Genomic DNA, 57,671 nt, shown 5'->3' on the forward strand with positions numbered 1-57,671 from the left:
TGAGCGTTTTAGCCATGTGGTGATGTGTAATACGGCGGCTAAAATTGGTCAGGAGCAGGCTTGGCTGGATCGGGCGGCTTTGGTCAGATCTCAAGGTTTACAATCCATCGCGGACAGCGCAGCTTCGCGATGGTTTACAGATCCCTTTATCCAAAGTAACGCAGCAACGGTTGCAACGCTTTCAAACGACTTAGGTGCTGGCAGCCCAGAAGGTTATGCGAGTTGTTGTGAAGCTTTGGCTAAGGCGGATGTTCGGGAACAATTAAAGACAATTACGGTGCCTGTATTGATTATTGCAGGACGGCAAGATCCTGTGACAACCGTGGCGGATGCTGAGTTTATGCAGAGTCAGATTCCGAACAGTCAGTTGGTAGAAATTGATGCGTCGCATATTTCTAATGTGGAACAGCCAACGGCGTTTAATCAGAACCTTATGAATTTTTTACAAGTGAATGCATGTCTATAGGCATACATTCATTAATACATCATATTTTAATAAGATCAGCATAATCCAAGTGATCATAAAATTGACCAGATTACTTGGATTTGCTATAAAATTGTGTAGATCTTAAGGACTAAGATCTGAATAAGAAAACCAAGCGCATGGAATGGAATCTTCAAGTATATGCCTGTTATTAAACACTTAAAATAAAGATATTCACTCCTTCACTGAATACTTGTTGAAAGCAGCATTTTTGGCAATTCTGGTCTGTATCTTGCATTGATCTTTATATATTTTGCACACAACTGAATCATCTAAGTGCAGTATTTACACCCGCTTCAAAATTCTTCCGAGCAGAATTTTCAAAGGTGAAATACAAGCAGGAGTTAGCCAAAGGAATAACGATATGTATCAAGCCAACTCTTCTGAATTAAATGGACGGAATTTCCAGCAGGAATCTATTTTTTCTCCCCATAATTTACTCTTCAACCATCAAGATATAAATGAAACCTGTAAAAATGTGGGGCAAGTTTTTAAGCCTCACCTGTTAAAAATCTCCAAGCCACAGAAAAATTTTAGTGCAACCATGCACCATGTTAAAACAGGTGCCCTGTCTATTAGCCGTTTAGTCTACGGTGCGGATGTGATTATAGAACCCGACCATTTAGACAAATTTTATTTAATCCAGATTCCAACCCATGGTTATGCCGAAATTGAATTTGGACGTCAAAAATTTATGTCCTATTCGCAAGTCGCATCCATCATCTCACCACAACAATCTTTGCGGATGCGCTGGCATGCCAACTCTCCGCAACTTATTTTAAAAATTTCTAAAGATGATTTTCTGCATCATTGTCGCCAGCATATTCCTGACACTGACAACACTCCGCTTATTTTTGATCCTAAACTCGATTTTACTACCCAAAATGGCAGCTACTTTTTGCAATTGCTCCGCACCTTAATGGATGCACTGGCATGCGACAAACATCCACTGCATCATCCATTGGCTTTTAAACAGTTTGAATCGAATCTATTAAACGCGCTGATTTATGGGCAGCCCAATAATGGCTTAGATAAAATTGATTCTCATAAAGATAAAACGATTTCGCCGCACTTTATTAAACGGACTGAAGCCTATATTCAACAACATTTACATGAGCCGTTAAGTGTGGAAACGCTGGCCGAACAAGCAGGTGTAAGTGTTCGTACTTTATTTACGGGCTTTAAAAACTATTTGGGCACGACCCCAATGGCATATCTGAGAGAATTACGTTTTGAGCAGGCACACTTAGAACTTGTACGAAATGACCATTTGACCGTTACGGACGTGGCATTTAAATGGGGATTTACGCATTTAGGTAGATTTTCTCAAGAATATAAAAGACGTTTTGGAACTTTGCCATCATCTACCCGTCGTTGTAGCTAACCCAATTAAAATACAATCTACAATTCAGCTCTCAAAGAAAGAAATCGCCTTTTATCCTGTATGGATAAAAGGCTAGGTTGAGTTAGAAATAATGAATATAACGAACTTGCATTCGCGTCCCTTCAGGGCGGTTTTCTGCATCTTGTTCAAAATAGGCATTGGCAACGACATGGTTATTTGGTGAAAAACTGTACATTGCACCTGGACCAATTGCCCAAACTTTTTCTTTACGCCCTTTTACTTTCTCGCCATCCACTTCGGTATCGGTGATTTGCTTTAACCAGTAGCCATTTAGCCCCAAGCGAAATTGTGGCGTAATGGCATAATCTGTAGCAAAGTTTGCATGTAATGCCTGCCCTGCTTGAATCTCATCTGCACCTGAAAAGGCATAACTTGGATCATCATTTTTAAAATTATACAGATAATGAATGCGTGTCGAAGCTGTCCATTTGGGATTAAACCAGTATGTTGCCGCCCAATACGGATTCAACGAAACGGCATGATTACTTGGATTGATATCTTTTTGTGAACTGTAATCCCCTGTTGGCAGGTTCACTTGAAACTCAATCCGATGTACAAATTTTGGACCTGCTGTGCCCATAATTGGATCGAATTGCACAAAAGGGCCAATCATGACATCGCCAAAACCACTTTGTGATTTGATTGCCAGATTATTCAAGCCATCATCCATATCCATTTTGCTCACAAATGGAATCAGAAAGTTAATCCCTAAACTGGCATGATCGCCTAATTTAACATGAGATAAGTAGCTAATTTGCTCCACGATCACTTGATAGTTGAGGTCTGTTTTCGGTAAAGGGAGTTTGTTCCCATGTGCATCGACCAATTCATCACTTTCATAGTTTTGAAAATAGGTCTGTGCATACCAACCTGTCCCCGCAGGTAAGCCACCATCTAAAAAGCTGGTCATACCTAAATTTACAGTTGGCAAATCATAGGCTTGTGCCATAACAGAAATACAACTCAAACTACAGAGCAAAACACTTTTTTGTACGACATGAGACTTCATTGTTTTTTCCTAAATAAAAAGTCACGATGAAACATCGTGACTAAATCGTTAATTGCTTAGCTCTGGATGAGCAGCCGCGACTCGGTATTTCCCTGCATGGAAAACCAATGGCTCTCCCTGCCGTTGTTGATATTGCTCAATCTGACCAATAAAAATAAGGTGATCGCCTCCTTCGTATTGGGTCACATTTCGACAGACAAGGGTTGCCAACACATCCTCCAGTATCGGTACACCTACATCACATTCTCGATGTGCAATTCCAGCGAATTTATCGGCAGAGGCTTTGGCAAAATGTCCTGAAAGTGAATGATGTTCCTGTGCCAACATATGAATCGCAAAATGTTCAGCATCAACAAAATCTGACAGGCTTGGGGCCGTTTTAGACAAACTCCATAAAATTAATGGCGGGTCGAGTGACAAGGAAGAAAAAGAGTTCGCTGTCATGCCTACTTTTCGTCCCTGCTTACTGCGTGTCGTGATGACCGTTACGCCTGTTGCAAACTGACCGAGTAAATTCCGTATTTCTCTTGGGTTTTCAACGTTTACTGGCAGTAATGCCATATCTTCAATGCTATCAATCATGAGTAAGATCCTTTTTACAAAACCTGATTAGGCAACTTTTTGAGCTGTTTTCATGGCAAGAAAATGCTGAGCTTGTTTCGCATCAAACCACCACGGTGCAAAGTCTCGTGGGTCATCAAAGTTATTTGCCATCACTGATGCAATCGCTTGGTTCTGGCTGGCAGCGGCAAGTAATTCCACGACATGCGGTTGCGGTGGTAACAGCAGACTATTGGTCCAAGCCACGACTTTTTCGGCATAAGCCCAATAACGTTCAAAGGTTTGTTGCATCCATGCTTCACTAAAAATCTGATCATCATTAGACAAAATGGCATCGAAATAAATTTTGCTGCATTTGGCAGCGTTATTTGAACCTTGACCTGTAATTGGATCATTTACGACTAGAGCATCTGCCATGCCAAAGATTTTTTTACCTGAAGGCAGCGTCAAAACAGGTTTACGCACTGTTGGTGGGAATCGACCTGCCAAATAGCCGCCTGCATCGGTAAGTTCAACATTGCTACAACGCTCAAATTCCCATGGCACATATTTTTTAAGCAGTTCAAGACTGCGCTGTAAATGCTGTTCAGGCGTTTGTACATCTTGCCAACAGTCCATAGATCCGTTGGGAATGCCTTCAAAAACCATAATGTCGCATGGTCCATTAATGGTCAGTGCTGGAAAAGAGAAGTATTCCCCTACTTCTGGAATGATGTTGAAAGTGACGCGTGAATATGGCGAGACGGGTTTCATGCCTTTGACATAGGTCAGTGCCAAGGCACGTTGCGGTCGATCAAAGGTGCTTCGTTCCGCATCACGTTCAAACTGTTTGACAACCTCACCCTTTCCTGCGGCGAGCAAGACCAACTCATATTCATTGGCCAATTGCTCTAGTTCTTCAATACCCACATCCTGAATGATTAATCGACCCCCACGTTTTTCAAATTCCTGCATCCAAAAGGGCATTTTTACGCGCTGATCGACCGATTGTGCATAGCGTTCCAGACGCGCACTCCATTCAAATGCTTTGCCACCATGTTCAGGATTGACCAAAGCCAAACCAATTCCTTCCACTGCAGGACATTGCTCTTCCCAAAAGTTCAGCCCTAAGTCTCGTTCCGTTTGTAAAGCATTATGAAACATACATTGACTCGACATGACTTTGCCCTGACGGATTTCATCGGCAGTACGGTTGGTAATTAAAGTTACGTCATAGCCTGTATCTAACAGACCTAATCCAAGTTGCAGGCCTGATTGTCCTGCTCCAACAATTGCAATACGGCGCATGTGTTTCTCCAAATTTCTTAATGTTCTGAATAATGAATATCTGTCTTAGCTGGCTAAGCGTGGAATGGCGGGTTGTGCCCCTTCAGGTCCCATCACTGAATATCCACCATCAACGGCGTAATCTGCCCCAGTTACAAAACTCGCGGCAGGTGATAGTAAAAACTGCACCACATTGGCCACTTCTTCTGGATGTCCCAAGCGACCCAATAAGTGATAATCCGCGGCAACGCCATCTGCTTTTTCACGGTTGTTACCGCTGACTTCGGCAATCACCCGCGACCATGTCCAACCTGGGGAAATCGAATTGACCCGAATGCCATCAGCGGCAAAATCCATGGCCATACTTTGAGTTAATTGGCGAATAGCCGCTTTGGATACTGGATATAACCAGCGTCCTGTTTGTGCATACTTGGCAGAAATCGAAGTAAAATTCACAATCGAACCACGATGCTCTTTTAAGTCTGGATAAAAGGCACGCGTTAACTCCACTACAGACAACACATTGACATCCAATGCCTTTAGCCAATCCTGACGAGAGGACTGAAAGCCATCATCCAAGTAAGTACATGCCAAGTTCACTAAACAACTGACTTCACCCAAATGCTGATGAATGTTCTTGACTGCCTGCTGAATCGCAACATCACTGGTCAAATCCACTTGTATGAACATCACGTCATAAGGAAAACTTTCTGCAATTTTCTTTCCGTTGGCATCGATATCTAGAATGGCAACGCGTGCGCCTGCATTCACCAAAGCCTGAACCACGGCCTTTCCAATGAGGGTTGCACCGCCACTGACCACGGCAACCTTGCCTTTTAAATCAATGTTCATAATTACACTCCCTCACCAATGGGTTTGCCTTCGCTGCTGTTCCATGACGGCATCAGCGTATTGGAAGGTAAATCTTCATTCAGGAGTTTTTTAGCCGTCTCAACACCGGCCACAGGTAATCCCTCAGGGTTGAGTAAACCAATTTGCACCAGTACCGATGCCTGATCCCAATAAATATGTTCATGACACAGTTTAGAACCGCGAAATTGAATAACACCAAGCATTGGAATTTCGACGTATTTGCCTGTTGGTTTCACCCCTGGCAGTAGCCAATCAATTTCGGTGTCATGGGTAAAGCTCATGATGAATTCATCGACCACCTGCGTTGATCCCACCGTGCGTGATATAGAGGTAATCTTCATGTCTTCAGGGTTTTGATGGACAAAATGGTAACGATAGAAACGCGCTAACTGACTTTGCCCCACACCCCCTGTCAACGTTGGAATATGATTGACATAAGGTTCAGCCACCATGGTTGCCATCGTCGCAGGGACATCTCGTGTATCAAACTCATGCCGAATATGCTCTTCCCATAACGCCACTAAGTCATAATGTGGTCCAATCGTGTCATGCAGTGCAGTCACTGTTCGCTCATGGGCAAATCGGGCTGATGGTTTGTGGTAATGTTCACTTTTCGGTCGAGCAAAGGCATGATCGACATCTTCATAGACATAAGCTTTGACATTGCTATATTGACTCGCTGCTTGCAAAATTGCTTGTCGCGCATCTGGTGGCGTAAATTGATCTAACTCTGCAATATGCAGCACCAAACGTCCTTTTAGGTTTGCTAGCTCATCCAGTACATTTTCTAAACCAACCCCGTAGTACCCAACGGCGCAAGCAACTTCTGGTAAACGACAGGCAGCTAAATATGCCAGTTTTCCACCCAAGCAATACCCAACAACACCCAGCCCTGTAGACGTATCACATTCAGGTCGTGTTTGCAGATAAGCCAGACTGTCCTGAATATCTTCTACGCCTAAGTTTTCATCATATTGTTGATAAAGTGTATAAGCTTTTTGAAAATCTTCTGGGGTATAACCCAATTCAACATTGGCTGCACTACGCCAAAACAAATCAGGTACAAGAACGGTGTATCCTTCTTCGGCAAGAAAATTTGCCTTTTCCCGCATCGCAGCATTGACCCCAAAGATTTCCTGACACAGCACAATGCCTGGACCTTTACCTGAAGATGGGGCGACCAAGTAAGCACTAAATTGTTTACCAGTCTCGGTTTTTATCTGAATCGTTTGACCAGCCATAATCGTCAACTCCTGACTTTGTTATGGCTTTATCTTCTATCCAAATTTTTAGGATGACTGTCCAAAAGCTGCGAGCACTATCCAATCCATGCGCAATTCTAAATCGCGTGTCTAAATATGGATGCTTCTTTTGCTTGTGCAGGTGACACAAAATAATCTGTAAAAAAAACTATCTGGCACGAATGGAAAAAATGGATGAAGTTCAGGAGTTAATGGATAGCCCTCCAAGTATAAAAATAGTTCAATCAAGATATGTTCATACCTCGCGATATCGCAACTTTTTCTACCGTTTCAAGCGTCCTGATACCTATCAAAACAAGGCGATGACTCTGGTGTAAATCGAACACCCTTCACTGATGCTCATGGCATGAGAACATTGCTAACGCAAAATTCATCCATCAATGCCATGAGTAAATTTGTACAAAAAGGGTCAATCCAACCGAGCTAAAACATACTTTCAAAGGAAGAATTATGAGAACAATTGAAGCAACCAATATTATCAATCGGGAGAAGCTCTCCCCTCTACAATGGCTCGTTTTTATACTGGGTTTTTTGGTCTTTTTCTGCGATGGCCTAGATACAGGAATTATTGGCTTTATTGCACCTGCTTTACTGGATGATTGGGGGATTAGCAAACCACAATTAGCACCCGTACTCAGTGCCGCATTGGTCGGTATGTCAATTGGTGCGATTATCTCAGGCCCCCTGTCCGATAAGTTTGGTCGTAAAGGCATTATTGTCACAACCACCCTTCTATTTTCAGTGTTTACCATTCTTTGTGGCTTTGCCAGCTCTACCCAAGAACTGATGATTTACCGTTTTATTACGGGGGTTGGATTAGGTGCAGCCATGCCAAACATCAGTACTATGGTGTCTGAATATATGCCAGTTAAGCGAAAAGCGTTTCTCACAGGGCTGGCAGGTTGTGGTTTTATGTTAGGCATTTCTTGTGGTGGAGTATTGTCCGCCTATTTACTTGAAGGACTTGGTTGGTCGAAAGTCATTATTCTTGGCGGTAGTATTCCTTTACTGTTGGTGATTGTCTTGCTACTTGCGTTGCCTGAATCGACACAATCGCTGATTGCACGCAACCGCCAAGACAAAGCACTCGCTATCTTAGAGAAAATTCAAGGACATCCGTTTAGCGAACCCGTAAAACTGGTGTTACCACAAACCGAAACCACCAATGAAAATCCTGTAAAAATTGTATTGGGCAAATATTTGTGGGGTTCTAGCATGTTGTGGTTATGCTGTTTTACCAGCCTCTTAGTGTTTTATCTTTTAACCAGTTGGATGCCAACTATTTTAAAAACGGCGGGCTTTAGCACACAACAATTTAGCTTAATTGCCGCAATTTTCCCTTTTGGTGGTGTAATTGGCGCAACCATCATGGGGTGGTATATGGATAAAGTGAATCCAACCACCGTAATTAAATATGCCTATCTCATCGCGTTCGGCTTATTCCTTGTTGCAGGTATAGTCAGCTCAAATATTTTGTTGCTCGGCATCACCATTTTCTTGATTGGTGCATTACTTGCTGGCGCGCAATCTTCACTCTTACCACTGGCAACCCTGTTCTATCCAGCCGTTTGCCGCGCAGTTGGTGTGTCTTGGATGCATGGCATCGGACGGATTGGTGCGATCTTGGGGGCATTCTTTGGTTCACTTATTTTCACCTTTAACTTAAGTTTGGGTGGCATCTTCTTTATACTGGCTATCCCAACTTTCATTTCATTTATGGCTTTAACCCTAAAAGTCATCTATGAAAAATCTAAAACTAAAGCAATCTATAACTTAGAAAATTCGATCTAAACCATTTATATATTGCATTAAAAAACCCCTGATGAAATTGCTCAATCAGGGGTTTCTTATATCTCATCATTTATTCACGTGACTTATTTTTAGTTTCACTCGGCTTTTCACCAAACTCCTCTTTATAGTCTTGGGAAAAACGACTGAGGTGGGTAAAACCCCAATCATAAGCCAGTTTTGAAATCGATAACTTAGCATTCATATTGGCATGACTTAAAATTTTATAAATTTGCTGCAAGCGATATTTGCGTAAAAAGGACATCGGGCTAGTTCCATAATATTGCTGAAATTCATCGTACAGTTTTGACTTTGAAACACCTGCCAAACGTTGTAAATCATCAGCACGAATATCTTCATGTGCATGCTCAATAATAAAATTTTTAACTTTGCGAATATAGATCGGCTCTTGTTGCTGTGCCTGTACTTTCAATGCCGCAGAATAGTTATGCTCCTGAGAAAGCAATAACGCCTTAATCACAAAATTTTCATAATCATCGGACAGCATTTGCAAGCCAAAAAAACCATTATTCTGTGCATTAAACTGCAAGAAATTTTGGATGTTTTTCCACCATGCATGAATTAATTGAGTTGAATCGATGTGCATTTCTGGATTAAAAATAATCGGCTGATCAATGGACTGATTCAATAAATCTGCCAAAACCATGTGCATACTTCGCTCAGGAATCACAACCTGTAATTTCTGGCAATCACGGTTAATAACTAATTCCTGACAATCATTATTCGAAACAATTAATCCTCTATTCTCATCTGAAACATAATTTTCACCACGAATACTTAAGGCCTGTTTCCCCTGCAAAGGCAAGCTAATACTATAGGCTTTTAAATTGGAAATATTGATGGCGACATTTGCACCATAACGAATCGTGCCAATCGCCATTTTTCGATTGGGCAAACGCATACCATCGTAATGAAAATCTAAGGTATCGCGTGCACTTGTATCTAAACGATGTTCGCCACAAATGCTCGACATTAAATTCTGAGCAAAATCTGCTTGCCGAGAATAGTGGTTCACATTCATCTGTTGGCTGAGTGATATCATATCCTTTTCACCTAGCTAAGACCCTATTGCTTAAATCAGCAACTTTTATGCCAATCAAAATCCTTCGATTGATCATTCTTTTATCCATTTAATTAGACTATATATCAAGACAGAATCTTTTTCTTTTTTTAAATGAAAAAGTTAATTTTGTGAAATACCTCTAGAGTATATTTTTATATCAAACTGATTCAGCCCGTTTGTTATTGTTATATTTTTAGAAGCTTTTCCGACTCAACAATCAGCATTGTGCACACATAAATCCTTTTTCAACGACAAAATATACAGACTCATATTCCAATTGCTTTTTAAAATTCTTATCACTAAATAATGCATCAATAATTCTTAAAGGTATGCATAAACAGAAGTTTAAAGAAAATAGTTTTGGTCATATTGATCCTAAACCAAATCGTCTGATAATCACCCACGGTTCTCGATCTACATTACGCGACTGGTCAGCAGATAAAATAGATTATCTAAGTGAGGTCTGTGATCATGTACTTGCTCACAAACTGCAAGGTGAAGTTGAAGCTGCTTACTTACGTGGAACCTATCTTGAAAAACGTAAAAGGTTAATGGCTAATTGAGCCACATTTATCATGCACAAATAGCATGAAGCCAATTATTACAGTACTTACTAAAAAATAGGAGATAAAGTAATTTTATCTCTTATGAATTAGAGTTTTAAATGAGATACCTTAAATGCTAAATGGGCTTTCTTTATCTTGCTTATGTCATTTTCACATGAAAAAAGTATCTAGCTTGGATCATCCTTTGACACAGTTTCTCCCTGCTTTATTTTGTTGGTAGTAAAAAAGAACTAGAGGAAAGCTCCCCTAGTTCTTTCAATCAAGTATTGTGTTAATTAAATAACGATCTGCTGATTATTGAGTAGATCGTTTAAATTGGTATTCACACTATTTAATGTCAGCAGTAAGGTACTATTATAACTCATTCCACCTCCATCTCTGTCTATGTAAAGCTGCGTATTAGAACCACTTACCAATGTTTTGATATATGGATCTAGGCTACTAGTGTTGTAATTACCAGTGAAATTAATGAGCAAATCACCAAAGTCAATTTTATCCGCATTCATGTTGGTCGAAACATTGCCAACCGTGAAATCTGACCAACTATCTGTACCATTACCCCCAGCAGCTTCTGATGCAACCAATAGTTGATATATCAACGTGTCCGATCCAGTCCCACCTGTAAATTGATCATTACCACCTTGACCATCTAAGATATCATTACCAGCCCCACCATTCAGAATATTTACCTCACTATTGCCAGTAAGTGTATTGTTGAGTACATTTCCTGTAGCATTTATTGCTGTTGTACCTGTTAGTGTAAGGTTCTCTAGGTTATTGCCTAGTGTGTATGTTACCGAGCTACGAACCGTATCAATACCCTCATTAGTATTCTCTGTAATCGTATCAGTTGTACTATCAACAACATAAACATCATTACCTAGACCGCCCAGCAATTTATCATTTCCGGCACCACCATCTAAATAGTCATCACCTGCTCCACCCGTTAAGGTATTAACTGCACTGTTCCCTATAAGCGTATTATTAAGTGCATTTCCTGTAGCATTTATTGCTGTTGTACCAGTCAGTGTCAGGTTCTCTAAATTATTACCTAAAGTGTATGTCACCGAGCTACGAACCGTATCAATACCCTCATTAGTATTCTCTGTAATCGTATCAGTTGTACTATCAACAACATAAACATCATTACCTAGACCGCCCAGCAATTTATCATTTCCAGCACCACCATCTAGATAGTCATCACCTGCCCCACCTGTTAAGGTATTGATTGCACTATTTCCCAACAAGGTGTTGTTGAGTGCATTACCCGTTCCGTTAATGGCAGTTGTACCTGTTAAGGTGAGATTTTCGACATTATTGCCTAATGTATAGGTGATGCTGCTTTGGACAGTGTCTATTCCTTCATTAGTATTTTCATTTACAATATCCGTAGAGCTATCAATGACAAAGATATCATCTCCTTTTCCACCATACATTGTATCGTTACCCGTACCACCATTGAGGGTGTCATTTCCAGATTGACCATACAGTATGTCATTACCCGCTAGTCCAGTGATCGTATCATTCCCTGATGCACCATAGAGTGTATCTATACTACTTGTTCCATTTACAGTTAAATTCTGAACCACAAATGTGATTTTAAATACATCTGACACCGTCTGATTTGCAGTATCTTTGACTGTAATTTTAATATTTAAGGCCCCAGCATAATCTGGAGAGGTTCCGCTTAAGACCTTTGTACTCGCATTGAATGTTAACCATGCTGGTAGCGGGCTTCCATCTTCTAAGGTTGCAGTATAGGTTAAAGTATCGCCATCAAGATCTTTAAATGTAGTCGAAGGAACGGTATAACTAAATGCTTTCGCATCTGTAACGCTCTGATCTGCAATTGGATTTAATACAGTTGGTGCTTGATTAGGTGGATTCACTTTCAAAGTAAATGATGTACCTGTTCCTAGACCGTACATATCAGTTCCCCAATAGAAGAATGATAAGTTACCTGTCACGCCAGATGGTGGCATACCCGATAAAGTTTGCGTAGCCGGATCAAAGGTTAACCATGATGGAATTGGTAGATATTGCCCATTACTATCTTTGGTCGTTAAGGTTATTTTATAGCTTAACGAATCCCAGCTGTCCTGATCGATAATCACATTACTTGCAAATTTATAGCTAAAAACCGTTCCTTGATTACTGGTAATCACAGGGATTGCAGCATTAACTGTTGGAGCATGGTTATTCGCAGCACGATTGACCAAAGTATCTATATCGCTACTGGTCCAGACAGTACCTGAATCAAATTCAATTTGATCCATTTTATAGGTCTTACTTGTCGTATCCGCGACATAATAGTTAGATAACCAAATATGGTCACTGGTTCCTTTAAAGCTGAGATAAACACTATTGCCATACTTTTGAGCAAAGACATCGCTCTCCTCATAGCCCTGAATTTGCAATGTATTGAATGCATTATGATCATCATAGAAACTGTAGGTATCTGTAGCACCACCCTTGGCATAGATATAAGTGTCATCCCCACCTAAACCATCAATATAATTGTCTTGTGCATTACCGGTAATAATATTATCCAGTTCGTTACCGAAGGCTGTCTTAGCTTGGCCTTTTAAGATGAGATTTTCAATATTATCTTCTAATAATCGGTAGCTATTTGTGAGTACTGGATTACCATTTTCATCCTGACCAATAAATCGTGCATCTTGCCAGCGTTCAATGGTATCTATACCAGCACCAGAATCTTCTACAACCCGATCGCCATCTACGATATAGGTATACCCATCTTCATCTGTAACAACCGTATCTGTCACATCAACGACATAATAATCATCACCTTCCCCGCCAGCCATATAATCACTGCCCGCGCGTCCATCTAGGTGGTTATTTCCACTATTTCCGATCAATTCATTATCAAAATCATCGCCATATGCATTCAGATCCTGATCTCCTAATAGTGTTACTGCCTCTAGGTTGTTTAATGCTAGATCAACACTTTGAGCGATCTGAATCCTATCATATCCGCCATCTATAGCATTTTCTTCGTAAGTATCAAGCTCATCAACAATATATGTATCATCGCCCAATCCTCCTACCAAATGATCAACGCCTTCACCACCATCCAAATAGACACCTGCATTTCCTGCAATAATAATATCATCGCCAGACCCACCATAAGCTTGTCCTGATGCAATCGAAATGTGATCATTACCTGCTTCAGCAAATACTTGGTTTAAGCCCGATCCAATAATAATTTCATCATCACCACTTCCACTAGTAATATTATTGTTACCATTCCCTGCATAAATTTGATCATCACCCGATTCTGCATTAACAATATTATTTCCATCTTGCAAATAAATAATGTTATTTCCCGCACCAGCCAACACTCTATTATTTTCATTATTAAATCCATAAATGATGTCATCTTGATCAGTATATGTAGATTTAATCTCGGTTAATGAAGAAATAAAATCAATTAAATTAAATGTTGTACCTTGATAGTGAGCAGAGGTTCCTCCTGTATAATTAACACTTTGCCCATCTATTTGGATGTTAAATCCCGAATACTGGTTTAGATCATTCAGATTATTTATACCACCTAGTGCAAATACGGTTTGATCATCTTTTTTCAAAACAAAAGTATGAGTAGCAGCATCATAATTTGCATTCAGAAGCGGGGTATTATTGAGAGTATATCTATAATACGAATTCGCACCATCAGTTGAAATTAATTCAGCTTTGGAATTATATGGTGCCCGAATAAAGGCATATCCTTCCAAGGTAAAATATACCTCCGAGCTTACCTTGATGATGCCTGAATAATCTTCATCGACAATCAAGGTATCATTACCAAATTGAACTGAATAGCTGTCATATCCAATCCCACCTGATACAGTACTTTTCGCACCTGCCCCCTCTCTATATACATAGAGGGAATCATCTCCCTCACCGCCATAGAGATAATTGACTAAGCCATTTGCATATAGATGATCGTTCCCTGAACCGCCATAAATATTATTATTAAAATTTTGATTCCCAGAAATTGTATTGCCTTGCTCATCGCCATATTGATTTATAGTAATATTTTTATTTAAATCTTGTTTAGTCCATACTTCATTTGCAAAGTCGATTTCTTTAATATTTGCATTGATTAAATAATCTTTAAAAATAATCGCAGAATCATTATTTAATTGAATTGTTAGATCATTTCCATCAATCGATAAGCTACTATCTTGTGAGTTTATACCATTAAACCGCAAGATACTTTCATCAACATCATTGATTGTATCAAAACCACTGTCTTGATCGAAGATATACTCATCCTCTCCTTCTCCCCCAACCAATAGATCGTTTCCAGCACCTCCAGTTAGAATGTCTGAACCATCACCGCCATCCAGAAGATCATCACCATCACCACCAAAAAGCTGATCTGAATCTGCTTCACCATATAATTTGTCTTCTCCTGAATCACCTCGAAGCTCATCATTTCCATAACCACCATTAATTAAATCGTTTCCGTCTCCTCCGAACATCTGATCATTGCCTTGGTCTCCTGAAATATTATCATCACCCTGACCACCATCAATGAAATCACTGCCATTACCACCAAATAAGCGATCTGCACCATCATCCCCACTTATTTCATCATCTCCACCGTTAGCAATGATTAAATCATCTCCTTGACCACCAAAGATAACATCTCGCTCAACAGATCCCTGTACTTCATCATCACCCTCTAATAATTGATAGACATCAGCTTGATATTCTCCATGTTGGCTCACATTGTCTCGAATTTGACCAATGTCTAATAAATCACCAATTTTAGAGCCTTGATAAACTAAATTATTATTCTCAATTAAACCATTTGAAAATATGAGATATGGTGCCTGTATACCATGCCAGCTACCAGTCCATAATTGATAACTTAGACCAACCCTTTCTTTTAAATATGTATCCAAATGAATGACATAATCTATAGTAGAGCTTTCTAAAGAATTTAATTTATTAAAAGAACCAAGTTCTAAGTTAAAGTGTAAGTATTGATCATAACCACCTGTAACAGGATTGCCGTATTCATCTGTGATAATCCCTCCTCCTTGGACAGGTTGAGTTTCACTTGCATCAAAGAACGTTAATTTGAATTCTGGAAAGACTGCTTCTGGGTCTTGGCTTGGAGTAGGAACTTTTAAACTGACAGCATTGGAATACCAATGAATTTTTATCTGAGATAAGTTAAAGCTTCCATCTAAATAAAAATGATTTTCCCCTGTGCTATCAAGTATTTTTATTTCTGAATCCCTTACTCGGATATGATAAGTATCATCTCCTTCACCACCTACTAACTGGTCTTTTCCATCATTACTAATGAAAGTATCATTTCCTCTACCGCCATATAAAATATCATCTCCTTCGCCGCCATCTAAAACATCATTACCATCAAAACCTGCTAGGTAATCCGCACCTCCCTCACCATAAAGTTGATCATTTCCATCAAACGCACGATTATCTGCGATGTCTCCAATTAAGTGATCGTCACCATCTCCTCCATAGATAATATCTGAGCCTCCATCCCCTCGAAGATTATCTTTTCCATCTTCTCCATACAGAGTATCATCTCCGTGATATTGACCACTTAAATTGTTATTATCGCCTTGTATATAGTCATCACCTTCTCCACCATAAAGTTCATCATTCCCACCTTCTCCCCATAATAAATCATCGTCCACACCACCATATAATTTATCCTTACCATGGAGTTGGCCCTCTAAGGTAGAATTGTCCCCAGAGATTCTATCTTTCCCCTCACCGCCATAAATTTCATCATTTCCACCATCTCCTGCAATATGATCATCCCCTTCATCACCCCAAATCTTATCATCGGCATGATATTGAGACTCTAAGCTAATACTATCGCCTGAAATGGTATCGTCTCCATCTCCACCATAAATATTATCTTTTCCACCTTCTCCCCAAATATCATCATTACCTGCATCGCCATTAATGATATCTTCACCATGATATTGCCCCGCTATACCAGCACTATCTCCCGAGAGTTGATCATTTCCTTCTCCCCCATAAATAGTATCTTTACCACCATCACCTAAGACTCTATCATCGCCCTGACCACCATATAAATAGTCATTACCATGCAGACTGCCCTCTATACCCTCATGATCACCCGAAATATTATCCTCGGCTTCTCCACCATAAATAATGTCATTCCCGAGATTACCCCATATTCTATCTTTTCCATTACCGCCATAAATCTGATCATCACCAAATCGTGAATATATTGATGCAGCAGGAGGAACGCTCGTACCGACTAAAGTTCTTAAATCACCTTCAATACTATCGTCACCTTCTCCCCCATAGAGAAAATCCTTATCATGGCCTCCAATCAGCTCATCATTTTGATCTCCACCATAAATTTGATCTATGCCATCACCACCAAATAAAATATCTTCACCAATACCGCCATAAACAAAGTCATTTCCATTTAAGGCATATAAATTATCATTATCTGCACCACCATATAAATAATCAGTATCAGATGATCCAATTACAATATCATTTCCTATTCCACCATAAACAACATCACCACCTGAAAATCCACTGCCATAATTCATTGCAGAATTAAAATTAGAAAAATAATTAATTCCATTTGGATAACTCCATTTTAATTGTATAATTGGCAAAATATTATATGTTTGATTGTTATAATCATCTATAATATAATAAGATTCAACTTTATTATTTACATCCAAATTTGGTGTATAGAAAAAATTTAGTCCATTAAATCCTTCTGATAATTGATCCCCAGTAGCCTGCTGATCAAAATAATCAGTAAATATTTTTCGATCATCCGCTGCCAGATTCGCAGAGCTCATGATCAAATCATCGCCTTCTTCCCCATAAATTGTGTCTCTGCCTTTTCCAGCCAAAACAATATCATTCCCATCACCAGCAGAGATAAAATCATCTCCATCTAAAGTGTTGACTAAATCATTTCCTGTTCCAGAAATTGCTACATCATTATTTAATGTAGAATTAATTAAATCATTGCCTTCATAGGTTGCTACATACTGCTGATTGTAAATTATATTATTTTCACTATTACCAAAGGCATATATGCCACTTTCTGCTTGTTGTTTTTGTCCAAAATCTGGTAGTGCGATTCCTAACTCACCATTTCCCCAATGCTTAATTGTAATACTATTAGCTGTATCATTATTTTTACTAATCACTAAAGAAAAGAAATTCGCCACTCCATCAGTGTCATTTATTACTGAAATTTTATATAAACCATCCGCACTTAACCACTCATCATCATTAGTTTTTGAACCAGCAGTTATGACAACTCCATCTATTTTTATTAGACCATTACCATCTACATCATAGATCGTATCATGCCCAAAATTACCATTAAATATATAGGAATCATTTCCAGAATCATCGACTAATATATCATCTCCTTCTCCCCCATCTAGTATATCATCTCCTTCGCCTCCATCTAAATAGTCATTTCCATCACCTCCAAATATTTCATCATTATCTGCACCCGCATATATTTTATCAGCAAACCCTCCCCCATATATTTTATCTCTCCCCCCAAAACTATAAACAACATCATTACGCTCACTAGCATTTATTTGATCATCAACATCATTATCACCTAAGTAAAAATCTTTATTACTATGACCAAAAATTAACTCAGATAAAGATCCCTTCAGTATTTCTGGTACTGATTGTATTGTATTTACAACCCATTCACCTGATTTCTCTATATTTTCATTACTCACATCTTCGAAAGAGAAACTTTCATATAGATCTAAAGTATTTAAACCATTATTGTTTTTTAATTCTATTAAAAACCTATCAAAATCTTCACCTTTAGGAAATTTCCCAGTACTCCAAACAAATATCATTAAAGATACTAGATCTAAACTAGTTAGTAATGCATCAGCATAATCACCTTCAGTTTCTCTAATTACACTCCAAACCTCTTCTAACTTTGACTTCCCTAGATGTGCTTTTATAATGAACATAGGTGTTTCCAATGTCCAATTATTAAGTGATAAATTATTTTCTTTAAATACCAATTCATGATAAGACTCTGTTACTTCAAAACTAATATCCTGATTAGTATAATTTCCATTATTACTTGCTTGAATATTTAAGCTATTTAAATATTCCCTAATCATTCCTAATCTTATATTATTTATTTTTTCTTCTGAAAAATTTTCATTTGCAGATATTTGCATAAAATTTAGAGCAGCTTGTCCTGTAAGCGTGCTTCCACTCGCAACTCCATATGCCCAACCAGCATAAGCAAAACCTTTTTCCTGTAAAGCAAGATATATAGCTTCAATAGCTTGTAGTCCCTGCTCATCTAATAGTACTTGATACTGTATTATTTCGGCTAATGTTAAAGTCTGACGTATAATCATTTTAATTACCTTTTAATTGAAATTGAAGCGATCTATTTTTTTACAACAAAACTTAAAATATTTTTTTTGACTTTTTCTTGGATCAGTCGCCAGTCTTTTAAATGATTTCTACTAAAACTCGCTTGAACAAATACCTTCATATCTGGCTCCATGATAAAAGATTGCTCGCAAATTTTAGTTAAAGGATGATTCCTACAGTGAATAATTGTAGTTCTACTACTTTGTGACTTATCTACATATATATATAAGTCTTTTGTATTTTTATAGCCTGAATTGAATATCCATTTAGGGTGTGGAATATATTTTTGCAAACCATTCTGTATTTGATCAGTTTTTATATAAATATCTAAATAGTATTTATCTGGATTTTCATTATTTTGTAAATTACTCCTTACATATCTTTCTAATAAAACTTGCATATTCCCATCCTTTAAATATCTGTTTCCAGCATATGCAAAAACGGTTACCCAAGGATTATCAGAATTTAAATTTTGCACTAGATATTCTTTTTGCAAAGCAGCTGCTTGTGGTGCCTTAATATATGTAACCAACAGTGCCCCATCCGTATAACGTATTTTAAAAGTCATAAAGTTTATAATTGAATCATAATTACGTTTGGGTTTTGGCCTACACTCAAGTTCAGTTTTGCTCCATTCCCATACTGGGCACACTTCATAATCTGCACTTACCTCTTCACCTAAATTCACAGATTTTCCACCAAATCTTCCAACACTATAAGGTAATCCATAAGGCCCCATTGGAGGAACGAAGTCGGATGATTTTTCTTTCTGATCCTCAACTATGTTATTTTTATCTGATATTTTATCGCATGCCTGCAGAAAAACTCCTATTAATACCATTAAAATTAAATGCTTATGTTTAATCATCAATTTATTCCCCCTAAAAATCGTCAATTTAACTAGAATCTGTAAATATTTAAGCCATCACTATCAATAATTTATAAAAATTTCTTTGGCCTTAATTTCTCCACTTCAGTAAAAAATGAAAAGGTCTGATTCACATAGTTAACCACTCCAGATATTTGATCCATGTAATGCATCAGTTCTGGAGTTTTCTCGGCTACGGATTGCATAAACAATAAAGCACCTTGTCCTGTTAGAGTTTCTCCAGTAGCAACACCATAACCCCATCCAGCATAACCATAGCCCAGATCCGAAAGCTCCTGATATATAGCTGCTGTCGCATTAATTTTTTCAGCATCTAATAGTGCTAGTAATTGATCTATTCTGTCTTTTGAAAGCATTTGTAAATTTGTCATATTATTTTCCTTTAATGTCGATTGGTTTTACAATAAAACCTTGTACAACTTTTTTTGCTTGTTGTTGAATGAGTTTCCAATCTTGTAAATGAACGCTTTGAAATACTGCTGAGATTCGAACCTTCATTTCAGGTTCCAAAACAAATTCCTGTTCACAAATTCGTGCTTTAGGGTAGTTAGAATGCTGACATTTAATGAGTGTGAGCACTTTTCCTTGTTCATTTTTTTCAACATATAAATCATCTATATTGTATAAAGCATTAGACCCCGTATTTTTAGCCACCAATTTCTTATTTCTTATTACCCATTCAGGATGTGGAACATACTTTTGTAAGCTATATTCATACTCATCAGTGGGCAAGTATATACCCCTAAAATTGAATTCCTCTAAATGTTTTTTTGATGATATTTTTGTCTCTAACGTTGAGTTTATTAGTCTCGTTGATAGGTCACCGTTATAATGCCTATCTGCATATACACTTACACTTACCCAATAATTATCAGGCAAGTTAATTTCTGCATTATATTGTTCCTCTGAATAAGGTGATGCTTTATAATAGCGAACTAAAACCAATCTATCTGTGTAACGCATATAAAATCCAAAGGCCTGAATTTTAGATTGATAGGTCCGCGTCTGACGTTTATATTTTTTACCTGTTAAAAAGCCTGTATTATCTTCATATTCAACCCATGGGGCTTCTCTACCAAGGTTAACAGGCCTTCCCCCTAAATCACCTACACTATAACGTGCACCATATTGGTCGCGCGGTGTTATAAATTCAGGTTCTTTTTTTTCTTTTCACAGGCTGTTAAAAAGATTGAACCTATACAAGCAGCTATAATTATTCTTTTCATTAGATCCCCCTCATTTTTTAGACAATAACGTCTGCGGCCGAACCTTTTCCACCTCATTAAACAATGAAAAGGTTTGATTCACATAATTCACCACACCCGAAATCTGATCCATGTAGTGCATCAGTTCTGGGGTTTTCTCGGCTTGCATCAGCTTGATGCTACGTGAAGGGTCATAGCCATCAAATTGGCAATAAAAAAGTGGTTCACCTCTTTTAAGAATTAAATCTTTTGTGGTGTCATGCCATTCAAAGGCCCACATTAAGGGACGCGGCCAAATATGAATTGGGAAACGTCCTCCAAAAATAGTACCGGGAAGCGGATGTTTGCGATAATGTCCAAAGGCCTCTAATTGCGTCAGGTACACTACTTCATCTGCAATAAAACAATACGGCAGTTTTAACTGTAAAATAGGCACTTGCGGAGTACGCCATTCATTTTCATTCACCAGTGTAATCAGTTCTCGTAATTTATTAGTCCGCACAGGTGATTGCTCACCCAATACATTCACGATACTTGGTTTGCCCTGTGCATCTCGTGAAAAGCGTAAATGAAAGTCAAATGGACAATTCACCACAAAATAGCGACTCTCTAATTGCAATACTGCTGGACAGCGACTGGCGGATTTTGCATGTTTGGTTTGAGATTGCGAACGCATGCGATAAGGTGGTTCAAAAAGGATAGATGCTTTATCCTCGGTTAAAAACCAACCCACCTGAATTGGACCCGTAGCTGTGCTAGGGTCACGATCTTCTACTATAAACTGAATGTGCATTGTTGTTATTCGTAAGTGTTAAACCCCAAGATTATAACCGTAATTCTGATTGCTTTTTACCCTAAATTATATATTCATGCTTAAAATTGCAGCTATCATTTAATTCTATATCCATGATTTAATTATTTTTATTCTAACCTTCATTACTTTTAATATTCGTAAAATCAAAAAAATCCACAATTGAAAAAATTGTGGATCTGATCTCAAAATCAATTCTAACGTTCTCTTAACGCTTCCTTCGCTTTATTAAATGGCTTTAATAAATAGTCGAGAATCGTTTTTTCACCGGTACGAATATCGACCGTGGTTATCATGCCTGGGGTGATTGCAAATTTCTGCCCAGCCTTATTCTCTAATTGATCACGGTCAGTTTGAATATACACTCGGTAATAAAACTGATCTTGCTTTACTTCATCCCGAATAGTGTCTGGTGAAATAATGGTCACCTTACCTTCAAGCCCACCATAGATTGAGTAATCATAAGCAGTAAACTTGACCAAAGCCGATTGATTTGGATGAATAAATGCAATGTCACGTGGTGAAACACGAGCTTCCACCAGTAATTTCTCATCCATAGGTACAATGCTCATCAGTTTTCCATTTTGTGGAATGACACCACCCAATGTGACGGTATCGATTTGTTTTACAATTCCCCGTACTGGCGCTTTGAGCACCGTACGTTGCAAACTGTCCGAGCGACCTTTTATCACGGCTTGTTGACTTTCGATTTCGGTATTGGTTTTTGCTAATTCTTCTCGAGCATTGACTTCATATTGATGACGTATATCTTGAATTTGATTGTTTAAGTCTGTCGCTTGTCGTTTTAGACGCAACACCTCAACTTCACTAGCGGCACCTTTGGCAACCAATGGCTCAGTCATCGATAATTCAGTTTCTACCAATCTCAGTGCATGTTGCAGCCCAGTAATCGATTCTTGTAAATTACTACGTCGCGCATGATACAATGCTGTTTCTTCGCGCAGTAAGTGAGGGTCTTTTTTTACACTCGCAGGAAAGGCTAACGCAGTTTGATTCACCTCCGCCTGTAGTCGTGCTGCTCTGGCTTGAGCTGCCAGCAGTACCGAGGCCGACTCTCCAACATGGGATGCAAAACGGGTAGGATCAAGCTGAGCCAGAACCTGACCTTGCTGGACGATTTGCCCTTCTTTTACATCTAAATGCGTTAATATCCCACCATCTAAAGATTGGATCACTTGCTCTTTTGAAGATGGAATCACTTTACCTGTTCCGGTAGAAACTTCTTCAAGTTTAAAGAACCACGCCCAAATCAAAAAAATTGTCAAACATAAAGTAACAATCCAAATCACTAAACTCGACTTAGGTAAAGCAGGTTCAGAATGTGAAACAAATCCTGCACGTGAATTTTGCGTTGCTTGTTGATTCATCGCTTTTCTCCAACGATTGCAGCATACTGAATATGCGATTCTTGTTGTTTCATAATTTGCTGACGCGGTGCATCCATCACGACTTTGCCGTCATTTAACACGATAATACGATCAACCAGCTCTAACACCGCTCGACGATGTGTAGCGATCACCAAAGTCCGTGCACCAAGCCATTGTTTCATCTGGTCAATAAATTCTTTTTCCGCAACATCATCAATGGCGGCTGTCGGTTCATCCAGTAGTAAAATATTGGGTTGTCGTACCAGTAATCTGGCCAATAAGAGTGCTTGGCGCTGTCCACCCGAAAAACCTGTTCCGCCTTCTAACACTAAATGATCTAAGCCTTCTTTCTTCTCTTGTACAAACTTCAAAGCTCCGGCCATATTTAACGCCTGCAATAGATCTTCATCCGTTGCAAGGGGAGCACCTAATAATAAGTTTTCTCGAATCGTGCCATAAAACAACATGGAATTTTGATTGAGGAGTCCAACATGACGACGTACATCGGCAGGGTCAATCAATGCTAAATTTAATTGATCTAAATGTATCAGTCCTTGCTGTGGTGTTTGCATCCCTGCAAGTAGTTGTAATAGTGTAGATTTACCCGCCCCATTGCGACCCAATAAAGCGATCTTTTCACCTTGCTTGATCTGTAATTCAGGAATATGCATGACGGGTCTAGAATCATCTTGCCCATATTTAAACATGACATTTTCTAGATCATAATCACCATTCAACATTGCTCGATGAATAAAATGTGCGTGGGCTGCCTGATCAACAGGCTTTTTCATCAGCTCATCCAATCCTTTTTTCGCAACTTTTGCTTGTTGGAAACGCCCAAGCACGCCTGTAAGCTGAGAAATAGGGGCCAACATACGAGAAGATAAGATCGAACAAGCGACGAGTGCACCAGTGGTCATTTCACCCTTCATCACTGCAAAGCAGCCTACAAGCACGACAATGGCATAGGTTAACCCTTGAATTTTTTGTGTCCAAGCCGATAGCACACCCACAATTTTACGTTGTTGCATGCTAATCTCTGCCGAGACTTCATTCATGTGGTTCCACTGGTTCTGAAAACGTGACTCACCGCGTAACAGTTTGATGTCTTCTACGCCCTGAACGGTTTCAACCAGAATTGCATTGCGAATTGCTGACTCTCTCATCCCCTGCTGTGCAAGTTTGGCCAAAGGTTTTTGCGCCAATAGCCCAGGAATAATCATGAGAGGAACGACCAGCAGCATTACCCAAAACAGATTGCCACCAATAAACCAGAAAATTACCAAAAAGAAAAAGAAGAACGGTAGATCCGCGATCGCAGTCACCGTAGTCGATGTGACTAATTCTCGCACTCCTTCCAATTCTCGGATTTGAGAAATAAAAGTCCCTGTCGACTTTGGACGTTGGTCATTTTTGATGCGTAAAGCATGTCCAAAGACAAGATCGGAAATTTTTAAATCTGCGCGCTTCCCGATAATATCGGATAAATAAATGCGCGAGATCCGCAAAACAAACTCAAATATCGCCGCAATCAGTACGCCACCAGCCAGCACCCACAACGTCGGAATGGATTGTGATGGAACAACACGGTCATAAACCTGCATAGAGAAAATAATGGTCGCCAAAGCCAAGACATTGGCAACCAAAGAGGCCAACATAATATCTAGGTAGCGTTTCCAGTCTTTCAGTGCAATCGACCAAAACCAATTTTCTTGATAAGGTTTGATATATTCATCAACACGCAGATCGGCAACTGATTTTTCTGGTCGAAGTAGATAAAAGTTTTGCGTTGATGCTAAAAGCAAATTTTGAGTCGTCTGTTGTGAAAGCCCCTGCTCTCCACTCAGTTGAATACCAATATTGCCTTCGGCATCCATCTGATGAATGACACCAACTTGACCATTTTTGAATTCCACCAATAGTGGAAAGCTCCATGGATTCAGCAGAGACGGGGTAACTTTACCTTTTTTAAGATGCAAACCAACTTGTCGGCTTATAAATGATAAAAGCTCTTCAGGATTGTTATTGTGATTCCATTCTAATTGGATTTTAATTCGTTCTTCGGAAGGTTCTATTCGATAGTGTTTTGCAATATTCAGTACAGCCTGCAACCATGGCTGGTAATCTGTTATCATTGTCATGGTTTGATTTCATTCCCCAAATAATTTTTTTGCTCTAGTCCATAGACTTCACGGCCCCGCCCAGTTGCCGCAATATACTGAACTAAACTGTTATAAATATCGTAACGTGCATTTTCGATATCCGAAGTTGCCATATGAATGGATTGTTCGGCATTCAGTAAATCTAATGCTGAACGTGTCCCTAATTTATATTGCTCTTGATAGAGTTCTTTGGTTTTGATGGTGGTTCTTTGTCTGGCCAGCAGAACTTTCATTTGTTCTTGTTTATGCGCTATTTGTTCACGGCTGATACGAATCTGATCCAAGGTATCTAAATGCACAGAATTTAACTTCGCCCGAGCAGCTTGTTCGGCATAACTGGCAGAACGTGTTTGAGCTGCAATCGCCCCACCTTGAAAGAAATTACTATTGGCCTCTAACATGATCGAACTATAGAAACCATTGTCTTCATTATTATTCGGATTTCGACCATTAACCGCTTGGCTCATCGAACCTTTAACATTAAGGGTTGGGTAACGACTGAGTTTAGCCTGAAATTTCTGTGCTTGAGCCGCCAAAATTTCAGCATGTGCTTGCAGCATTTTAGGGATGTGATTCATTTCTGGATCTACATATAAAGCTGAACGGACCACAAAGCTATCTGGGATAACCCAATTCTTTTGACGAATATCAAAACTCATTAAGTTTTGGAGTTGCAGTTGATATTGAATCAATAAGGAATTTTGTACGATTAAATTTGCTTGCGCTGATTCCAAGTAAGATTGTGCTTGTACTGGATCTGCTTGACTACTTAATCCAGCTCGGGCTCTTAATTTTGTTATTTCAACAATATGCTGAATCCCTATGATTTGTTGTTCAGCAATACGCACCATTTCCTGTAAACGTTTGATGTTCACAATCGTCGATGCCACTTGCTGTGAAAGATCTTCAACAGTGATCAACAATTGGCTTTCCGCTCCCCATGAGCGTGCCGTTTGTATATCTACACTGGATTTCACTTTGCCAAAATCATAGAGCATTTGCGTTGCACTAAAACTGATCAGCTGTCGACCTCGCTCACCAGTTGTCATATCCCCTGTATTAATCCCACCAGAAAACTGGGGGAAATATCCTGAGCGTGCCACTGCAATATTTTCATTTTGTGCAGCAAAATTTGCAATTTGTTGCTGAATATCGGGATGTGTCAACACTGCCTGCTGTACTGCATCCATGATATTGATTGAATTCGTTGTGCCAAATAAAGATACGGAGGTGTTTGGTGCTGTAATCAATTTGGCATCAAATGGGTGATTCTCTTTGAAATTAGATAAATTAGATTTTTCAAATTGCTGATCACGATCATTTGGACTAGAAGTGAAGATGGGATGTATCTGATTTTTTAAATCATCAAGATTTACTACCGATGTCGCCCATGCATTCAATGGCAAAAAAAGTAAGCATAACATCCTTTTTTTGATGAGTTTTTTTCGTTTGGTACAATACATATTATTGAAATTTTATTTTGTAAAAGGGTTAGCTAGAAACATATTTTTCAATATTGTCAATAGAGTATATTCTTACATATAAAAACTCACAGTAATCATCATGTATACAAAGATTACTGTGAGTTAAATAGTAAATAGGAGATAAATTACAAACAAAGCTCTTGAGTCAATATGTAAGAATGAGAACTGATAAATGGTATTGGCGTTCCAATTGATATATTCTCATTACTTGAGACCATATTTACCATTGAAGACGTTACTAAGTAGTTACCCGACTTTGAAATGGTCAACGCAAATTTTGCTATGTGATATGGATATTTTTTCTGTGCCGCCAAATAACTTTGATAAAAATTATTCCAATTGTTATTTGGAACATATTCGAAAAAAAATTGAAGTTGTGTAATCGTATAGTTTGAAAAATCTAAATTAAGATCCAATGGCATCTGATATTTCCCAACAGTTGATAAATAACGATATACTCCTGCATTAGGAGTTGGGGCTGCTAAACGAACATCGCAATTGGCTTTAGGTAAATTACCACTCGCTAAAGTACCGGCGTTCTGCCATGTAGCAGCATTTGTAAGACTTACAACTGCTGTAAAAAATAATACTTTTAAAAAAATTTGCCATGATTCTCTCTTTATATAGAGTTTTAATTTATAAAGTTTCAAGTGCATGAATTGAAATTCTAATAAAACATGCAAGCGTTATCTTACAAGACAAATTAAAATTATTCAAATAATTTCATTATATAATACATATAGATATGATTTTTTAATTAACATTTAATAAACTATACAACCCAAATCCTAAATAATTTAGTATAGTTTTTTAAAGGCTTTCTTACATAAAGATTCAAATGTTAAAGTTCTAATACATAACTCAAATTCAAAGCACAACTTGAGTACAAGGTCTACCTAATTTAGTGAATTTCCTCAGAACTGCATGTCATAGCGTGTAGCAATTCCTCTAAATTGCTTGCGTCTTGCAAATGTATTCTCAACTCAGTGTCTGATTTTATATAAGTACCAATCCATGTATTCATTGTTCGATAGTGTATTTGATTTCTTTGGAATATTTGTCTAGATTGCTGTTTTTTTCTATTTGTTCTCTCAGTGCTTCCGAGTTATATCCCTTATTAGCACAGAGAACATCAGTCTCTTTTAAGTCTATTTGATCAATCAATGTAGGCGCGACTTTCACATCATGCCTTGAGCCATCATGAATTGAAAATTGAATTGGATTCCTATTTGAATCTATTGCCAAATGAATTTTAGAACTGTTCCACCCATACTTTTAGAAATAGCCTGATTCTTGGCCCTGTCGCATGTTAATGAGCTTGCATATGAGTAGCATTAATAAATACCTATTCTAGATCTGCATACTCAGACAATAACTTAAATATCTTTAGTCGCTTATTGTCTTTAAACCATCGAGTGAAGCGTTTAAAGATCATGTTAGATTTACCAAAAGATGCCAGTAGATCTCGCCAAGGACAGCCAGTTCTAATTCTATAAAAAATTGCTTCGATAAAATTTCTCAGATTGTATTTGAGATAGATACCAAACTGTAAACAATAGATTTCAGCTTTAACCCGTGTTGATCAGTCAGCATTGGTTGGGGCATAGCTAGAGGTAGATTTGGTTTGGCGATTAAATTTTACTTTCTCGCTATTTTTTGCACAGTAAATGTCAACAGACCCTAATTATAGGCAAATAAAAGGGCTAGTTTTACCAGCCCTTTAGATTATCAATTACCTCGATAGGTCGAGTATCCATAGGGGCTTAATAATAAGGGAATGTGGTAGTGACTGACACTGCCATCAACTTTGAAGATAACGGGGACTTCTGGGAAAAAAGTGCTCTGATTATTCTTTTTGAACCAGTCTTCTGTTTTGAACGTAACCTTATAAATCCCTTGCGCTAACGGCTGATTTTCAGGAAAAAGTGCCGTAATACGACCATTTGGTCCTGTAACTTGCTGATTCAACTTCACCCAGTGATTGCCAGAACTCTTTTCAAGCACCACTTCAACATCAGCAGAAGGTAAACCATTTTCTAGATTTAACACATGCACACTTAATGGGTTATTTTGTGCAAACGTCATTGATGTCAATAACAGTGTTGAGAGTGGTAAAAATTGCTTAAACATAATGGAATCCTTAACGATTAAAACTAGACTGAATGGCTGCCTCAGCACAATACTGATCATTTTGGGCGCCTCCTGCACCCGCAACCCCAATTGCACCGACCACCTGATTTTCATAACGCACTGGTAAACCACCTCCTAACAACAGCAAATTAGATAAAGTGGTTAAATTTTTTGCATCACTGTTTTCATGGGCATTTTGACTTAACAGCAAGGTCGCTGTTTTGGTCGATAAAGCGGTATAGGCTTTCTTTTCGGCTGCGCCCAAATTATGGGGGCCGACATTTTCATGCCTACTCGCCATCAAGGTATTTCCTCCCCGATCAACCACAACCACAGCAATGTTGTGCTGTATTTTTTGACAAGCAGCCACTGCGGCATCAACAAGGATGTGTGCAGCTTTGGAATCGAGTGAATAAACTTGATTCAATTGAACGGTTTGTGCAAAAGTACTGCTACTCATCAGCATTACTGTTAAAACAAGCCCTTTGAGGTTGTTCATCATGATTGCCCCGAATTAAGTTTTACAAAATCTTATACAACCTGAATGATTTGAAGCATGACAATCACATTACAAAGTTGTCATCTTCAAAATGAGTCTGAGCAAAATGTGTATTCTAATTATCGAAGATGAAGTGAAGATCGCCTCATATCTGGTGAAGGGCTTAAATGAATCTGGCTATGCCGCTGAATGTGTTCATTCAGGGCTCGAAGGCTTGGAAAAACTAAAAATGCAACCTTATACCTTGGTCATATTAGATGTGATGTTGCCCGATATTGATGGCTGGGCAGTCTTAAAAGTATTGCGTCAATTTTCCCATATACCCGTGATTTTTCTCACTGCCAAAGACCAGATTATTGATAGGGTCAAAGGTCTGGAACTGGGTGCCGATGACTATCTGGCCAAACCTTTTTCTTATATTGAATTACTGGCGCGTATTAAAAGCTTACTGAGACGGCAACAGTATGTTCAGGAAAATGAGTTATGGATGGGCAACTTAAAAATGGACTTAATCCATCATAAAGTTTGGCGACATGAGCAGTTAATTGAACTCAGTAAAAAAGAATTTAATTTATTGCATTTTATGCTGCGGCACCCAAATGAAATTATTACGCGTAGGCAAATTGCTTCCGAAGTTTGGCATATCAATTTTGATACCGATACGAATTTTATTGATGTCGCGGTACGACGCTTACGCAGTAAAATTGACGAGGGGCATGAGATAAAATTAATTCATACTGTCCGTGGCTTGGGCTATAAAATTTCGGTTGAAGCATAATGTTCAAGCCCATTCGCTCTTTAGAACTCCGATTAACGCTCTTGGTTACAGGGTGTGCTGCAATGGTCTTGTGCGCTGTAGCATTTATGACCTATCTGGGTATCAACCAGATTTTAATTGCTCAGCAAGATCGGGCTTTGGTTGAACGAATTGAGCGACTGGAAATTTTGCTGCAAGACAGTAGCAATATTGAACAGATTATCGCTCGCCCGAAGCTGTATCAAAACATGTTGGGAAATCAGGATAATTTGTTTTTATTGATTCAGAACAATCAGATTCTCATCAACATCAATCCTCTTGGCATTCCTCTGCCTGAATTTACTCATCAGCCCCAAATTCAATTCCAAGATTTATCGGCTCATACTTACCCCACGCGTATTGCTTGGAAAACCATTCAAATCAATCAGCAGCCCTATGTGTTAATTGCAGGCAAACAGTGGTCTGAACGTTTAGCCATCATCTCGCCTTTTCAAAAACGTCTTTTCATTTATGTATTTACAGGCATCTTGGCCATTTTCATACTCTGTGCCATTGCTAGCCGTCTGGGATTAAACGCATTAAGAACTCTGCGAGAACAGACTCATGCCATCAATATTCACAAACTTGAGCAGCGACTCAATCTGATTCATCCCCCTCAAGAGATTGAACAACTAGCATCCGATATCAACGCCATGCTTGACCGTATTGAAATGGGATATAGCCAACTGAATCGCTTCTCTGAAGACATTGCACATGAATTTAGAACCCCATTAAATAATTTAATTGGACAGACTGAAATTTTACTCATGAATGAACGTAGTCCCGCACAGTATCAGGAACTCTTGATTTCCAACTTGGAGGACTATCAACGTTTAAAACGAATGATTGACAGCATGTTATTTCTCGCCCGTGCAGATGCACACAAAGTTCGCTTAAACAAACAGAAGATTCAACTTCAATCATTTATAGAAGATATATTCAGTATTTTCGAGTATCAAGCTGAAGAACAACACTGCAATTTTGTTTTAAGGCTTGAAGCGACTGAGTTATCGGCAGATCCAGAACTGTTACAACAAGCGCTGTATAATCTGATATCAAATGCGCTCATTCACGGCGGCAATCACCGAACTATTTATGTACTTAGCCACAGAAAGAACATTAATAATATGCAGATGATTACATTATCTGTGATCACCAGTGGTTTAGAAATTGCCCCTGAGCATTTACCTCATCTCTTTGAGCGTTTTTATCAGTGCAGTTCCAGCAGACAAAACCCTCATCAAACGGGCGGTTTAGGCCTATCGATTGTGGCATCCATTTTGACGCTTCATCAGGGAATGTATCAGGCAGTCAATAGCGCAGAAGGTATATGTTTTGAACTGCTATTCCCAGAAGAGTAACCCACATTCGCACTCATTTCATCTCGTGTCTGGAATCACTCTGAATTCTCCCATCCACCAGATTAATGGTTCGATCACAGGTTGCCGATAATCTAGGATCATGAGTCACCAAAAGGACTGCACAGTCATGTTCGCGATGTACTTTACGAAATAATTCAAACATTTCCGCGGCAGTTTGAGTATCCAAATTACCTGTCGGTTCATCGGCCAACAATAGTGCAGGCTGAGTAATCAGTGCACGTGCAATCGCCACGCGCTGCTGCTGCCCGCCAGAAAGCTCATTCGGTTTACGGTCAGCGAACTTATCTAAGCCTACGGCGGCCAATAATTCATGGGCATATTGCAACGCAGATTGATCTGGCTTACCTTGCTTCAGCATTAATGGCATGAGTACATTATTTAAGGCCGTAAAGGCCTGTATAAGATGATGGAACTGAAACACAAAACCTATACTGTTGCCACGTAACGCTGTCCGAGCCGTATCATCCATACGGCTTGTCGCCTGACCCAACAAGTACAACTCACCACGACTAGGCTGATCTAATAAACCAAGAATATTCAGTAAAGTACTTTTGCCTGAACCAGAAGGACCAATTAATGCAGCAAAGTCATTCCGTTGAATACACAGATCAATTCCATGTAACACCTCCACTTCATTAGGTTGCCCAACGTTGTAGGACTTTCGCAATGCTTCTAAACGCAGTACTTCCTGAGATGAATCAGACATGACGAATTGCCTCCACAGGATCGAGTGCAGCCGCCCGACGGGATGGTACTGCGGCAGCCAAAACACCCGTCAAAGTCGCCAAGAATAATGCCGACAAGATAAGCTTGATTGAAATCGAAATATAAAACAAGCCAGGACCAAACTGGTTAAACCCCCAGATCAGACCATAACTGACTACACTACCGAGCATCGAACCAAGCAGACCGAAAATTGCCCCCTGAAATAAGAAAACTCTTAAAATTTGCGCTTGTGTCGCCCCCGTCGCACGTAAAATACCGATTTCCCGAGTCCGTTGCACCACACTCACCGACATCACACTGGCAATACCAAAAGCGACTGAAATCCCCACAAAAACAATAATCATGTTGGTCGAAAGGCTCTGAGCAGTAATCGCATTCATTAATTGAGCATTGGTTTCAATCCAGCTTTCTGCTTTTAATCCTGTTAGGCGTCCGACTTGTGAGGCAATTTGATCCGCCTTAAAAATATCCTGAATCGTCAGATCAATCACGGTCACCCCACCCGGCAAATTAAGTAAAGATTGCGCCTGTTTCAAATCCAGATAAACATAGCGCGCATCCAATTCACGCACGCCCAGTTCAAATATTCCAGAGATGTTCACCACCGCATTTTTCTGTTGCCCAGTATCTAACCTTAATTTGCTCCCGACTTGCACACCCAAATCTTTGGCCAATTGACGCCCAATTAATACATTATCCGCACTGACCCGTAGTTCACCACTCACCATATATTGCTTTAACGGAATAATCTGTTGATAACGTTCAAGATTGATACCAACCAAAGCAACCGATTGAATCGCATCTCCACGCTGTACAAATGCAGGACCAGAGACCACAGGAGAAACCGCCGTCAACACCGGCAACTGATCTAAATTCTCAGTAATCTGCTGCCAATTATTAATAGAGCGTAAGCGTTGCGAACGCTTATCTTCTTGTAACAACTGAAGTGTTCCTGCTGCTGGTGGCACAATGTGATTCACTTCATCTGGTGAGAGCAAACGAATATGCGCCTGCGTCCCTAAAGTCCTTTCTACAATATTCGATTGTAAACCCTGAATTAAGGCGCTAATGAACACAATGACCGCTACCCCCACCGCGACGCCAATGGTAATCATCATCGACTGTATGCGACCCTCTCGCAAAAAACTGATTGCGATGGTCCACTCTGTCCAAAGTCGCCCAAAAAAGTTTTTCAATCGAATTTCACCGGTAATTCATTTTTGCTATTTGTCTGATCCGTTTGATTCTGCAAAACACGTTTAGTTTGCTCTATTCGGACACGAGTTCCATCTTTAAGCACCGATTCTGCATCGGTAAGGACGTGATCACCTTCTTTCAATCCAGCTACAACTTCCGACATGACCAAACCACGTAAACCCAGTGTGATAGGATGACGTTGAATTTTTCTATCTCTTACTAAAATAACCATAGCCTTGTTTCCACTTATATTGCTTAAAGCATCATTTGGAATGACCACGGTTCGCTCGCGCTGGTTGGTTTCAACATTTACCGATACCGTCATGTCTTGACGCAAAAAATCAGGGACTGGGTCAACTGTTAATCGGACGTCAACTGTGCCACGTTGAGCATCAATACTTGGGGCAATAAAATTAATATGGGCAGGAAAAGGTTGATCTGGATAGGCATCCGCAATCACTGCTGCTTTTTGTTGTAAAGCCAGCAGTGGTAAATTTCGTTCATCAAATGGCACTCGTATTTCAGTCGCACCATCCAGTGCAATAGTGAAGAGAGTCTGACTCGGTTGTACCAGATCCCCTGGCTCAACATTACGGGTTAAAATAATACCTGAAACTTCTGCACGAATTTTGGTCTTGGCGAGTTGCGCTTGTAGTGCAGCGAGTCGCTCACGTAATTTTGTCTCTTCAACTTTATCTGGGGCAAGTGAAGCAACTTTTAATCGAGCTGATTCCAAATTATTACGAGCGAGTTTTTCTGCCTCTATCGATTTCTCCCTTTCCTCTGCTGATAATATTCCTAATTCGGTATTCCTTCTGCGTACCGCCTCTCTTTGAGCCTGTTCTAATTGCACTTTGGCATTCGCTAAATCGACTTCTGCTTGCGGACGTCTAGTGGTTGCGAGTTCCTTTAATTCAGCTTCTACCTGCCGCACCTGCGCTGAAATTTCATCAGATTTCAGTACTAAAAGAACATCCCCTCGAGAGACCCGATCCCCCTCTTGAACCAAGCGCTCAAGAACAACCCCTGTAATTTCACTACCAATCTGAGTCCGAGATACTTTCTCTACCCGCCCTGAAGCAACAACTGTCTGAATCAATGGACTAGATACGACTTCATAACTAGGTAACAATGGCCCTTGCCACCAGCGATATGTAGCAAAACTGACGACCAAAACCAGTAGTATGATTATGATCCAAGGCTTATAGCGGGTAACAAGCAATTCCATTCTCCAAGCCAGATTAAAGGAAATTTTTTAAATCAAATCATTGTTCTTTAGTTGAACGTGTAATTTTTTTCATGGATACAAATACTGAGTATAATGAATTTTTGTCAGCTCAAAATGTTAGGTTTATTAAAAGCCAATTTACTTTACATATCACTATGCACCAACCAATGCTAGCAGATCAATACGGGTTAAAGCTGAAATCTATTGTCCACAGTTTGGTATCTATCTCAAACACAATCTCAATAGATTATTCGCTGAAAACAGTATTATGGATTACCCAAACGTGCAGCCCATGACTAGATTTATCACGTGAATTCAAGGCAAATGGAATAACTCATGCTTCATTGAAATCTACGCTTTCTTAGCATTACTAGCCTGCTTTTTTAAGCGATAATCCAAAGCCGCTCGGCTAATACCCAATACCCGGGCTGCTTCAGAAACATTATGATTCACTTTTTGCATTGCAATAAAAATCAGTTGCCTTTCATGGTCTTCCAAACAAAAGCCTTCTTTTATTACTGCCTCTAAGTCCACTTTTTCAGGCTTTGTTTCAATATCTTGTTTAATCTGCGGAAACAAATGACTAAGTTTAATTTCCTGCTGATGATCCGTCAGTAAGGTCGCCCGCTCTAATAAATTTTCAAGTTCACGAATATTGCCGGGCCATTCATAAGTCATCACAAAGTTTTTGGCTTTGTCACTTAAACCTTTTAAAGTCTTTCCATACATATTTTCAAAACGCGATAAGAAGTGCGTAATCAATAACGGAATATCATCACGGCGCTCACGTAGCGGCGGAATAATGACAGGGAAAATGTTTAATCGATAATATAAATCGGCACGGAATCGCCCCTCTTTCACAGCTTGTTCCAAATTTTCATTGGTGGCTGCAACCAGACGTACATCAGCCTTTCGAGTTTGATGATCACCGACTCGCTCATACTCTCCTTCTTGTAACATCCGCAATAAAGCGGCTTGGGCACGTGGTGAAAGCTCAATCACTTCATCTAAAAAAATAGTTCCTTGATGAGCACGTTCAAATTTTCCACTCCGAGTTTGCGTTGCACCTGTAAATGCGCCTTTTTCGACACCAAAAAGTTCCGCTTCAATTAAATCTGGTGGAATACAGGCACAGTTTACAGCAACAAATGGCTGCCCTTTACGGGAACTACCTTCATGAATCCCTCGGGCAAAAGCTTCCTTACCCACCCCAGTTTCGCCTTGCAGTAATACAGCAACCTTACTGCCTGCTGCCTTTTTCAAAAGATCACAGACTTTACGATATGCAACTGATTCACCAATAGAATTGAACATGGTGTAGTCTGCTTCTATATCCGTATAGATATTTTTCTTTAACTCATTCAGTTCCGCCTGTAAGGCAATTAATTCATCAGACACTGGATCGGGTGACATAAACTGGATCAGCTCGTCGGCATTTTCCCATTCATCTAAAGGTTTACCAATAATTCGACAACAATCATCCCCTTTGGCAACACAATGGGTTTCTTGATAAATAATGGTTTGCCCCATGACCAAACTGGTATAACCACAGGCATAACCCAATAACATCCAACAAGCCGATTCTTCCGAAGCACCAAACTCACTTAAATGAACTTCCGCTTCAAATGAATTTCGCCAGTTAAAATCCGCATAAAATTCATGCTCATCATGACTTAATTGAAGTTCATTGACTTCAACTTGAACCATGCCACGAATACCGTGCATTTGCGGTCCAGCCATAAATGCTTCAGCTTCATTTAAATTCGGACGTAATTTAGAGGTTACTTCTGCATCCCTCACACCCGCCTGATAACCCAAACGAATAAAAAAACGCTTAGTCCGTTCCCAACCCAACATGTTATACAAATCTTTTCTTAAAAAACCCATGATGCTGGTATGCATCAGCAGCATACGGTTTTCTTCAAACCAAATTTTTCCATGCTGACTATCAAACTGAATTTTATCCAGTAAATCTTGAATATCTTTGTTTTTCTCCAAAATTTGAGTATAAAAATTCGCATCTTTGGCTTGAGGCATGACTGAATATCCATCCTTGGCTATAGGTCTCCCCCCTATCTTACCCACTTCTCACTAAAAAGCTTTACTTCCTTATTGTCATAACTTTATACCTCTAAGGTATTTTTAAATTAAACTTATAAAATCATATAGATATAAATCACTAGACCTATAAAAAGTATTTTCAAATTCCCCACCTAACCATTCATTATTTGATGAAATCAAACATTTTTATGTTCATCATTCCATGAATTTTTATCGTTCAAATAATATAAAAAAAGCAGATAAAAAACATAAACAATTGATTAATAATAACTAATCAAAGTTGGCATGAGTTTTGATATATCTCTATCAATAAATGCAAGGTTGCATCACTGAAATGATTTCAGTGTAGAGATAACAGGATGATTCCAATGACTCAAGCGCTACAACATGACCAACTCACCAAATACATTCGTGTAACAGGCGACCGTCATGCCAAGTTTGTTGAATTTGACTTCGCAATCCACGACCCAACACTTTTTGTCGAACTCATTCTTCCCCAACAAGCCTTTCAGCATTTTTGTGAAATTAACCATGTTGTTGAAATGACTCCTGAACAGCAAGCATGGAATGACGCTCAGGAAGATAAATGGCGTTATGGCGTTGAACCAACAGTCCTGAGCCAAGTTCGTAAACATTTAGATCAAGAAGATCAATCTTAAGCCTATAAGGAAATCGTGATGACTTTAGAAATTAAAACCTCCAACCTCGAACCGATTCGTCAAACCTACGCCTATATCGAACGTCGTTTTGGTAAAAAGCCAGCGACGCGTTATCAAGAAGTGAGTTTTGATGTACAAGGGGCAACCAATTTTCACTATCGTCCCATGTGGAAACCAGACAAAACTTTAAATGATCACACCCATACTGCTTTGCAGATGCAAGATTGGTATGCGTTTAAAGATCCGCGCCAATTTTATTATGGTGCATATGTACAGCATCGTGCGCGTTTACAAGAGACCGCGGAAGGTAATTATTCATTTTTTGAAAAACGCGCTTTGGTGGAAAACTTAAGTGATGAAGTGAAACAAAAAATCATCACTTGCTTATTGCCATTCCGTTATATCGAGCAAACCGCCAATCTACACATGATGTCAGGCAGTGCCTATGGTTATGGCACCGTGATTACCCAAGCTTGTATTTATGCAGCCATGGATCGTTTGGGTATGGCGCAATATCTCTCTCGTATTGGCTTACTCATTGATGGCAATACTGGTGAAGCATTACAGCAAGCCAAAGATAGCTGGATGAATGATTCTGCTTGGCAACCACTCCGTAAACTGTGTGAACAAAGCTTAACTGAACACGATTGGTTCAAACTGTACGTTCTACAAACCCTAATCATCGACAGCTTAATGCAAGCTCTGGTTTACGGTGAACTGGATCAATGGTTAGTTGAGCACGGCGCACGTGATGTGGCGATGTTGACTGAATTTATGAAGGACTGTTTAACCGATTTACGCAAATGGTCAGACCCTGTTTTAAAAACAGCCGTTGCTGAATCAGAAGAAAATAAAGCCTTAATTCAAGGTTGGATCAATACGCTTTTACCTCAAGTCACAGAAGCTTTTAGTGCATGGGCCACGACCGCACTTGGGGCCACATCTATCGACAATGGCTTAGCCGTTATTGCAGAACGCAGTAAAAAAGCGGGTTTAACCCTTGAATTAGAATCGGTTGCATAAGGATACGCAGACATGAGCTCAAAAGTTTATTTGGCATTACAAGATAACGATACCTCACGCTACATCATTGAAGCGATTGAGCAAGATAACCCAGAAGCTACCATTCAATACCTTCCTGCCATGATTCGTGTGGAAAACCTCGGAAAATTAGTGGTTCGCGCTGAAACTGTCTCTGAAAAACTAGGACAAGATTGGGACATTCAAGAATTGCAACTCAACATGATCACCTTAGGTGGCAACGTTGATGAAGATGATGACACTTTTACTTTGCAGTGGAATTAGTCCTACACAGACGAAATAAATACAAGAAGCCGATCGCTTCAACAGATTGAAAAGGATGGTCAAGATGAATAGCCAAGCACAAAATGCGACAAAAACAGCAACAAAAAAACTCAATGCGAAAGACCGTTATCGTATGCTGACCCGTGATCTAGATTGGGATTTTTCCTACGCAGATCGTAAAGAGGCTTTTCCATATGAAGAGTTTGAAGGCATTAAAATTACCGATTGGTCAAAATGGGAAGACCCATTCCGTTTAACCATGGATTCGTACTGGAAATATCAGTCAGAAAAAGAGAAAAAACTGTATGCCATTTTTGATGCATTTTCACAAAACAATGGTCAAATGAATGTCAGTAATGAACGCTATTTAAATGCCATTAAACTATTTTTAACTGCCGTAACGCCATTGGAATATCAAGCGTACCAAGGTTATGCGCATGTAGGTCGCCAATTTGGCGGAATCGGCGCACGAATTGCCTCACAAATGCAATCAATTGATGAATTGCGTCATGTCCAAACACAAATTCATGCCATGAGCCATTACAACAAATTCTTTGATGGTTTCCAAGATTGGGCGCATATGCATGACCGTGTTTGGTATCTCTCTGTACCAAAATCATTCTTTGAAGATGCGCGTTCAGCAGGCCCATTCGAATTTTTACTGGCGATTAGTTTCTCTTTTGAATATGTACTCACCAACTTATTGTTCGTGCCGTTTATGTCAGGTGCGGCCTACAATGGTGATATGGCAACCGTGACCTTTGGTTTTAGTGCGCAGTCCGATGAAGCACGTCACATGACCTTAGGTTTGGAAATCGTAAAATTCCTACTGGAACAACATGAAGACAACGTGCCGATTGTTCAGGAATGGATTGATAAATGGTTCTGGCGCGGTACTCGCCTGCTGTCTATTGTCGGCATGATGATGGATTACATGTTGCCAAACAAAGTGATGTCTTGGAAAGAAGCATGGGAAACCTATTTCGAAGAAGCGGGCGGCGCATTGTTTAAAGACCTCAGCCGTTACGGTATTCGTATGCCGAAATATTCAGACGTGATTGTGAAAGAAAAAGAGCATATTTCACATCAAGCATGGTGGATTTTCTATAACTTTGGCCATGCTGCTGGCTTCCATACATGGATTCCAACCGATGAAGAAATGGATTGGTTATCTGAGAAATATCCAGACACCTTTGATAAATATTACCGTCCGAAATGGGAGCTGGCGCGTAAGTTAGAAGCTGAAGGTAAACGCTTCTATAGCAATGGCTTACCGCAACTGTGTCAAATCTGTCAGATTCCAATGACCTTTACTGAAATGGATGGCGACCCAACCATGTTCAGTTACCGTGACAGTATTTATAAAGGCGAGCGTTACCACACTTGTTCAGACGGCTGTCATGACATTTTTGAACGTGAACCTGAAAAATACATTCAAGCGTGGTTGCCAGTGAACCAAATTTTACAAGGCAACTGTGGCGGTCCCGATTTAGAAAGTATTTTACGTGACTATTACAACTTCAATGTTGGCGCAGACAACATGGATATTGAGGGCTCTCCAGACCAAGAACGTTGGAGAAAATGGAAAGGTCACGTTGCATAAGTAAAAGGATCAGAAGTCATCTCATAAATAAAAATTTCGAGATGACTTCACCCAAGGAATTTAGGAGTTTTCTCATGCCAGTACAAGCGATTCAAAAAAACTATGAATTTGATGCACGCGATGCACAAAAAAATTATGGCGACAACATGTTGCTTTATGTGGGATGGGATCATCACACGCTGTTTTGTGCCGCACATGCTTTTGTAGTTTCGCCACAACAAAGCTTACAAGACTTGATTGATCAGCAAATTCAAGCGGGTTTCAATCAACACCCAGACTTTGAACATATCGATTGGTCAAAAGTGCAATTCACTCTGAATCGTCAATTATTAACAGATGTTGATTTTACTAAGACATTGGCTGATTTAGATTTTGATCATAAATCGCTATTGCGCTTTGTGACGCCCGGTTTAAATGGCTACAACGGCACGCATGTATAAGGGAGAAATATCATGAGTTATCAAGTCACGATTGAACCTGTAGGCATGACCATTGAAGTGGAAGAAGATCAAACCATTTTAGATGCGGCCTTACGCCAAGGTGTTTGGCTGCCCTTTGCCTGTGGTCATGGCACATGTGGCACCTGTAAAGTTCAGGTCACTGACGGTTTTTATGATGTCGGTGAAGCCTCACCCTTTGCACTGATGGACATTGAACGCGAAGAAAATAAGGTTTTGGCTTGCTGTTGCAAGCCTGAATCAGACATGGTGATTGAAGCCGATGTTGATGAAGATGAAGATTTTCTGGGTTACTTGGTACAAGACTACCAAGCCAAAGTTTTAGAGATCAAGCAACTGTCACCGACCATTAAAAGCGTACGTTTACAGATTGACCGTCCAATGGAATTTCAGGCTGGTCAATACATCAATCTTCAATTGCCAAATATTGAAGGGACGCGTGCATTTTCAATTGCCAATCCGCCAAGTGAAGAAGGCATTATTGAATTGCATATTCGTCAGGTACAAGGCGGTGCAGCCACCACCTATGTACACGAAACCCTGCAAGTGGGTGATGAACTTCAGGTTTCAGGACCTTATGGGCAGTTTTTTGTGCGTAAATCCGATGAAAAAGATGCCATCTTTATTGCGGGCGGTTCTGGTTTATCTAGTCCACAATCCATGATTTTGGATCTTTTGGAACAAGGTGATACACGTACCATCTATCTTTTCCAAGGCGCGCGTGATGTATCTGAACTGTATAACCATGAAATCTTTGAAAAGCTTGTAAAAGACTATCCAAACTTCCGCTACATTCCTGCACTGAATGCGCCCAAAGCAGAAGATCACTGGACAGGATTTACAGGTTTTGTACATGAAGCGGTGGCAGATTATTTTGAAAATAAATGCAGTGGCCATAAAGCCTATTTATGTGGTCCGCCACCCATGATTGATGCAGCTATTTCAACACTGATGCAAAGTCGTCTCTTTGAAAAAGATATTCATACCGAACGCTTCTTAAGTGCCGCTGATGGTGCAACAACAGCCTCTCGCTCAGCGCTATTTAGACACATATAGCAACATCACAACGCTGATTGAAATGTTTTAAGACTTTCTAGACATAGAACCAATTTTACTTGGTTCTCCCCCTTTCGGATGCTCTGTTTCATGTCCGTTTCAGAGTATTCGGAACAATTACACGATAAAAAAGGAAGATAAAAATGAACCGTCAAGAAATCGACACATTAGTAAAACAAATGAATGTAGATACTGCGATACGTGAAGTAAACCCGCGTGTGCAGCAAATTGTTGTCCGTTTACTGGGTGATCTTTTTCAAGCCATTGAAGATTTAGATTTATCTCAAACTGAAATTTGGAAAGGTCTAGAATACCTAACCGATGCAGGCCAAGCGAATGAACTTGGATTACTCGCTGCGGGTTTAGGCTTAGAACATTATCTAGATTTACGCGCGGATGAAGCCGATGCTAAGGCAGGAATTACAGGGGGAACACCGCGAACCATCGAAGGCCCACTGTATGTGGCTGGCGCACCTGAATCCGTCAGTTTTGCACGTATGGATGATGGCTCTGAGTCAGACCATGTCGATACCTTAGTGATAGAGGGTCTAGTCACTGATACGAATGGAAATATTATTCCAAATGCGAAAGTTGAAGTTTGGCATGCCAATGGTTTAGGCAATTATTCATTCTTTGATAAATCACAATCCGAGTTCAACTTGCGTCGTACCATTTTTACCGATGCAGATGGCAAATATACTGCTTTAACCACCATGCCAGTAGGCTATGGCTGTCCGCCAGAAGGCACCACACAAGCCTTACTGAATAAGCTTGGTCGTCATGGTAATCGCCCTTCTCACGTTCATTATTTTGTCTCGGCTCCGGGTTATCGCAAACTTACCACCCAATTTAACATTGAGGGGGATCAATACCTTTGGGATGACTTTGCCTTTGCAACACGTGATGGATTAGTTGCAACCGCAACCGATGTTACCGATTCAACAGAAATGTCAAAATTCAATCTAGACAAACCCTTTAAACACATCACTTTTAATTTCGAATTGGTCAAAGAAGTTGATCAAGCACCATCGACAGAGGTCGATCGTCGCCGTGTGAGTGCTTAATGCAAAATACGCACCAATGAGCGTTTTATTGGTGCGCTATCCATGACATCAATCTTTGTAATAACAACATCATTGAAAAGGATTTTCTATGAAAAAACTGACTTTAAAGCTATCTCTGAGCCTAATCATGGGCTTGAGCAGTACATTAACTTTTGCAACAGAAAATGGTGCTGATTCATTTGCCTTAGGTGCTGAAGGTATGATGGCTGGTGCATTACCGCCACCTGGAGTGTATTTACTTAACTATTACCAAACCTATCATGCAGGACAGTTTGACAATGGACCCCCAGATTTTCATCTAGATGTCAACGCATTCATTCCCCGTTTAGTCTGGGTAACAGAACAAAATTATTTGGGTGGGCAACTCGGTTTTTTTGCAGTACAACCTATGGTCGACTTAAGATTAAATGCAGCAGGCATGTCTGATCATAGCAGTGCTTTAGGCGATTTAATTCTAGGCTCAATGTTAGGTTGGCATCATGGTAATCATCATTGGATTGGTGCTGTTGAAGCATCCCTAGCAACTGGAAAATATGATACACCAACAGCAGCCCAACCTGTGGTTGCCAATATTGGTAAAAATTACAATACAATTCGCCCCATCATTGCCTATACTTACGCCCCTTCAAATGGCTTAGATATTTCGACCAAACTTTCTTATAATTTTAATGATGAAAATGATGATACGCATTATAAATCTGGGGAGTATTTTGCCGGTGATTACAGTGTAGGGTACAAACTTACCGATAATGTCAAAATTGCAATTGAGGGTTATGCATTTAAACAAACCAAATCTGATAAACAACAGGGTGAAAATATTGGAATGCGTGGACAAGTATTGGCTGTTGGTCCAGCCGTTCAATACCAAGATAAAAACTGGTCGATTGAAGCGAAGTACTTAAAAGAAACCAATGTTGAAAATCGCCCTGAAGGACATACTGGCCTTTTAAAATTTATATGGGCTTTTTAATACAACAAACTGAGTGATTATTGTTTTGTACTAACTCGACTTGAATCTTTTTCACCCAATTTTAAGGAATTCGAATATAAAACTCTCATGAAGCATGAAGCATGAAGCATGAAGCATGAAGCATGAAGCATGAAGCATGAAGCATGAAGCATGAAGCATGAAGCATGAAGCATGAAGCATGAAGCATGAAGCATGAAGCATGAAGCATGAAGCATGAAGCATGAAGCATGAAGCATGAAGCATGAAGCATGAAGCATGAAGCATGAAGCAGAATCGGAAAGTTTAGGCTTTAATAAAGCAAAATACATCTAGATATTTATATGAATAAGTTATTAACTGACATCAGAACAGTTCATCAATTTCCACCAACAACCCTTAAAAAAATTAGATATATTAAGATGTTACTGTTAATTAATTTTCTTTCTTCAATTAACAGATAAGAGAAAGGTCTAACAATAAAAAAACCACTTAATTAAGTGGTTTTTTATACGAATTTTGTTGGGATGGTGGCAGTTTAACTGAATATTCAATGCTTTGAATTTCATTAAAATTTAGAAAATAATTGACCCAATAATGACCCCTTTAAAATAGACCATATTTGTCTAGGAGAGTGGTGGCAGTCCACCAGATGGCTATATGTGTCTAAAATTTTGGTGGCTATTCAATCGCCTGCTTTCATTTTTTCTATTGCACGCGCAGATAAAGCAACTTTTTTAGTTTCAATCTTTTCCAACATTTCTTTTCTCTTTTGTACATTCAACTGAATTTGTTACCATACGCACCTGAGTCAGTAGAGAACTAACTCGCTCACTCCTCAAAGATCTTTTACATGTTTATAGACGGTCTTTTTTCTACTTATAATAGAATCTACAAATCTACATTTTTTGTAGATTCCAAAATCTAACCTATATTTTATATTATTGAAACTTAAGGATTTCATATACATGAGCTTGCAAGACATCATAGCCAATATCGATTCACACACCCCTATGATGCAACAGTACTTAAAAGTCAAAATGCAGCATCCTCATGCCTTAATGTTTTATCGTATGGGTGATTTCTACGAACTTTTTTTTGACGATGCACATAAAGCAGCCAAACTGCTCGGCATTACACTTACCCACCGTGGTAAAACCAATGGCAATCCAATCCCAATGGCTGGTGTGCCCTTTCATGCCGCAGAAGGTTATCTCGCACGTTTAGTTAAAAAAGGCGAAACCGTTGTTATTTGCGAACAAGTCGGCGAAGTCACAGGTAAAGGACCTGTAGATCGTCAGGTGGTTCGTATTCTTACCCCTGGTACGCTCACTGATGATGCCTTACTCAATAGTCATCAATCTTCGAATTTGGTCGCGCTGTGCTTACAACAAAACCAAATTGGTATTGCCCTGCTTGACTTAAGTGCAGGCATTTTCAAAGTTCAACAACAAGATTTCAAGCTAGAACAATTGGGCATCGAACTGGCACGACTCATGCCAAGTGAAATTTTGGTCGATGAAGATATTGTGGACCCCAACATTTTAGAACACGTTAAAAGACAACTCGACTGTCCTGTAACTAAACGTCCCAATGTGGACTTTAATTTAAATAATGCACAAAAAACCTTGTGTGATCAGCTTGGCGTTTCAACTCTTTCTGGTTTTGGGATTGATCATTTACCGTTGGCAAAAGCTGCGGCAGCCGCGCTGATTCATTATGCCAAAGACACACAAAAAACCGCATTACCGCATATCCGCAGCATTCAGCTAGAACAAAGCAGCGACTTTATAGCACTCGACCCTGTAACACGTCGCAACTTAGAAATTGTAGATCCTTTATTCGAACATGGGACGTCATTATTTCAACTCATCAATGACTGTCAGACTGCTATGGGAAGCCGATTATTAAGCCGCACGCTCATGCAACCGCTGCGGGATACTGCTTTACTTGATGCACGTCTTGATGCTATTCAAGCTTTCATTGATGGTTATCATGAATCTCCTATTCGATTAGTCCTTAAAGAAATTGGTGATATTGAACGCGTGCTAAGCCGTGTGGCTCTTGGTAGTGCTCGTCCACGTGACCTCGTACAATTACGCCAAGCGAGCGCTCAACTTCCATTTTTACGCCATGCACTCAACCCAATTGTTGCCAGCCAACAATCTAAACTGGTTCAACAATTAAATGAGGAATTGGGTGACTTTAATGGTTTATACCAGCGCCTCCTTGCAGCAATTGTAGAAAATCCACCTGTGCTGTTACGTGATGGCAATGTCATAGCAGAAGGTTTTGACAGTGAACTGGATGAATTACGCAAAATTCGCGACCATGCAGGGCAATTCCTGATCGATCTAGAAATTAAAGAGCGTGAACAATCTGGGATTGCTACCCTAAAAATTGGCTATAACCGTGTTAGTGGCTATTACATCGAACTGACACGTGCTCAGGCAGAACAGGCACCCGAACACTATATTCGTCGCCAGACCCTTAAAAATGCCGAACGCTATATCACACCAGAATTAAAAAGTTTTGAAGATAAAGTTTTATCTAGCGAATCTCGTGCATTAGCGCGTGAAAAAATGCTGTTCGAAATGCTATTGGAAGAGCTACGTCAAGATATTGCAAATTTGCAAGTCATGAGTGCAGCCATCGCTCAAATTGATTTGCTCAGTAACTTTGCACATCAAGCCCGTTTAAGAAACTGGTCTCGACCTGAATTTAGTCCAGAAACTGGCATCAAGATTATGGCAGGTCGTCATCCAGTGGTAGAAGCATTAAATAAAACTGCATTTACGCCGAATGACACACATTTGGATTATGCACATCGCATGGCGATTATTACGGGTCCAAATATGGGCGGTAAATCGACCTTTATGCGTCAAACCGCGCTCATTAGTTTACTCGCCTATTGTGGTAGTTTTGTCCCTGCACAATCAGCCGTATTAGGTCCTATTGACCGTATTTTTACCCGTATTGGTTCCGCCGACGATTTATCGACAGGGAAATCGACCTTTATGGTAGAAATGACCGAAACTTCGCAAATTCTGCATCATGCCACCAACCAATCCTTGGTGCTCATGGATGAAGTGGGTCGCGGTACCAGTACCTATGACGGTTTGTCGTTGGCTTGGGCTTGTGTTTTAGACTTAAGCAAACGAGTGAAATGCTTATGCTTGTTTGCCACCCATTATTTTGAACTGACTGAACTGAGTAAAGAATCAGGTATTTACAATTATCATGTCAGCGCCAAAGAACTGAATGGCAATTTGATTTTGCTGCATAAAGTACAACAAGGTCCTGCCAGTCAGAGTCATGGTCTACAAGTCGCAAAATTAGCGGGTATTCCTGCCAATGTGATTAAAGAAGCGCAAAACCGTTTAAAAATTTTAGAACGCCAACAGCAACAGCATGTCAATACGGCGGTACAACGTGATTTATTTGCACCTGCCGTGCAAGCGGAGCCTAATATTATTGAACGTGTAGTTGAAGTGGAAAAAGTATCTCCTGCGCTTGAAATTCTAAAAGCGTTAGATGTCGATAACCTAACCCCACGTGAAGCTTTACAGCACTTGTATCAACTGAAAGAACAATTAGAAAGTTAAGCTTTTAAATAAAGGTCGGTTGAATATCACCGACCTTTATTTATTGCTTGTTTCGAGCCTCTATTTGAAGCATCGAGATTGCTCAAGTTTCCACGCTAAATTTTGCTGTACGGCGGGCCATTCATTTTTCAAAATACTGTATACATAGGTATCACGTAAAATATCATCCTGTACTATTTGATGGCTTCTTAACACGCCATCTAATTTCGCCCCTAAGCGTTCAATTGCAGCACGACTTTTCAAATTAAAAGACGATGTTCTGAACTCAACGGCAATACAGTTTAATATTTCAAATGCATGCGTAAGCAGTAATTGCTTTGCCTCTGTGTTTACATAACTCCGCTGCACAGATTGTCTATACCATGTTGAACCAATTTCAACACGACGATGTTCAGCAACCACGTTCATATAGCTGGTCATACCAAGGATCTGACCACTAGACTGTTCAATCACCACAAAAGGCAACATACTTTCCATCTGCTGCAACTCAAGTCGTCTTTTTATCTCGCTATGCATAAGTTCAGGTTTAGGAATAAAGGTATACCAAAGTTTCCAGAGTTCACCATCACACACCGCTTCTCTCAGTGCTAACTCATGCTCTAAACCTAAGGGTACCAATTTAATGTTTTTACCCACTAGGGTGACTGGCTTTAACCACGGCATGTTTCATCTTCCTTTTTAGATTTAATTTTTGGACGCTGCCACTTGGTACATTGCTTCGCTTATCTCCTGCTTGCTTGTATCAGATAATGCCTTGGCGACACCAACTATATCTCGATGCTCTTTGTTCTGCCCCAATTTGGATTTGCCCTGAATTTTAGTAATTTCGATCTCTATCCCCACAATGGCTTTCAACATCGTCTCGATATAACTTTTTGGCGCATCCGACATTTTCCATGGTTCAGCGTGCATGGCTTCATGGGTACGCGTTAAACGTGCCACCACTCCACGTACATAACGCTCATCATCACGTATTTTGACCTTGCCATAGGCATGAATCACTCGATAATTCCAAGTGGGTACTTGTTGATGATGTTCATGTTTACTCGGATACCATTGTGGCGAAATATAGGCATCACCTGCTCGAAACACCACCAACACTTCATCACCATCTTGAACATCTTGCCAAACTGGATTTTTCCTTGCTACATGTGCATGCAGTACACCCAATTCGGTAGCCTCGGCATCAAGTTCAAAAGGCAGATGATTCGCATCTAAACCACTTTGTCCATGGGTAAGCAAAATTCCTAAAGGATATTGTTGTATGAGTTCATGCAGGACATCTATTTGTGTTTCTTCAAATTCTGCGGGGATATACATGTTCTAAGCTCCTATTATTTTCCAAATCTTAATCTGTCTTACATATTGTAAATTTTCAGTTTTAATTGGATTATAAAAAAGAACCAGTTTCTTTAAATTTTAGTAGACCAGAATTATGGCAAGAATGACAAAAGTAATAGATCTTCCATCCATGACAAAACTGAACAAGGCGAATGGACAGATCAGCACTCAACTCATTCACATTTTTCGAGCAGCCGTTCAACAGGGTGATTTACAATCTGGTGATGCCTTACCCTCTTCCCGTGAGCTAGCACAAACATTAAATGTTGCCCGAGGTACCGTGATTGAAGCTTATGAGCAACTGATCGCAGAAGGTGTATTTGAATCTCATGCCCGAAAAGGGACTTTTATTTCACAAACTTTAAACCATTCGACTACAGCGACTTTAAAAAGAGAAAAACAAGAAACCGACATCCCGCTTACAGCAGCCGCACAAGCATTTTCTGAAATACTCAAAGAATTTAAACCCTTACCGCATCGACCTTTTGCTATTTCTGTACCCACAGGTCGTACCCAACCGAATGACATGTGGCGGAAATATGGAAATCAATACCGTGCTCGGGGCATTGCAGCACCTTCAGGTTATGATGATCCGCAAGGTATATTTTCTTTACGCATTGCTATTGCCGACTATGTTCGACGCTCGCGTTCTGTACATTGTGACCCTGAACAAATTGTGATTACTAGCGGAATCCAACAAGCTCTTTATATTTGCAGTCAAATTTTATTCAATGCAAATGATGATGTTTGGGTTGAAGATCCTGCTTATCGTGGGACTACAGCCATACTTGAGCATTCATTACATCATTTAAAAATCATACGTGTACCTGTTGATGAAGAAGGCATTCAAGTCAATATAGGTAAATCTGTTGCAGAAAATGCTCGTGCCGCATTTGTCACCCCTTCGCATCAATACCCCATCGGCATGCCCATGAGCCTAGCGAGACGAACTGCATTACTCGCATGGGCAAAACAGCAGAATGCTTGGATTATTGAAGATGATTACGACAGTGAACTTCGCTACAGTGGCCAACCGTTTCCTGCACTACAAGGCATGGCATCGGATCAAGTTATATATTTAGGTACGTTCAGCAAAGTCCTGTTTCCATCATTACGTTTAGGTTATGCCATTCTGCCAAAAAAACTGGTTGCCCCGTTTTGTGGGCTAAGAGCATTGATTGACCGCCATCCACCTTCAGCCGATCAACACGTATTGGCTGCCTTTATTCAAGAAGGTCATTTAGAACGCCATATTCGACGTATACGGAAAGTTTATGCTGAAAATCGCCTGCAATTAATCGATATGATAGAACGCTATATTCCAAAACACCTTGGTTTTTTACAGTCAGGCGATCAAGGTATGCATATGTTGCTATGGTTAGCCGATCATTTAGATGACCGCGCTATTGCCCAATCAGCACTTGATTCAGGAATATCCATTAAAGCCATTTCACCCACTTATTCAAATCAAACCAAACGTTCTGGACTTATTCTTGGATTGGGAGACTTTGATATTCACCAAATGGAGCAAGCTGTAACTCAGCTAGCAAAAATCATTCAACACCATGACACCTTAAGAAACTGAAAATTGATTCTATTAAATAAAATCACAGCTCGAGCACTATAGGCATTCTTAAATCAAAGTTTCACTCATTGAAAATGAAATCATGGCTCTATTTACACCTCTAAAATGTACTTAAATTTAGCGAATCTTTTTATAGCGAACCATGTTAGCCAGTGGTTTGAGTACAATGCAAAGTTGAAGCTCTACGGAATATCTAGTGAAATACAATCATTCATAGATACTCCGTAATGCCATAATTAGAAACTATAATTTCTATCATTACCTAGTTTTAAAAATTGCGCTTCCATATCATTAAATGCGTCAGTAAAGCCATCCAATGAAATTTTATTCTCAATAAGTTGTTTTTTATTATTCTGGAATCGTGTAAAAGCATAATTTCCACCTTTGAATTGTTTAATCAGTTCGGAACCATTTCTAAATAATCCTTCACGTTCTTGGAGGATTTCTTTGTTATCTATATGAATAAAAGCGGGATTATCCTTTAAATGCTTTTCACCAATATTGACAATATATTGATGATTAACATGCAAAATAGAAATAGGACCTTTACTCATCACACAGGCTTTCATGTCTTCAAATACTTTGTATTGACATTTTATTTTCCAGCTAGCACGCCCGAGCAATTTACTCTCGGTTAAGTCAATTTCGGCATTATTGTTTGATTTGGTATTAACTTTTAAAATTAAATTAGAAATTTGATCTTCAGATGCATAGGTATTGTTTGTAATAACGGGAGTTAGGATAAAAAAGGATAAAAAAAAATTTTACGCATAATGAAATCCCCAGTATTTTAAAAAAGCTATAATAATCAACATTTTTTTGATATCTATTGCTTAATGTATCATTTTTAAAAAATAAGCGTGTTTTTTTACAAATTCTTTGAAATCTGTTGATTATTACTCATTTTTTTACTCAAACTACTCTCAAGTTGTAGAAGAATGCAAACTCTACTCGTTAATTCGTATAACCATTAAAATCTTAGTAGAGACCGAACTACAAAAAAATTTAGACCAATACAAACATCATATTTAAAGTCAGTTCATGATTCACCGAGCACCACAAAGTGAAGGACAATCTTTCAAAATTAAGAAGCAACATTGAACTCAGATGGATAGCCAATATTTATTACACAAGTTTCTAACTGCTGTCAAAAAGTCGAATACTTACCCAGATTTGAAGAGTCTATAAATTCCTATTTTCTACTAAGTTCGAGCGCTTTCGATATTCATATACAAGAAAGCTGGCAAGTCTGCACAGTAACTTATGGGTCATACCACAGAAAAATGCCTGAAGTTTATGCATCTAGGCATGAAATTTCAGGCAATGATGTTGAGATTGGAATTGCACTCCATTTACAGATGTGATGTAAGTTATATCTGTAAAATAACAGCTTAAATCATTGTTTTATATGACTTATTAAAACCCTATTTTTCTATAAAATTGGCATGTAAATAGGGTCAAAAATTAATAAATTTCATTGATATATGCTTATTTCACGCATATAAATAACAAATATCAATAAAAGCAATTGTTAGTTATCCCCATTTTTGCCTAAAATACTGCATGAGTAATTAAAACCATATTTTTAGGTAGCTGTCGCCATGACCTTTGTTGTCACTGAAAACTGTATTAAATGTAAATATCAAGACTGTGTAGAAGTTTGCCCTGTTGACTGTTTCTACGAAGGTCCTAACTTCTTGGTGATTAACCCGGACGAATGTATTGACTGTGCACTGTGCGAACCAGAATGCCCTGCAAATGCAATTTTCTCTGAAGATGAGTTGCCAGAAGGTCAAGAAGTATTTATCGAACTGAATGCAGAACTTGCACAAAAATGGCCAAACATTACTCAAATTGGTGACCAACCTGCTGACCGTGAAGAATGGAATGGTAAAGCAGACAAGTTACAATATCTTGAAAAATAAGCCATTAAAAAAAGATCAGCAGTTGCTGATCTTTTTTTATACCAAAAACACACATTTGATTGCAAAATTTCCAAATTTACATAACCCTTTTCGATTAAAATAAGCAGTTATATTTCTAAGCATTTGATTTTCATACATGAAGCATTTTTTCAAGGGTGTGCTCGGTTTGAGTATAATCCCTTTGGTTATGATCGGATGTAGTTCATCTCCTTATAAATCTGGGCAAGGCACACCTCATGGAAAACGTATTTTTATTCCGCAAGAACGTGTAATTATCGAACGCCCAATTCCTCCTAAAATTATTCCGTATACCTACAACAGTTGGGTTGCTGCCAGTGATAACTTACGACGCGTACGTGAATATGAAGTTTTCCTAGAAAAAAATAGCGTTGGTAATATTATTCCAACTTTTGAGTTATTACGTACTGCCCGCGACTGGCAAAAATGTGGACGCTCTCAATACATGATTCCGACACGTGAATTATGGGCGAATCAGGTGCCGACATTAAAAGTTTTTAAATATCTTGTAGCATCCAAAGTATTAACCGACTTTGAAGTCACGTCTGTTTACCGCGACTTAACGCTCAACCAATGTGCGGGTGGTGCAAGCTCTTCACGCCATTTGTTTAATTCAGCCATCGATTTCCGTATTGGCCCTGAATATCCTCAACCAGAAGATTACGCTTTTATTGAAAATACCAAATTTAAGCTGTGTCAGTTCTGGGAACAATACGGTCAAAGTCTTAATATGGGCTTAGGCTTGTATGCTTCTGGACAAATTCATATTGATACTCAAGGCTACCGTACTTGGGGTCCAGATTTAAGTCGCTCCTCATCCATGTGTAATTATTAACACGCATTCCATGACAGAGGTCTAAACACCTCTGTTTTTTATTTTCAGTGATTAATATTCAGAGAGAATTGAACTCTGTCTAGAAATGTTTAAAATGCACTGATTCGATATTTAGGCGCTAAGATTATGCAAGAAATGTGGTCAGAGATTGATAATTTTATCGATACACATTTAATTCCTGAAGACCCAATTCTGTTACAAACCCTTGAAAACACAGCTCAAAAAGGTTTCCCTGATCATCTAGCTGTCGCTCCGAATCAAGGCATGCTGTTACAAATGCTCATTCAAATGAATCAATGTAAACGTGTTCTTGAACTTGGCACTTTTGCTGCATACAGCACCATGTGGTTGGCCCGTGCACTGCCTAAAGATGGTTATATTCTTACCATTGAAGGACGTGATACGCATGCCGCACTGGGTCAAGAAAATATAGACCGCGCCAATTTACCACAAACTGTTGAACTGAAAGTCGGACGTGCAGCAGACGTACTTAAAGCCCTACCCGCCGATTTTGAACCTTTTGATTTTATTTTTATTGATGCCGACAAACAAAGCTATCCTGAATACTTGGAACTCAGTTTAGACTTGTCTCACTCAGGTACAATTATTGTGTTAGATAATGTGATTCGTGCTGGTGATATCGTGAATCCTGACAATCACAAGCCGAGTATTGAAGGTATTCGGGAAACTTTTGCACGCTTGCAAAACCATCCAAGATTATTGTCTTCTACAGCACTACAGACGGTCGGCAGTAAAGGACATGATGGTTTTGCAATTGCAATTGTAAAATAGCGAACAAAGCACAAAAAACACTCTATTGTATTTTTATTTTAAAATACAATTATTTATAAACATTGTCCATATAGTTATCCACATATAATGCGGATAACTATAAATCGGCGTAATCCATTCTAAATTCTTTATTTTGCAACCAAGAGTGGAACTGTTGAATTTCTGAATATTGTGGTGGTAATACTTCCCAAAAAGAATTGGTGAATTTTACTGTGGCTAAATGCCCCCATAACCACTAATTTAATATCATGTTCTCGCTGATATTCCAAGATGTTTTCTGAAACATCGCCATAACGGTATTCTACAACGACATCTAAACCCGCATCTCTTAAGAACTGTGAGGGTTCATTTAAAATTTCAGGATGATCTCCGACATAAAGCAAATGGCATTGTAATAGCCGCAGTAAATCACTCTGTGCAATTCGGTGCATCATCTTGATACAGGTCGGTGAATATTCATAGGCAAAAATAAACCGTGTAGGTGGAACAAATTTTTCACCCACTGTCAGTACCGTACTGTTAACACCACGAATAAAGTTTTCAACATTGCCACCAATCGGTTTGTTACGCTCAGCAGAGCGCTCGCCCACCCGACCAATAACTGCAATATCATCTTCTTTGAGCACATGAAAACTTTGTTCTAGAAAGTCACCTTTCTCCTGAATATGCGTTGCATCTAGGCCATACTTTTCTTTCACCATCTCAGAAATATGATTGAGCAGGTTATTGCTATAATCGAGGGCTAATTGACTTTGTTTTTGTTCAAGTTCTGCCAGCTCTTTCAGTAACATTGCATTACTTTCAAAACCGATTACCCCGCTGATTTCACCTAAATGGTAACTGGCGGGATAGTAATCTAGCACTTGTAATAACACGAGTTCGCGTTGTGTTTGCTTTGCAATCCAAGCCGCTGCTTCTGCGACAGCATTGATGCAGGGAGAAGAATCTATACACGCTATTACCCGTTTCATTGTTCGCCTCTCAATTAGTCTCTGGGGACTATAGGTCTATTTGTTGTCTCTAAACTTAGCACATCTATTCATGAGTTGGCATCTTTTGTGTAACCGAGAGTGATGAAAAATATACAATTATTCTATTCACGGTAACGAATAAAGCGTGCCGGGTTACCTGCCACAATTTCTTTTTCACCCACATCTTTGGTGACCATACTTTGCATTCCAACAATAGCATGATCTCCTATTTTCACCCCATCCTTGACACCCACATGTGCACCTAACCAGACATCGCGCCCAATTTCAATTCCTTGTGAACGTACAGGTTGCTGGTAAATAGGTTGGTCTAGTTGCATACCATGATCAAAAGCATAAAGATGACTATAAGCTGCTATACGTACCTGATCATGCAATTTAATCCCGACCCGCCCACCATCCAAAATACAATGGTGATTGATTGCGACTTCATTACCAATGTCGAGTGGTCCATGCAAAGTACAATCCGCTGCAATAAAGCAATTGTCTCCAATTTTGATGGTACGCCCACGCTCCGCAAAAATATGCGCCAATGGCGAAATAAAACAGTTCTTGCCAATCTCAACTGTTTCCATTTCTCTTAAATATTGTTGATATTCATTTTGCCATTGCTCTGCCCATGCGCGATGCTTCGGCTTTAAAGTCCAGTAGAGCCAAGGCATATAATTGAGTCGGTGTTTATGCTGTTCACGATATTTAAGTAAAGGATCTTGTTCAGTCATGCTGATCTTCCACTAACTTCAGTTGTTCACGACCGCGAGTCACATCCCGAATTTTGTCTGCTAATTCTGAAATTTGATGAACTTGCAACTGTAACTCGACAACAACACCATCTGCTGTATATTGCTCTTGAAAGTCAATTCCCTGATGTTGCATTTCATATTGAAAGATCGACCACTCCGAAAACTGACAACTAAAATGTGCCATTTTCTTTTCGATTAATTCAATTTTCTCTGCTAGAAGTAGACATTGCCCTGCACTGCCACCATAAGCACGCACTAAACCGCCTGTACCCAATTTTACCCCACCATACCAACGGTTCACGAGCACCAGTACATTCGTAAGCTCATTCCCTTCTATGGTTGCCAGTATAGGGCGCCCAGCCGTGCCAGAGGGCTCACCATCATCATTAAACCGAACCTGATGTCCAATTTTCCATGCCCAACATTGATGGGTCGTGGTGATATCTTTGTTTTCTTCGAGAAAACTTTTTACCGCAGCCTCATTTTCCACTGGAACTGCAATGGCTTGAAAATGACTTTTCTTTATTTCTTCTTGATAACTGACTTGGGCTGCAATAGTGAAAGGCATATTCAAAAATAACTAACAGGAATAGAATAATTGTAACGTGTTTCAATCAGTAACTTAAACCAATGCGAATAAAAAACCCCCATAGTTATGGAGGTTAGTTTTGAAATACATCTATGTCTGGTATTTTAGACGGTAAAATCTTCGCCCAAATATACCTGACGAACTGTTTCATTTTCTAAAATTTCTTGTGGTGTCCCTTCAGCAATGACGGCCCCCTCACTGACAATATACGCACGCTCACAAATCGCCAATGTTTCACGCACGTTATGATCCGTAATTAACACTCCAATGCCACGATCTTTGAGGGTACGGATAATGTCTTTAATGTCATTTACAGAAATTGGATCGACCCCTGCAAATGGTTCATCTAACAGCATAAATTTAGGATCTGCGGCTAAAGCACGTGCGATTTCAGCACGACGGCGCTCACCACCCGAAACGCTCATACCCAATGAGTCTTTAATATGAGTAATTTTAAAATCTGCCAATAACTCAGTCAAACGCTGTTGACGTTGCTGCTTACTGAGATCTTTACGGGTTTCTAAAATTGCCATAATATTTTCAGAAATCGTCAATTTTCTAAAAATAGAGGCTTCTTGCGGTAAATAACCAATTCCTTTGCGCGCACGTTCATGCATCGCTAGGTCAGACATATCTAGATCATCCAGATGAATCTCACCTTTGTCCATGCGAACGAGTCCAACCACCATATAGAAACTGGTCGTTTTACCGGCTCCATTCGGACCTAGTAAACCAACAATTTGTCCACTATGCATACTAAAAGAAACGTCTTTTACCACCCAACGCTTACTATAGTTTTTTGCAAGATGTTTAATACAAAGTTTTTGTGTCGCAGTCTCAACCTGATCCATTAATCACGCGCTCCTGGGAAGGATTTAGCACTTGAAGGTGGAATCACAATTTGCACACGACCAGACGATGAACCCGTGCTGTTCGGTGTTCCTGTAGCTTCAATATCGCCTTTATTCATACTATATTTTAAAGTATTACCGCGGATACTTGCACCATTTTGCTCCAGCATTGCACCGCCTGACATGGTAATAATACCTGTGTCAGCGTTATAAACAATTTTCTGCGCTTGACCTTTTGCTAAGCCTTTATTGGCATCTAATTGCTGCTGAAAACGTGCAGGCCCACCTGTTGCGGTGATTGTACTGATCTCTTTTTTCTGATTCAGATTGGCAACAATCGAGTTAGCCTGTAACCGCATGGTGCCTTGTTCAATAATTACATTACCAGAGTACGTTGTTACCCCTGTTTTTTCATTAAAAGTCGCACGGTCTGCCACCAAAGAAATTGGCTGATTACGATCCGAAGGAATTGCAAAAGCAGAAGATGCTGCAATAATTCCGATACTAAGTACAACTGCTTTTTTAAGGAAAGCTTTATAAGCTTGAAACTTAAGATTTTGGTTCATACTTTCCTCGAATATTAAAAAATTCGTATTGACCATCATTTAA

48 protein-coding genes and 2 pseudogenes (1 of these 50 running past the window's edge) are annotated in these 57,671 nt (G+C 39.5%); 19 read left to right on the top strand and 31 right to left on the bottom strand.

Annotation, left to right across the window (positions count from 1 at the left end; all coding sequences use genetic code 11):
• Positions 1-466, top strand: a 466-nt coding sequence (locus E0H82_RS12780) for an alpha/beta fold hydrolase (protein WP_131265146.1), incomplete at its 5' end; no start/stop codon positions are given.
• Between the two features lie 382 nt (positions 467-848).
• Positions 849-1,868 carry a helix-turn-helix domain-containing protein gene (locus E0H82_RS12785; RefSeq protein ID WP_131265147.1) on the top strand — a complete coding sequence of 340 codons (1,020 nt, stop codon included), beginning with the start codon at positions 849-851 and terminating at the stop codon, positions 1,866-1,868.
• An 82-nt stretch (positions 1,869-1,950) separates the two neighbouring features.
• Here E0H82_RS12785 and E0H82_RS12790 read toward each other — a convergent pair whose 3' ends face one another.
• The 5 genes from E0H82_RS12790 to E0H82_RS12810 form a co-directional block, all read right to left on the bottom strand.
• Entirely contained in the window at positions 1,951-2,838 is an 888-nt protein-coding gene (locus tag E0H82_RS12790) for a transporter (RefSeq protein ID WP_416224502.1), read from the bottom strand.
• A gap of 108 nt (positions 2,839-2,946) precedes the next feature.
• Positions 2,947-3,477, bottom strand: a complete 531-nt coding sequence (locus tag E0H82_RS12795) for a flavin reductase family protein (protein WP_131265218.1) — start codon at positions 3,475-3,477, stop codon at positions 2,947-2,949.
• A gap of 30 nt (positions 3,478-3,507) precedes the next feature.
• A complete protein-coding gene (locus tag E0H82_RS12800) occupies positions 3,508-4,746 on the bottom strand; it encodes a styrene monooxygenase/indole monooxygenase family protein (protein WP_213073965.1) in 1,239 nt (412 codons plus the stop codon).
• Positions 4,747-4,791: 45 nt separating this feature from the next.
• A complete protein-coding gene (locus E0H82_RS12805; RefSeq protein ID WP_131265150.1) occupies positions 4,792-5,577 on the bottom strand; it encodes an SDR family oxidoreductase in 786 nt (261 codons plus the stop codon).
• Between the two features lie 2 nt (positions 5,578-5,579).
• Positions 5,580-6,839: a dienelactone hydrolase family protein gene (locus E0H82_RS12810; protein ID WP_131265151.1), complete on the bottom strand. Its 1,260-nt coding sequence runs from the start codon at positions 6,837-6,839 to the stop codon at positions 5,580-5,582.
• Positions 6,840-7,310: 471 nt separating this feature from the next.
• Between E0H82_RS12810 and E0H82_RS12815 the strand changes: the two genes are divergently transcribed.
• Positions 7,311-8,651 (top strand): MFS transporter, encoded by a 1,341-nt coding sequence (locus E0H82_RS12815; protein ID WP_131265152.1) that lies wholly within the window; start codon positions 7,311-7,313, stop codon positions 8,649-8,651.
• A gap of 70 nt (positions 8,652-8,721) precedes the next feature.
• Here the strand turns inward: E0H82_RS12815 and E0H82_RS12820 are convergent, their stop codons facing one another.
• Positions 8,722-9,711: an AraC family transcriptional regulator gene (locus E0H82_RS12820; protein ID WP_131265153.1), complete on the bottom strand. Its 990-nt coding sequence runs from the start codon at positions 9,709-9,711 to the stop codon at positions 8,722-8,724.
• A gap of 344 nt (positions 9,712-10,055) precedes the next feature.
• Between E0H82_RS12820 and E0H82_RS12825 the strand changes: the two are divergent.
• Positions 10,056-10,295: pseudogene (locus E0H82_RS12825) on the top strand (integrase); the annotation flags it as partial.
• Positions 10,296-10,573: 278 nt separating this feature from the next.
• Here the strand turns inward: E0H82_RS12825 and E0H82_RS12830 are convergent.
• The 12 genes and pseudogenes from E0H82_RS12830 to E0H82_RS12885 form a co-directional block, all read right to left on the bottom strand.
• Positions 10,574-18,721: a putative Ig domain-containing protein gene (locus E0H82_RS12830; protein WP_131265154.1), complete on the bottom strand. Its 8,148-nt coding sequence runs from the start codon at positions 18,719-18,721 to the stop codon at positions 10,574-10,576.
• 32 nt (positions 18,722-18,753) lie between these two features.
• Positions 18,754-19,608 (bottom strand): hypothetical protein, encoded by an 855-nt coding sequence (locus E0H82_RS12835; RefSeq protein WP_131265155.1) that lies wholly within the window; start codon positions 19,606-19,608, stop codon positions 18,754-18,756.
• Between the two features lie 71 nt (positions 19,609-19,679).
• Positions 19,680-20,000: a hypothetical protein gene (locus tag E0H82_RS12840; protein WP_131265156.1), complete on the bottom strand. Its 321-nt coding sequence runs from the start codon at positions 19,998-20,000 to the stop codon at positions 19,680-19,682.
• A 1-nt stretch (position 20,001) separates the two neighbouring features.
• Positions 20,002-20,592 (bottom strand): hypothetical protein, encoded by a 591-nt coding sequence (locus E0H82_RS12845; RefSeq protein ID WP_228258660.1) that lies wholly within the window; start codon positions 20,590-20,592, stop codon positions 20,002-20,004.
• A 273-nt stretch (positions 20,593-20,865) separates the two neighbouring features.
• Positions 20,866-21,627, bottom strand: a complete 762-nt coding sequence (locus E0H82_RS12850) for a hypothetical protein (RefSeq protein ID WP_131265157.1) — start codon at positions 21,625-21,627, stop codon at positions 20,866-20,868.
• Positions 21,628-21,842: 215 nt separating this feature from the next.
• Entirely contained in the window at positions 21,843-23,033 is a 1,191-nt protein-coding gene (locus E0H82_RS12855) for an HlyD family type I secretion periplasmic adaptor subunit (RefSeq protein WP_131265158.1), read from the bottom strand.
• Positions 23,030-25,174 (bottom strand): type I secretion system permease/ATPase, encoded by a 2,145-nt coding sequence (locus tag E0H82_RS12860; RefSeq protein ID WP_131265159.1) that lies wholly within the window; start codon positions 25,172-25,174, stop codon positions 23,030-23,032. Before E0H82_RS12860 ends, E0H82_RS12855 begins: the two co-directional genes overlap by 4 nt.
• Positions 25,171-26,619: a TolC family protein gene (locus tag E0H82_RS12865; protein WP_228258661.1), complete on the bottom strand. Its 1,449-nt coding sequence runs from the start codon at positions 26,617-26,619 to the stop codon at positions 25,171-25,173. Before E0H82_RS12865 ends, E0H82_RS12860 begins: the two co-directional genes overlap by 4 nt.
• Before the next feature lie 185 nt (positions 26,620-26,804).
• Positions 26,805-27,335, bottom strand: coding sequence for a hypothetical protein (locus tag E0H82_RS12870; protein ID WP_131265161.1), 531 nt, complete (start codon positions 27,333-27,335; stop codon positions 26,805-26,807).
• 330 nt (positions 27,336-27,665) lie between these two features.
• Positions 27,666-28,284 (bottom strand): annotated as a pseudogene (locus E0H82_RS12875) (IS5 family transposase); the annotation flags it as partial.
• 123 nt (positions 28,285-28,407) lie between these two features.
• Positions 28,408-28,809, bottom strand: coding sequence for a hydroxyisourate hydrolase (uraH, locus tag E0H82_RS12880; RefSeq protein ID WP_131265162.1), 402 nt, complete (start codon positions 28,807-28,809; stop codon positions 28,408-28,410).
• Positions 28,810-28,819: 10 nt separating this feature from the next.
• Positions 28,820-29,308, bottom strand: a complete 489-nt coding sequence (locus tag E0H82_RS12885) for a GlcG/HbpS family heme-binding protein (protein ID WP_171458292.1) — start codon at positions 29,306-29,308, stop codon at positions 28,820-28,822.
• Between the two features lie 106 nt (positions 29,309-29,414).
• Between E0H82_RS12885 and E0H82_RS12890 the strand changes: the two genes are divergently transcribed.
• On the top strand, positions 29,415-30,086 hold the full coding sequence (locus E0H82_RS12890) for a heavy metal response regulator transcription factor (RefSeq protein WP_131265164.1): 672 nt from the start codon (positions 29,415-29,417) through the stop codon (positions 30,084-30,086).
• Entirely contained in the window at positions 30,083-31,465 is a 1,383-nt protein-coding gene (locus E0H82_RS12895; RefSeq protein WP_131265165.1) for a heavy metal sensor histidine kinase, read from the top strand. The genes E0H82_RS12890 and E0H82_RS12895 overlap by 4 nt, the downstream gene beginning before the upstream one ends.
• Before the next feature lie 13 nt (positions 31,466-31,478).
• Here the strand turns inward: E0H82_RS12895 and E0H82_RS12900 are convergent, their stop codons facing one another.
• From E0H82_RS12900 to mobR, 4 genes are all read right to left on the bottom strand, one after another.
• Positions 31,479-32,192, bottom strand: coding sequence for an ABC transporter ATP-binding protein (locus E0H82_RS12900; protein ID WP_131265166.1), 714 nt, complete (start codon positions 32,190-32,192; stop codon positions 31,479-31,481).
• Positions 32,185-33,408, bottom strand: a complete 1,224-nt coding sequence (locus E0H82_RS12905; protein ID WP_131265167.1) for an ABC transporter permease — start codon at positions 33,406-33,408, stop codon at positions 32,185-32,187. Before E0H82_RS12905 ends, E0H82_RS12900 begins: the two co-directional genes overlap by 8 nt.
• Positions 33,405-34,631, bottom strand: a complete 1,227-nt coding sequence (locus tag E0H82_RS12910) for an efflux RND transporter periplasmic adaptor subunit (protein ID WP_131265219.1) — start codon at positions 34,629-34,631, stop codon at positions 33,405-33,407. The genes E0H82_RS12905 and E0H82_RS12910 overlap by 4 nt, the downstream gene beginning before the upstream one ends.
• Before the next feature lie 357 nt (positions 34,632-34,988).
• Complete coding sequence (mobR, locus tag E0H82_RS12915) at positions 34,989-36,674, bottom strand: phenol degradation transcriptional regulator MobR (RefSeq protein WP_131265168.1); 1,686 nt, start codon at positions 36,672-36,674, stop codon at positions 34,989-34,991.
• 392 nt (positions 36,675-37,066) lie between these two features.
• Between mobR and E0H82_RS12920 the strand changes: the two genes are divergently transcribed.
• From E0H82_RS12920 to mutS, 9 genes are all read left to right on the top strand, one after another.
• The gene (locus tag E0H82_RS12920) at positions 37,067-37,357 is read left to right on the top strand and encodes a phenol hydroxylase subunit (RefSeq protein ID WP_131265220.1); all 291 of its coding nucleotides are present in this window, start codon (positions 37,067-37,069) and stop codon (positions 37,355-37,357) included.
• A gap of 18 nt (positions 37,358-37,375) precedes the next feature.
• Positions 37,376-38,380, top strand: a complete 1,005-nt coding sequence (locus E0H82_RS12925) for an aromatic/alkene monooxygenase hydroxylase subunit beta (RefSeq protein WP_131265169.1) — start codon at positions 37,376-37,378, stop codon at positions 38,378-38,380.
• 12 nt (positions 38,381-38,392) lie between these two features.
• Positions 38,393-38,662, top strand: coding sequence for an MmoB/DmpM family protein (locus tag E0H82_RS12930; RefSeq protein ID WP_086185130.1), 270 nt, complete (start codon positions 38,393-38,395; stop codon positions 38,660-38,662).
• Between the two features lie 64 nt (positions 38,663-38,726).
• Entirely contained in the window at positions 38,727-40,265 is a 1,539-nt protein-coding gene (locus E0H82_RS12935; protein WP_131265170.1) for an aromatic/alkene/methane monooxygenase hydroxylase/oxygenase subunit alpha, read from the top strand.
• 74 nt (positions 40,266-40,339) lie between these two features.
• Positions 40,340-40,705, top strand: coding sequence for a phenol hydroxylase subunit P4 (locus E0H82_RS12940; protein WP_131265171.1), 366 nt, complete (start codon positions 40,340-40,342; stop codon positions 40,703-40,705).
• Between the two features lie 12 nt (positions 40,706-40,717).
• Complete coding sequence (locus tag E0H82_RS12945) at positions 40,718-41,779, top strand: NADH:ubiquinone reductase (Na(+)-transporting) subunit F (RefSeq protein WP_131265172.1); 1,062 nt, start codon at positions 40,718-40,720, stop codon at positions 41,777-41,779.
• 143 nt (positions 41,780-41,922) lie between these two features.
• Positions 41,923-42,843, top strand: coding sequence for a catechol 1,2-dioxygenase (gene catA / locus E0H82_RS12950; RefSeq protein ID WP_131265173.1), 921 nt, complete (start codon positions 41,923-41,925; stop codon positions 42,841-42,843).
• 88 nt (positions 42,844-42,931) lie between these two features.
• On the top strand, positions 42,932-43,813 hold the full coding sequence (locus E0H82_RS12955) for a SphA family protein (RefSeq protein WP_131265174.1): 882 nt from the start codon (positions 42,932-42,934) through the stop codon (positions 43,811-43,813).
• A 944-nt stretch (positions 43,814-44,757) separates the two neighbouring features.
• Positions 44,758-47,394: a DNA mismatch repair protein MutS gene (mutS, locus tag E0H82_RS12960; protein WP_131265175.1), complete on the top strand. Its 2,637-nt coding sequence runs from the start codon at positions 44,758-44,760 to the stop codon at positions 47,392-47,394.
• A gap of 60 nt (positions 47,395-47,454) precedes the next feature.
• Here the strand turns inward: mutS and E0H82_RS12965 are convergent, their stop codons facing one another.
• Complete coding sequence (locus E0H82_RS12965; RefSeq protein ID WP_131265176.1) at positions 47,455-48,057, bottom strand: GNAT family N-acetyltransferase; 603 nt, start codon at positions 48,055-48,057, stop codon at positions 47,455-47,457.
• A 21-nt stretch (positions 48,058-48,078) separates the two neighbouring features.
• A complete protein-coding gene (locus E0H82_RS12970; RefSeq protein WP_131265177.1) occupies positions 48,079-48,714 on the bottom strand; it encodes an FMN-binding negative transcriptional regulator in 636 nt (211 codons plus the stop codon).
• Between the two features lie 115 nt (positions 48,715-48,829).
• Between E0H82_RS12970 and E0H82_RS12975 the strand changes: the two genes are divergently transcribed.
• Positions 48,830-50,320, top strand: a complete 1,491-nt coding sequence (locus E0H82_RS12975) for a PLP-dependent aminotransferase family protein (protein WP_131265178.1) — start codon at positions 48,830-48,832, stop codon at positions 50,318-50,320.
• A 236-nt stretch (positions 50,321-50,556) separates the two neighbouring features.
• On the opposite strand, the gene E0H82_RS12980 is transcribed toward E0H82_RS12975, so the two are convergent.
• Positions 50,557-50,874 (bottom strand): invasion associated locus B family protein, encoded by a 318-nt coding sequence (locus tag E0H82_RS12980; RefSeq protein WP_228258662.1) that lies wholly within the window; start codon positions 50,872-50,874, stop codon positions 50,557-50,559.
• 1,047 nt (positions 50,875-51,921) lie between these two features.
• Between E0H82_RS12980 and fdxA the strand changes: the two genes are divergently transcribed.
• From fdxA to E0H82_RS12995, 3 genes are all read left to right on the top strand, one after another.
• The gene (fdxA, locus tag E0H82_RS12985) at positions 51,922-52,245 is read left to right on the top strand and encodes a ferredoxin FdxA (RefSeq protein ID WP_004938070.1); all 324 of its coding nucleotides are present in this window, start codon (positions 51,922-51,924) and stop codon (positions 52,243-52,245) included.
• Positions 52,246-52,381: 136 nt separating this feature from the next.
• Positions 52,382-53,098: a D-Ala-D-Ala carboxypeptidase family metallohydrolase gene (locus tag E0H82_RS12990; RefSeq protein ID WP_131265179.1), complete on the top strand. Its 717-nt coding sequence runs from the start codon at positions 52,382-52,384 to the stop codon at positions 53,096-53,098.
• A gap of 126 nt (positions 53,099-53,224) precedes the next feature.
• Complete coding sequence (locus E0H82_RS12995) at positions 53,225-53,890, top strand: O-methyltransferase (protein WP_131265180.1); 666 nt, start codon at positions 53,225-53,227, stop codon at positions 53,888-53,890.
• A gap of 128 nt (positions 53,891-54,018) precedes the next feature.
• Here E0H82_RS12995 and E0H82_RS13000 read toward each other — a convergent pair whose 3' ends face one another.
• The 6 genes from E0H82_RS13000 to lptC form a co-directional block, all read right to left on the bottom strand.
• Complete coding sequence (locus E0H82_RS13000; RefSeq protein ID WP_131265181.1) at positions 54,019-54,861, bottom strand: universal stress protein; 843 nt, start codon at positions 54,859-54,861, stop codon at positions 54,019-54,021.
• Positions 54,862-54,983: 122 nt separating this feature from the next.
• A complete protein-coding gene (locus E0H82_RS13005; protein WP_131265182.1) occupies positions 54,984-55,601 on the bottom strand; it encodes a DapH/DapD/GlmU-related protein in 618 nt (205 codons plus the stop codon).
• A complete protein-coding gene (locus tag E0H82_RS13010) occupies positions 55,594-56,190 on the bottom strand; it encodes an IMPACT family protein (RefSeq protein ID WP_131265183.1) in 597 nt (198 codons plus the stop codon). The genes E0H82_RS13005 and E0H82_RS13010 overlap by 8 nt, the downstream gene beginning before the upstream one ends.
• Positions 56,191-56,315: 125 nt before the next feature.
• Positions 56,316-57,062 carry an LPS export ABC transporter ATP-binding protein gene (gene lptB / locus E0H82_RS13015; protein ID WP_131265184.1) on the bottom strand — a complete coding sequence of 249 codons (747 nt, stop codon included), beginning with the start codon at positions 57,060-57,062 and terminating at the stop codon, positions 56,316-56,318.
• Positions 57,062-57,628, bottom strand: coding sequence for a lipopolysaccharide transport periplasmic protein LptA (lptA, locus tag E0H82_RS13020; protein WP_131265185.1), 567 nt, complete (start codon positions 57,626-57,628; stop codon positions 57,062-57,064). Before lptA ends, lptB begins: the two co-directional genes overlap by 1 nt.
• Positions 57,612-57,671, bottom strand: the final stretch of a protein-coding gene (lptC, locus tag E0H82_RS13025) for an LPS export ABC transporter periplasmic protein LptC (RefSeq protein ID WP_131265186.1). The gene runs 495 nt beyond the window's last position; 60 of the gene's 555 nt are visible here — the last part of the coding sequence; its start codon lies off the right edge, out of view; it ends in the stop codon at positions 57,612-57,614. Before lptC ends, lptA begins: the two co-directional genes overlap by 17 nt.

The sequence above is a fragment of the Acinetobacter sp. ANC 4910 genome (assembly GCF_004331035.1).
Lineage (GTDB): Bacteria > Pseudomonadota > Gammaproteobacteria > Pseudomonadales > Moraxellaceae > Acinetobacter.

Excerpts from the sequence above, each read along its gene's own strand:
- E0H82_RS12785 (WP_131265147.1), top strand. The coding sequence starts at position 849 with ATGTATCAAGCCAACTCTTCTGAATTAAATGGACGGAATTTCCAGCAG.
- E0H82_RS12790 (WP_416224502.1), bottom strand. The coding sequence starts at position 2,838 with ATGGCACAAGCCTATGATTTGCCAACTGTAAATTTAGGTATGACCAGC.
- E0H82_RS12800 (WP_213073965.1), bottom strand. The coding sequence starts at position 4,746 with ATGCGCCGTATTGCAATTGTTGGAGCAGGACAATCAGGCCTGCAACTT.
- E0H82_RS12805 (WP_131265150.1), bottom strand. The coding sequence starts at position 5,577 with ATGAACATTGATTTAAAAGGCAAGGTTGCCGTGGTCAGTGGCGGTGCA.
- E0H82_RS12810 (WP_131265151.1), bottom strand. The coding sequence starts at position 6,839 with ATGGCTGGTCAAACGATTCAGATAAAAACCGAGACTGGTAAACAATTT.
- E0H82_RS12815 (WP_131265152.1), top strand. The coding sequence starts at position 7,311 with ATGAGAACAATTGAAGCAACCAATATTATCAATCGGGAGAAGCTCTCC.
- E0H82_RS12820 (WP_131265153.1), bottom strand. The coding sequence starts at position 9,711 with ATGATATCACTCAGCCAACAGATGAATGTGAACCACTATTCTCGGCAA.
- E0H82_RS12830 (WP_131265154.1), bottom strand. The coding sequence starts at position 18,721 with ATGATTATACGTCAGACTTTAACATTAGCCGAAATAATACAGTATCAA.
- E0H82_RS12835 (WP_131265155.1), bottom strand. The coding sequence starts at position 19,608 with ATGATTAAACATAAGCATTTAATTTTAATGGTATTAATAGGAGTTTTT.
- E0H82_RS12840 (WP_131265156.1), bottom strand. The coding sequence starts at position 20,000 with ATGACAAATTTACAAATGCTTTCAAAAGACAGAATAGATCAATTACTA.
- E0H82_RS12845 (WP_228258660.1), bottom strand. The coding sequence starts at position 20,592 with ATGCGTTACACAGATAGATTGGTTTTAGTTCGCTATTATAAAGCATCA.
- E0H82_RS12850 (WP_131265157.1), bottom strand. The coding sequence starts at position 21,627 with ATGCACATTCAGTTTATAGTAGAAGATCGTGACCCTAGCACAGCTACG.
- E0H82_RS12855 (WP_131265158.1), bottom strand. The coding sequence starts at position 23,033 with ATGAATCAACAAGCAACGCAAAATTCACGTGCAGGATTTGTTTCACAT.
- E0H82_RS12860 (WP_131265159.1), bottom strand. The coding sequence starts at position 25,174 with ATGACAATGATAACAGATTACCAGCCATGGTTGCAGGCTGTACTGAAT.
- E0H82_RS12865 (WP_228258661.1), bottom strand. The coding sequence starts at position 26,619 with ATGTTATGCTTACTTTTTTTGCCATTGAATGCATGGGCGACATCGGTA.
- E0H82_RS12870 (WP_131265161.1), bottom strand. The coding sequence starts at position 27,335 with ATGCACTTGAAACTTTATAAATTAAAACTCTATATAAAGAGAGAATCA.
- uraH (WP_131265162.1), bottom strand. The coding sequence starts at position 28,809 with ATGTTTAAGCAATTTTTACCACTCTCAACACTGTTATTGACATCAATG.
- E0H82_RS12885 (WP_171458292.1), bottom strand. The coding sequence starts at position 29,308 with ATGAACAACCTCAAAGGGCTTGTTTTAACAGTAATGCTGATGAGTAGC.
- E0H82_RS12890 (WP_131265164.1), top strand. The coding sequence starts at position 29,415 with ATGTGTATTCTAATTATCGAAGATGAAGTGAAGATCGCCTCATATCTG.
- E0H82_RS12900 (WP_131265166.1), bottom strand. The coding sequence starts at position 32,192 with ATGTCTGATTCATCTCAGGAAGTACTGCGTTTAGAAGCATTGCGAAAG.
- mobR (WP_131265168.1), bottom strand. The coding sequence starts at position 36,674 with ATGCCTCAAGCCAAAGATGCGAATTTTTATACTCAAATTTTGGAGAAA.
- E0H82_RS12920 (WP_131265220.1), top strand. The coding sequence starts at position 37,067 with ATGACTCAAGCGCTACAACATGACCAACTCACCAAATACATTCGTGTA.
- E0H82_RS12925 (WP_131265169.1), top strand. The coding sequence starts at position 37,376 with ATGACTTTAGAAATTAAAACCTCCAACCTCGAACCGATTCGTCAAACC.
- E0H82_RS12930 (WP_086185130.1), top strand. The coding sequence starts at position 38,393 with ATGAGCTCAAAAGTTTATTTGGCATTACAAGATAACGATACCTCACGC.
- E0H82_RS12935 (WP_131265170.1), top strand. The coding sequence starts at position 38,727 with ATGAATAGCCAAGCACAAAATGCGACAAAAACAGCAACAAAAAAACTC.
- E0H82_RS12940 (WP_131265171.1), top strand. The coding sequence starts at position 40,340 with ATGCCAGTACAAGCGATTCAAAAAAACTATGAATTTGATGCACGCGAT.
- E0H82_RS12945 (WP_131265172.1), top strand. The coding sequence starts at position 40,718 with ATGAGTTATCAAGTCACGATTGAACCTGTAGGCATGACCATTGAAGTG.
- catA (WP_131265173.1), top strand. The coding sequence starts at position 41,923 with ATGAACCGTCAAGAAATCGACACATTAGTAAAACAAATGAATGTAGAT.
- E0H82_RS12955 (WP_131265174.1), top strand. The coding sequence starts at position 42,932 with ATGAAAAAACTGACTTTAAAGCTATCTCTGAGCCTAATCATGGGCTTG.
- mutS (WP_131265175.1), top strand. The coding sequence starts at position 44,758 with ATGAGCTTGCAAGACATCATAGCCAATATCGATTCACACACCCCTATG.
- E0H82_RS12965 (WP_131265176.1), bottom strand. The coding sequence starts at position 48,057 with ATGCCGTGGTTAAAGCCAGTCACCCTAGTGGGTAAAAACATTAAATTG.
- E0H82_RS12970 (WP_131265177.1), bottom strand. The coding sequence starts at position 48,714 with ATGTATATCCCCGCAGAATTTGAAGAAACACAAATAGATGTCCTGCAT.
- E0H82_RS12975 (WP_131265178.1), top strand. The coding sequence starts at position 48,830 with ATGGCAAGAATGACAAAAGTAATAGATCTTCCATCCATGACAAAACTG.
- E0H82_RS12980 (WP_228258662.1), bottom strand. The coding sequence starts at position 50,874 with ATGAGTAAAGGTCCTATTTCTATTTTGCATGTTAATCATCAATATATT.
- fdxA (WP_004938070.1), top strand. The coding sequence starts at position 51,922 with ATGACCTTTGTTGTCACTGAAAACTGTATTAAATGTAAATATCAAGAC.
- E0H82_RS12990 (WP_131265179.1), top strand. The coding sequence starts at position 52,382 with ATGAAGCATTTTTTCAAGGGTGTGCTCGGTTTGAGTATAATCCCTTTG.
- E0H82_RS12995 (WP_131265180.1), top strand. The coding sequence starts at position 53,225 with ATGCAAGAAATGTGGTCAGAGATTGATAATTTTATCGATACACATTTA.
- E0H82_RS13000 (WP_131265181.1), bottom strand. The coding sequence starts at position 54,861 with ATGAAACGGGTAATAGCGTGTATAGATTCTTCTCCCTGCATCAATGCT.
- E0H82_RS13005 (WP_131265182.1), bottom strand. The coding sequence starts at position 55,601 with ATGACTGAACAAGATCCTTTACTTAAATATCGTGAACAGCATAAACAC.
- E0H82_RS13010 (WP_131265183.1), bottom strand. The coding sequence starts at position 56,190 with ATGCCTTTCACTATTGCAGCCCAAGTCAGTTATCAAGAAGAAATAAAG.
- lptB (WP_131265184.1), bottom strand. The coding sequence starts at position 57,062 with ATGGATCAGGTTGAGACTGCGACACAAAAACTTTGTATTAAACATCTT.
- lptA (WP_131265185.1), bottom strand. The coding sequence starts at position 57,628 with ATGAACCAAAATCTTAAGTTTCAAGCTTATAAAGCTTTCCTTAAAAAA.